This window comes from Enterobacter cancerogenus (assembly GCF_019047785.1).
GTDB lineage: Bacteria > Pseudomonadota > Gammaproteobacteria > Enterobacterales > Enterobacteriaceae > Enterobacter > Enterobacter cancerogenus.
In genome coordinates this window covers 2,117,044-2,174,714 of the sequence record NZ_CP077290.1, presented here as the reverse complement: position 1 = coordinate 2,174,714, position 57,671 = coordinate 2,117,044, and the positions used below count along the sequence as shown (strand labels likewise).

Here is a 57,671-nt window from a genome sequence, read left to right as displayed (position 1 = left end):
CCAGGTGGAAAGGTGCATCGCGTTGGAGAGCGTCAGCCCGCGAATGCCTTCCAGACCGGGGGCAATCAGCGGCTCGCCGCGCAGGATCGCCGCGCAGAAGTTAGCGGTAATGACGTGATGCTCGCTGTATTCCGGGGCCACGGGGATCGTGACTTCCCAGCACTCCGGCTCGCCGAAGCCGTTCTGCCAGCGGGCGTTAAATGCGGTTTCGGATTCGCGCAGTCGCCAGAAGCGCAGTTTGCCTTCTTCCACGACCACTTTGCCGCGGTCACCTGCAATCTCCAGGCGGTTGGTGCCCGGCGTTTCGGCGACGGTGGTGATAAACACCCCGGTGGCCCCGTTGGCGTATTCGGCGTAGGCCGTAACCTCGTCTTCAACCTCGATATCGCGGTGTTTGCCGAACTGGCAAAACGCGCGCAGACGCACCGGCATGCCCACCAGCCACTGCCAGAGATCGAGCTGATGCGGGTCCTGGTTGAGCAGCACGCCGCCGCCTTCACCCTTCCAGGTGGCGCGCCAGCCGCCGGAGTTGTAGTAGCTCTGCGAGCGATACCAGTTGGTGATTATCCAGTTGGAGCGGCGGATTTCGCCCAGCTCGCCGCTGTCGATCAGGTCTTTAACCTTCTGATAGAGCGGGTTAGGGCGCTGGTTATACATGATGCCAAAGGTCACGTCGCACTCGCGGGCGCAGGCGTTCATCTCCTGCACCTGTGCGGTGTAAACCCCCGCCGGTTTCTCGCACAGGGTATGAATGCCGCTGCGCATCGCCAGCATCGACAGGCGCGGATGGTCGTAATGCGGAGTGGCGACGATAACCGCGTCAATAAGCCCGCTCTGGAGCATCTCCTGCGCGTCGCTGAACAGAGGAATATCGCCTGTCAGCTGGCGAATCGCCGGATGCTTTTCCGGCGCATTGTCGCAAACCGCCGTCAGGCAGGCGTCGCTGACGGTGCCCGCCAGTAAATAGCGCGCGTGAACCGTACCAATATTACCGATTCCAATAATGCCAAAACGTACCTTTTCCATGTCACACCTTAATTTCAGTCGAAAAGAGTGATGACCGGAAAATAAGAAAGGGATGACGCAGCGACAATGTGTTTTTGTGAGAATACTCGCAACCTCCTTAAGTAATCTCTAACGACATTGAAATTTGGTTTTAAAATCAATGCGCTGTTTCTGCAAATATTTGCAAAAACCGAATGTGAGCGAGGTCACGCAATGCCGGGAAAATTAAAAATGGAGGAGATCGCCGCCCTGACGGGATATTCCGTCAGTACCGTTTCCAGGGTGTTAAGCGGTAAATCCTATACCAGCGACAAGGCCCGGGAGGCCATTGTCAGCACCGCGCGGGAGCTGGGCGTGCTGGAGTCGATGGCCAGCGGGCGTCTGCTGATTAACGGCATTGCGGTGTTTGCTCCGGAAAGAACCTTTCAGGGGCGCGGCGATATATTTTATCTGGAAGTGACCAAAGGTATTGCAGAGGCCAGCGCACCGCATAATGTCTGGGTGAGCTATTGCGGATTAGAAGAACAGAATGCCGACGTAAAATTATTCCTCGAAAAGGCGAGCCATAAAAATATTAACGCGGTAATTATCATTGGAACTGATGATTCCACCATTTTTAAACTGGCCGGGACGCTGAATAAACCCTGTGTGTTAATTAATTCGGTCGACAGGGATCGCCTGCTCGATTCCGTTTCGCCCGACCATCGCGCCATCGGGTTTACCGCCATGCAGTATCTTTTTGAGCAGGGGCATCGTCGGGTATTAACCCTGACCTGCCTGCGGCGGGAAACGCTCTACGCGCGGCTGGACGGCATCAAAGAGGCGTATCGCCATTTTCACGTCAATTTTGAGCCGCAGCGCGACCTGCTGGTGACGGAGTGGTTTACCGCAGAGGAGGCCGAGCGCGCGCTGGACGAGTGGTTGTCGGGTCATGACCGAGCGCAGTGGCCGGAGGTGATTTTCCCCAACAGTACCAGCATGACGGAGGGCGTACTCAGGGTGCTGGCGCGCCGTGGGCTGCGGATACCGGAAGATATCTCCCTTATTACGACCGATTTTGCGTGGAACCTTGAACACCGGCTGGATAAACCGGTCACCGGGATAACGGTGCCCTGCCGCGATCTTGGCATTGAAGCGGTGCACCTGCTGCAGACGCGCCTGAACCGGCCACAGGCGCCGGTCTATAACCTGCTGCTGCAGGGAAAAGCGGTAGATTACGGGTCGGTGAGTAACGCCACGCGCCACGCAGCTCGCGTGGCGCTGAAGCAGTAATCAGGCCAGCTGTGGCGGCAGGCACACGCCGATGCCCCCGATCCCGCAGTAGCCGTACGGATTTTTATGCAAATATTGCTGGTGGTCGTCCTCTGCATAGTAAAACGGCTTCGCCGTGGCGATTTCGGTGGTCACCTGGCGTTTATCGCCCGCGTCATGCATGGCCTGCTGGAAGCGTTCCAGGCTGGCGCGTGCGGCGGCATCCTGCTCGGGGGTGAGCGGATAAATGGCGGAGCGATACTGCGTACCGTGGTCGTTACCCTGCTGCATACCCTGCGCCGGATCGTGATTTTCCCAGAACACCTGCAGAAGCTGTTCATAGCTGATGATGGCCGGGTCATATACCACGCGCACCGCTTCCGCGTGGCCGGTATCACCGGAGCACACTTCGCGGTAGGTTGGGTTTGGCGTGTAGCCCCCGGTATAGCCTGCGGCGGTACTGTAAACGCCGGGAAGCTGCCAGAACAGACGTTCCACGCCCCAGAAGCAGCCCATCGCGAACAGGGCGATCTCCATTCCATCAGGAACGTTTGTCATTGAATGGTGATTTACGGCGTGTAACGTCGCCACTGGCATGGGGGTATTGCGTCCCGGTAATGCATCGGCTTGCGAAACCAGATGCTTTTTGTCGAATAAACTCACGGTGGGGCCTCCGGGGTAGCGATGTTTCGGTTAAGGTTGTCACGGCGCGTTTAATTGAACACAATAAACGCGCTGAATGAGTCTAGATTTAATCATAAGAAATATTTGGGTGTTAAACCCTTTTTCAACCCACGAATTGGGTTTTGGGCTGTAAAGCCGTGAGAAGCCGTGGAACGGCACTTCATTTTGCTTCCAGGGGTGGATACAGGGATATTCAGGAGAAAACGTGACAAAGATCCGCCAGTTATGTTTCGTCAGCCTGTTGCTGACAAGCGGGGTTGCCAGCGCGGCGAATGTCCGTTTGCAGGTTGAAGGGTTATCCGGGGCGCTGGAAAAAAACGTTCGTGCGCAGCTGTCAACGATCCAGAGTGACGAAGTGACGCCGGACCGGCGATTTCGCGCGCGCGTGGATGATGCGATCCGCGACGGGCTAAAGGCGCTGGGGTATTACGAACCGACCATCGATTTCGACCTGCGTCCGCCTCCGGCTAAAGGGCGGCAGGTACTCATTGCCCGCGTCTCGCCCGGGGAACCGGTAAAAATAGGCGGTACCAACGTGGTGCTGCGCGGCGACGCGCGTACCGACCGGGATTATCTCGACCTGCTGAGCACGCGCCCGCGCGTCGGCACCGTGCTTAACCACGGCGACTACGATCGTTTCAAAAAGTCATTAACCAGCGTGTCGCTGCGCAAAGGTTACTTTGACAGCCAGTTCAATAAAAGCCAGCTGGGCGTGGCGCTCGACAGACACCAGGCCTTCTGGGATATCGATTATGACAGCGGCGAGCGCTACCGCTTTGGGGCGGTGACCTTTGAAGGTTCGCAAATTCGCGAAGAGTACCTGCAAAACCTGGTGCCGTTCAAAACGGGCGATTATTACCAGTCGAGCGATCTGGCCGAGCTGAACCGTCGTCTGTCGGCTACCGGCTGGTTTAACTCGGTGGTCGTTGCGCCGGAATTTGATAAATCGCGCAAAACGAAAGTTCTGCCGCTGCATGGCGTGGTTTCGCCGCGCACGGAAAACACCATCGAAACCGGGGTAGGTTATTCCACGGATGTGGGGCCGCGGGTGAAGGCGACGTGGAAAAAGCCGTGGATGAACTCCTACGGCCACAGCCTGACCACCAGCGCCAGCATCTCCGCGCCCGAGCAGCAGCTCGATTTTAGCTACAAGATGCCGCTGCTGAAGAACCCGCTTGAGCAATACTATTTGCTGCAGGGCGGCTTCAAGCGTACCGATTTGAACGATACCGAGCAGGACTCCACCACGCTTGCGGTCTCACGCTTCTGGGATCTCTCCAGCGGCTGGCAGCGCGCCATCAACCTGCGCTGGAGTCTCGACCACTTTACTCAGGCCAACGTCACCAATACCACCATGCTGCTTTATCCGGGCGTGATGATCAGCCGTACCCGCTCGCGCGGTGGCCTGATGCCAACCTGGGGTGATTCCCAGCGCTACTCCATCGACTATTCCAACACGATGTGGGGGTCCGACGTGGACTTCACGGTCGTGCAGGCGCAAAACGTCTGGATCCGAACGCTGCTGGATAAACACCGCTTCGTGATGCGCGGCAACCTTGGCTGGATCGAAACCGATGATTTTGAGCGCGTTCCGCCGGATCTGCGCTTCTTCGCCGGGGGCGACCGCAGTATTCGTGGCTATAAGTACAAATCAATCTCGCCGGAAAACGACAAAGGCCAGCTCACCGGGGCATCCAAGCTGGCAACCGGCTCGCTGGAGTATCAATACAACGTCAGCGGCAAGTGGTGGGGCGCGATGTTCGTTGACGGCGGTGAAGCAGTTAACGACATCCGCAGAAGCGATTTCAAAACCGGCGCGGGCGTAGGCGTGCGCTGGCAGTCGCCCGTCGGGCCTATCAAGCTCGACTTTGCCGTGCCGGTGGGTGACAAAGACGAACACGGTTTACAGTTTTACATCGGTCTGGGGCCTGAATTATGAGTTTATGGAAGAAGATAAGCCTCGGGGTGCTGATATTTATCGTGCTGTTGCTTGGTACGGTGGCGTTTCTGGTCGGAACGACCACGGGTTTACACCTGCTGTTTAACGCGGCTAACCGCTGGGTGCCGGGGCTGGAGATAGGCCAGGTCACCGGCGGCTGGCGCGATCTGCGTCTGAAAAACATTCGTTATGAGCAGCCGGGCGTAGCGGTTAACGCCGGTGAATTCCATCTGGCGGTGAAGCTGGGCTGCCTGCGGGACAGCAAGCTCTGCGTAAACGATCTGTCGCTAAAAGATGTGAACGTGGCGATAGATTCGAAAAAAATGCCGAAGTCAGAGCCGGTGCAGGAAGAGGACAGCGGTCCGCTTAACCTCTCCACGCCGTACCCGATTGCGCTCTACCGGGTGGCGCTGGACAACGTCAATGTCAAAATTGACGACACCACCGTGTCGGTAATGGATTTCACCTCCGGCCTGCGCTGGCAGGAGAAAAACCTCACCCTGACGCCCACCTCCCTGCAGGGGCTGCTGATTGCCCTGCCGAAGGTGGCCGAGGTGGCGCAGGAGGAGGTGGTTGAACCGAAGATCCAGAACCCGCAGCCGGATGAAAAACCGCTGGGCGAAACGCTGAAGGATCTGTTCTCGAAACCGGTCCTGCCGGAGATGACCGACGTTCATCTGCCGCTGAACCTTAATATCGAAGAGTTTAAAGGCGAGCAGTTGCGCCTGACCGGTGACACCGATTTAACCGTCTTTAACATGCTGCTCAAGGTCAGCAGTATCGACGGCAACATGAAGCTCGATGCGCTGGATATCGACACCAACCAGGGTTCGGTCAACGCCACGGGCAATGCGCTGCTGCGCGATAACTGGCCGGTGGATATCACCCTGAACAGCGCGCTCAACATCGACCCGCTGAAAGGCGAGAAGGTGAAGCTGAAGGTTGGCGGTGCGCTGCGCGAGAAGCTGGAGTTTGGCATTAACCTCTCCGGGCCGGTGGACATGGTGCTGCGCGGGCAAACGCAACTGGCGCAGGCCGGATTACCGATCAACCTGGAGATTGTCAGCCAGCAGCTTTACTGGCCGTTTACCGGCGAAAAACAGTTCCAGGCCGACGATCTGAAGCTGAAGCTGAGCGGCAAAATGACCGACTATACGCTGTCGTTCCGCACGGCGGTGAAAGGCCAGGGCGTGCCGCCCGCGACGATTACGCTGGATGCGAAGGGCAACGAGCAGCAGGTTAATCTCGACAAGCTCACCGTGGCGGCGCTGGAAGGTACCACCGAGCTGACCGCGCTGCTGGACTGGCAGCAGGCCATCAGCTGGCGGGGCGAGCTTAAGCTCAAGGGGATCAACACCGCCAAAGAGGTGCCGGACTGGCCGTCGAAACTTGATGGCCTGATCAAAACCCGGGGCAGCCTGTACGGCGGTACGTGGCAGATGGACGTGCCGGAAATCAAGCTCACCGGTAACGTGAAGCAGAACAAGGTCAACGTTGAAGGCGCGGTGAAGGGCAACAGCTACCTGCAATGGACGATTCCCGGCCTGCACGTGGCGCTGGGGCGTAACACCGCGGATATCAAAGGCGAGCTGGGGGTGAAAGACCTCGAACTGGACGCCACCATCGATGCGCCAAATCTCGATAACGCCCTGCCGGGCCTTGGCGGCACGGCAAAAGGTCTGGTGAAGGTGCGCGGGACGGTGGATGCACCGCAGTTGCTGGCGGATATCACCGCCAATAACCTGCGCTGGCAGGAGCTGTCCGTTGCGCGCGTTCGCGTGGACGGGGATGTGAAATCCACGGACCAGATTGGCGGTAACCTGAACCTGCGCGTGGAGCGCATCTCTCAGCCCGGCGTGAACATCAACCTGGTCACGCTCGACGCCAAAGGCAACGAGAAGCAGCACGATCTCCAGCTACGGGTGCAGGGCGAGCCGGTTTCAGGGCAGCTTCACCTGGCGGGCAGCTTCGATCGCAAAGCGGCGCGCTGGAAAGGGACGCTGGATAACACCCGTTTCAGTACGCCGGTCGGGCCGCTGGCGCTGTCGCGCTCAATCGCGCTGGACTACCGCAACGCCGAGCAGAAGATCAGCATTGGGCCACACTGCTGGACCAACCCGAATGCCGAACTGTGCGTACCGCAAACCATTGATGCCGGTGCAGAAGGGCGCGCGCAGGTGAATCTCAAACGCTTCGACCTGGCGATGCTTAAACCCTTCATGCCTGACACCACGCAGGCCAGCGGCGTATTCACCGGCAAGGCCGACGTGGCGTGGGACACCACCAAAGAGGGCTTGCCGGAGGGCAGCGTGTCGCTCTCCGGGCGCAACGTGAAGGTAACGCAGGAGGTCAATGACGCCTCGCTACCGGTCGCGTTCGACACCCTGAACGTCAACGCGGAGCTGCGTAACAACCGCGCGGAGCTGGGATGGCTTATCCGCCTGACCAACAACGGCCAGTTTGACGGGCAGGTGCAAATCACCGATCCGCAGGGGCGGCGTAATCTCGGCGGCAACGTCAATATCCGCAACTTCAATCTGGCGATGGTCAACCCGATTTTCTCTCGCGGAGAGAAAGCGGCGGGCACCCTGAACGCTAACCTGCGTCTGGCGGGGGACGCCCAGGGGCCGCAGCTGTTCGGCCAGATGCAGCTGAACGGCATTGATATTGACGGGAACTTCATGCCGTTTGATATGCAGCCGAGCCAGCTTTCAATGAACTTTAACGGCAGGAGTTCGACCCTGGCCGGGGTTGTGCGCACGCAGCAAGGGCAAATCAACCTGAGCGGTGATGCGGACTGGAGCCAGCTGGATAACTGGCGTGCGCGCGTCGCGGCGAAGGGCAGCCGGGTACGCATTACGGTGCCACCGATGGTGCGCCTGGACGTGTCGCCGGATGTCGTCTTTGAGGCGACGCCAAGCCTCTTTACGCTTGATGGACGCGTGGACGTGCCGTGGGCGCGTATCGTGGTTCACGAGGTGCCGGAAAGCGCGGTGGGCGTCTCCAGTGACGAAGTTATGCTCAATGAAAATCTGAAACCTGTCGAACAGAAGAGCGCTGGCATCCCGATCAATAGTAATCTTATTGTGCACGTGGGGAATAACGTGCGTTTGGATGCGTTTGGGCTGAAGGCAAGGCTGACGGGCGATCTGAAAGTGGCGCAGGATCAGCAGGGACTTGGCCTCAACGGACAAATCAATATTCCTGAAGGGCGTTTCCACGCCTACGGTCAGGATCTGATTGTGCGTAAAGGCGAACTGCTGTTCTCCGGCCCGCCGGATCAACCGCTGCTGAACATCGAAGCGATTCGTAACCCTGAGGCCACCGAAAACGACGTCATTGCGGGCGTGCGTGTCACCGGCTCTGCCGACGAACCGAAGGCGGAAATCTTCTCCGACCCGGCGATGTCGCAACAGGAAGCGTTGTCTTACCTGCTGCGCGGGCAAGGTCTGGATAGCGGTCAGAGCGACAGTGCGGCGATGACGTCAATGTTAGTCGGTCTGGGGGTTGCACAAAGTGGTCAGGTTGTGGGTAAAATCGGCGAGACGTTCGGCGTAAGCAATCTGGCACTGGATACTCAGGGCGTGGGTGACTCTTCGCAGGTAGTGGTCAGCGGCTACGTACTGCCGGGTCTGCAGGTAAAATACGGTGTGGGGATCTTTGACTCACTGGCAACACTCACGCTACGCTATCGCCTGATGCCTAAGCTATATCTGGAAGCAGTGTCTGGCGTAGACCAGGCACTTGATCTGCTCTATCAGTTTGAGTTTTAGCAATGCGAATATTTGTTTACGGCAGTTTACGCACCAAGCAAGGCAACAGTCACTGGATGACCAACGCCCTGCTGCTGGGAAATTACAATATCGAGAACTACCAGTTGTACAGTCTGGGCCACTATCCAGGCGCGGTTCCGGGAAACGGAACGGTACAGGGTGAGGTTTATCGTATTGATAATGCCACGTTAGCCGAACTTGATGCCTTGCGCACCAGGGGCGGTGAATACGCTCGCCAGTTGATCCAGACGCCGTACGGGAGTGCATGGATGTACGTGTACCAACGTTCGGTCGAAGGGTTAACGCTGATTGAAAGCGGTAACTGGTTAGACAGAGACCAGTACTGAGAAAAACAACGCCACCGCAAGGTGGCGTTGTTTTTTGCGCCTTATGCCGGATGACCCGGCCTGCATGTTCATTGCAGGACCGTGCAAGCGTAGCGCCGCCGGGCGACACTCTTCAGCCACAAAAAAGCCCCGGCTCGCGGGGCTTTCAGCAATCGGCAGTAAGAATTACTTCTTAGCCGCACGCTCGAAGGACGCAACGATTTCTGCTTTAGCCGCTTCAGCGTTGTCCCAACCGTCAACTTTAACCCATTTGCCTTTTTCGAGGTCTTTGTAGTGCTCGAAGAAGTGAGTGATCTGCGCTTTCAGCAGCTCTGGCAGGTCGTTCACATCTTTAATGTGATCGTACTCTTTGCTCAGCTTGGTGTGCGGGACCGCAACCAGTTTGGCATCTTCGCCCGCTTCGTCGGTCATTTTCAGCACGCCAACTGGACGGCAGCGAATGACTGCGCCTGGCTGCAGTGGGTATGGCGTTGGGACCAGCACGTCAACCGGGTCACCGTCCAGAGACAGGGTGTGGTTGATGTAACCGTAGTTGCACGGATAGAACATCGCGGTAGACATGAAACGGTCTACGAACAGGGCACCGGTGTCTTTGTCGATTTCGTATTTGATAGGATCTGCGTTGGCCGGGATTTCGATAACAACGTAGATGTCTTCTGGCAGTTCTTTACCCGCAGGGACGTTGAGTAAGCTCATGTCTGTGTCCTTTAAAATGGATGGTAAACAAGTGGCAGGTATTATAGCCAACTGGCGCTGAATGTCTCCGCCTGTTTTCGCCTTCTCTGCCCCGCAAGCCCACTTTTCAGACCCTTTCCATGACAGGAAAATCCATAAACTCAGCCGCATTTTAAATGCCGAAATGAAAGCGATTACAAACTTGTGATTAACGTTTTATTCACTTTTCTGAAGTGTGATGTAACGCAATCCGTTACATCTCGCATTGGCTATAGTTTTTTCGCAGAACATCTTTTAACCAACAATAAACACCCTACGAGGACGTTCATATGTGGAAGCGCTTACTTCTTGTCACAGCAGTTTCGGCAGCCATGTCGTCTATGGCGATGGCTGCACCCTTAACCGTAGGATTTTCGCAGGTCGGCTCTGAATCCGGCTGGCGCGCCGCGGAGACCAGCGTGGCAAAAAGCGAGGCCGAAAAACGCGGTATCACGCTGAAAATTGCCGACGGCCAGCAAAAACAAGAGAACCAAATCAAAGCGGTACGCTCCTTCATCGCTCAGGGCGTAGATGCCATCTTCATTGCCCCGGTGGTCGCGACAGGCTGGGAGCCGGTACTGAAGGAAGCGAAAGATGCTGAAATTCCGGTCTTCCTGCTCGATCGTTCCATCGATGTAAAAGACAAATCTCTCTATATGACCACCGTGACGGCTGACAACGTGCTGGAAGGCAAATTGATCGGCGACTGGCTGGTGAAGCAGGTTGACGGCAAACCGTGCAACGTCGTTGAGCTGCAGGGCACCGTCGGCGCAAGCGTGGCCATCGACCGTAAGAAAGGCTTTGCCGAGGCCATCGCTAAGGCGCCAAACATTAAGATTATCCGTTCCCAGTCCGGCGACTTTACCCGCAGCAAAGGTAAAGAGGTAATGGAGAGCTTTATCAAGGCGGAAAACAACGGCAAAAACATCTGCATGGTTTACGCCCATAACGATGACATGGTGATCGGTGCGATCCAGGCGATTAAAGAAGCGGGCCTCAAGCCGGGCAAAGATATTCTCACTGGCTCTATCGACGGCGTGCCGGATATCTATAAAGCGATGATGGATGGCGAAGCGAACGCCAGCGTTGAGCTGACCCCTAACATGGCCGGCCCGGCATTCGACGCGCTGGAGAAATTCAAGAAAGACGGCACTAAGCCTGAACAGCTGACCATTACCAAATCGACGCTCTACCTGCCGGACACGGCGAAAGAAGAGTTAGAGAAGAAGAAAAATATGGGTTACTAAGCCAGTAAAATTGCCGGGTGGCGCTGCGCTAACCCGGCCTACGCTACGCTTTTTTGTAGGCCGGATAAGCGTAGCGCCATCCGGCTTGATGCAGGGGGAACCATGACCACCGAACACCATCAGGAAATCCTCCGCACAGAGGGCTTAAGCAAATTCTTTCCCGGCGTAAAAGCGCTGGATAACGTCGATTTCAGCCTGCGTCGCGGCGAAATCATGGCGTTGCTCGGCGAAAACGGCGCGGGAAAATCCACCCTGATTAAGGCGCTGACCGGCGTCTATCACGCCGATCGCGGCACCCTCTGGCTGGAGGGCAACGTCATTTCGCCGAAAAATACCGCCCATGCCCAACAGCTGGGGATTGGCACGGTGTATCAGGAAGTGAACCTGCTGCCGAATATGTCGGTGGCGGACAACCTGTTTATTGGCCGGGAACCCAGGCGCTTCGGCCTGCTGCGCCGTAAAGAGATGGAAGCGCGGGCCACGGCGCTGATGGCGTCTTATGGCTTCTCGCTCGACGTTCGCGAACCGCTGAACCGTTTTTCTGTGGCGATGCAGCAGATCGTGGCCATTTGCCGCGCCATCGATCTGTCGGCAAAAGTGCTGATCCTCGATGAGCCGACCGCCAGTCTCGACACCCAGGAAGTGGAAATGCTGTTCACCCTGATGCGCCAGCTGCGCGATCGGGGGGTGAGCCTGATCTTCGTCACCCACTTCCTCGATCAGGTGTATGACGTCAGCGATCGCATTACCGTTCTGCGTAACGGCAGCTTTGTCGGTTGCCGCGAAACCCGCGAGCTGCCGCAGATTGAGCTGGTCAAAATGATGCTGGGCCGCGAACTGGAGACCAACGCGCTGCAGCGTGCGGGCCGTACGCTTCTCAGCGATAAACCGGTCGCTGCGTTTAGCGGTTTCGGCAAAAAAGGGGTGATTGCGCCGTTCGATCTGCAGGTACGCCCCGGCGAGATCGTCGGTCTGGCGGGGCTGTTAGGATCGGGCCGCACCGAAACTGCCGAGGTGATCTTCGGGATCAAGCCTGCCGACAGTGGCAGCGCGCTGATCAAAGGCAAACCGCAAACCCTGCGATCGCCGCATCAGGCGTCGTGTCTTGGCGTCGGTTTCTGCCCGGAAGACCGCAAAACGGACGGCATTATTGCCGCCGCCTCGGTGCGCGAAAACATCATTCTCGCCCTGCAGGCGCAGCGCGGCTGGCTCAGGCCGATCCCGCGTAGAGAGCAAAACGCCATTGCTGAACGCTTTATCCGCCAGCTCGGCATCCGCACCCCGAGCGCGGAGCAGCCCATTGAGTTTCTCTCGGGCGGTAACCAGCAGAAGGTGCTGCTGTCACGCTGGCTGCTGACCAAACCGCAGTTCCTGATCCTCGACGAGCCGACGCGCGGTATCGACGTGGGCGCGCACGCCGAAATTATCCGGCTGATTGAAACGCTCTGCGCCGACGGGCTGGCGCTGCTGGTGATTTCGTCTGAGCTGGAGGAGCTGGTGGGCTATGCCGATCGGGTCATTATCATGCGCGATCGCAAGCAGGTCGCCGAGATCCCGCTGGATAAGCTCTCCGTTCCGGCAATCATGAACGCCATTGCGGCATAAGGAGTTAATCGTGATGTCCCGTTCACTTTCGCACACCGGCGAGACAAAGCGCCGCTTCACCTGGCCGACCGGCACGCCGCAAATCATCGCGCTGCTGCTGGTTCTGCTGGTGGACAGCCTGGTTGCGCCGCATTTCTTCCAGATAATCGTGCAGGATGGCCGCCTGTTTGGCAGCCCGATTGATATTTTAAACCGCGCCGCCCCGGTGGCGCTGCTGGCGATTGGCATGACGCTGGTGATTGCCACCGGCGGGATCGACCTCTCCGTCGGCGCCGTGATGGCCATTGCCGGCGCGACGGCCGCGTCGATGACCGTTGCCGGCCACGGCCTGCCGATGGTGCTGCTTGCCGCGCTGGGTGCTGGGGTACTGGCCGGGCTGTGGAACGGCATTCTGGTCGCCGTGCTGAAAATACAGCCGTTTGTTGCCACCCTGATTTTAATGGTTGCCGGACGCGGCGTGGCGCAGCTGATTACCTCCGGGCAGATTGTCACCTTTGACTCGCCGAGCCTGGCGTGGATCGGCAGCGGCAATTTTCTCTACTTCCCGATGCCGGTGATTATTGCCCTGGTGACGCTGATCGTGTTCTGGCTCTTTACCCGCAAAACGGCGCTCGGCATGTTCATTGAAGCCGTGGGAATCAACATTCGCGCGGCGAAAAACGCCGGGGTGAATACGCGGCTGATGGTGATGCTGACCTACGTGCTAAGCGGCGTATGTGCCGCTATTGCCGGGGTGATCGTCGCGGCGGATATTCGCGGAGCCGATGCCAACAACGCCGGGCTATGGCTGGAGCTGGATGCGATCCTCGCGGTCGTTATCGGCGGCGGTTCGCTGATGGGCGGGCGTTTTAACCTGCTGCTCTCGGTGACGGGCGCGCTGATTATTCAGGGGATGAATACCGGGATCCTGCTCTCCGGTTTCCAGCCTGAGCTAAACCAGGTGGTGAAAGCGGTGGTCGTGCTTTGCGTGCTGATCGTTCAGTCGCCGCGCTTCGTCAGCATCATTAAGGGGATCCGGGGCCATGATAAAACGTAATTTACCGTTGATGATTACACTGGGCGTGTTTGTGCTGGGCTATCTCTACTGCCTGACGCAATTCCCCGGCTTCGCCTCCACGCGGGTGATCTGCAATATCCTGACCGATAACGCCTTTTTAGGCATTATTGCCGTCGGAATGACCTTTGTGATCCTCTCCGGCGGGATCGATCTTTCCGTTGGCTCGGTGATCGCCTTTACCGGCGTGTTCCTCGCCAAAGCGATTGGCTTCTGGGGGATCTCACCGCTGCTGGCTTTCCCGCTGGTGCTGGTGATGGGCTGCGCGTTCGGCGCGTTTATGGGGCTGCTGATCGACGCACTCAAAATCCCGGCGTTCATTATTACCCTCGCCGGGATGTTCTTCCTGCGCGGCGTAAGCTATCTGGTGTCGGAGGAGTCGATTCCGATTAACCATCCTGTCTACGACACGCTCTCCAGCCTGGCGTGGAAAATTCCCGGCGGCGGGCGGCTGAGCGCGATGGGGCTGCTGATGCTGGGCGTGGTGGTAATTGGGATCTTCCTTGCGCACCGTACCCGCTTTGGTAATCAGGTGTATGCCATTGGCGGTAGCGCCACCTCGGCGAACCTGATGGGGATCTCCACGCGCAGCACGACGATCCGCATTTACATGCTTTCTACCGGGCTGGCGACGCTGGCTGGGATCGTGTTCTCGATTTATACCCAGGCAGGCTACGCGCTGGCGGGCGTGGGGGTAGAACTGGATGCGATCGCATCGGTGGTGATTGGCGGTACGCTGCTCAGCGGCGGCGTGGGCACGGTGCTCGGCACGCTGTTTGGCGTGGCGATCCAGGGGCTGATTCAAACCTATATCAACTTTGACGGCACGCTAAGCTCATGGTGGACGAAGATTGCCATCGGCATTCTGCTGTTTATCTTTATCGCCCTGCAGCGCGGCCTGACGGTACTCTGGGAGAACCGCCAAAGCTCGCCGGTTACACGCGTAAACGTGTCGACAACAAAGTGATAACACACTGAAATTGCTTAAAGACTAAACATTTTCCGGTAGCGGCCGATACCCTTATTTTATGCCCAGAAATATCTCGCTACCGGAAATAATATCATGCTTAAAACGCTATCGATTCGTACCGGCTTGCTTTCTTTACTGGCCGTTATGACCCTTCTGCTGCTGATTGTCAGCGGCATTGGCATTTATGCCCTCACACAGAGCTCTTCTTCACTCCAGCGCATCAACCACCTTCAGGGTGAGCAGATGGTGCAGCTTAATTCGGGTTACACGCTGATCCTGCGTGCGCGCAATGAAGCGGGCCAGGCCGTCCGCATGATGGAAATCGGCATGCTCGACGACGCGGCAAACGCGGTGAAGAACATTCAACAGGAAGTCATACAGGCCCAGAAAACGCTGAAAGCCGTTATTGACGGCGGCGTGGCGGATACGCAGGGGCAACAGCTGCTGGACAAGGTCGCGGCGAGCCTTGCGGCCTATAACCAGCAGGGGATCAACCCGATGCTGAAAGCCCTGAACGACCAGAGCGCGGATGGCTACTACGATCTGCTGGAGAACGCCCTGGTGCCGGTGGCGAAGCGGTTTGATAACGATATGCAGGCGTTTCAGGCGTGGAGCGACGCGCGGGGCAAAGCCGAAGTGAACGCCGTGCAGGCGAGTAAAACCCGGGTGATGATCCTGATCGTGGTGGCGGCGCTGCTGACGGCGGGCATTATCGTGCTGGCCTGGCTGGTTCTGCGCCATATGCTGCTTAAGCCGTTGTCGGCCTCTATTGCTCAGCTGGAGCATGTGGCGGCGGGCGACCTGACGCATACGCTCAACGCCCCGGCAAGCCAGGAGTTTAACCGCTTAAATGCGGCCATCGAGGAGATGCGCCAGTCGTTGATGGGCTCGGTGCTGCGCGTGCGCGATGCCAGTTCGCAGATCGATACCGGCAGCCGCGAGCTTACGGCGGGCAACATCAACCTCGCCCAGCGCACGGAATCGACTGCCACCTCGCTGGAGCAAACGGCGGCCAGCATGGAGGAGATTACCGCGACGGTGAAACTCAACGCAGACAATGCGGAACAGGCGCACCAGCTGGCGAAAACTGTTTCCGACACCGCCGATCACGGCAGCGAAATGGTCTGCTATGTGATTGAGAAGATGCGTGATATCTCCGGCAGCTCGGCGCGTATTGCTGACATCCTGAGCGTGATCGATGGCATCGCGTTCCAGACCAACATTCTGGCGCTAAACGCCTCCGTTGAGGCGGCGCGTGCGGGCGAGCAGGGGCGGGGGTTTGCGGTGGTTGCGGGCGAAGTGCGAAATCTGGCCAGCCGAAGCGCCGATGCCGCTAAAGAGATCCGCGCGCTTATCAGCGATTCGCAAACCCACGTGAATGAAGGGAGCGAGCTGGCGCAGCAGGCGGGGGAAACGATGGATGAGATCGCCACCGAAGTGCTGCGTATGACCAAACTGATGCGTGAAATCGCGACAGCGTCTCATGAACAGAGTCGTGGTATTGAGCAGGTCAATATTGCGGTCAACCAGATGGACGAAACCGCGCAGCAAAATGCGGCGCTGGTCCAGCAATCCTCTGCTGCGACGCACTCGCTGGAAGAACAGTCGCGCGAATTATTGGCTGCGATGGCGTCCTTTAAGCTGACGGCACAAACGGCCTGAAAACAGGCCTCCACCCTGGCGCTTGCGCCAGGGTTTATATTGTCGCTGAATTAATCGCGCCGATATTATCGTGAATACCGCCCATTAATATTTCCAGCGTGGTGGTTAACGCCAGCGCTTTTTCGGTGGGTTCAAGATACAGCCCTTTACGAATAAAGAGCGGCTCACTAAAGAGCTGCGTGAAACGCTTTAACGCCAGGCTCACCGCCGGGCGCGACATCTCCAGACGCACAGACGCCTTCGCCAGGCTTTTACAGCGAACCACCTCAATAAAGACAGGAATAAGATTTAAATCGATGCCGGTACAGGCTCGGGAATAGTTTTTCATCACCGGTATGCTCCAGGGAATATTTCATAAACTGTTATGAAAATAATGCAGGAGCGAGGATGCGGATTAAAGCGCCATTTTTATATTCATTTATACGGTTAACGATATAAATAAAAAGGGGAGCCAGAGCAGCTCCCCCTATTGCGTGCGTTATGCGTCCGGGTATTCGCGGATCATCCGCTCAACGTCTTCAACCATATGGTTGTTGCCGACGAAGAACGAGCGGCGCTGGTGCAGGCTTTCCGGCACGATGTCCAGAATGCGTTGCTTACCGTCGCTCGCCTTGCCGCCCGCCTGCTCGGCCAGGAACGCCATCGGGTTGCATTCGTACAGCAGGCGCAGCTTGCCGTCGGGGTGGCTGGCGGTGCTTGGGTAGAGATAGATCCCGCCCTTCAGCAGGTTGCGGTGGAAGTCCGCGACCAGAGAGCCGATATAACGTGAGGTATACGGGCGCTGGGTGGCTTTATCTTCTTCCTGGCAGAACTTGATGTACTTCTTCACGCCGTTCGGGAACTTGATGTAGTTGCCTTCGTTGATGGAGTAGGTGCTGCCTTTCTCCGGGAAGCGCATGCGCTCCTGACACAGGCAGAACACGCCCAGTGACGGATCGTAGGTGAACGCATGAACGCCACAGCCGGTGGTGTACACCAGCATGGTTGAGGAGCCATACACCACGTAACCCGCGGCCACCTGCTGGCTGCCCGGTTGCAGGAAATCTTCTTCCGTTACCGGCGTGCCAACAGGCGTGACGCGGCGGTAAATGGAGAAAATGGTACCCACAGAGACGTTAACGTCGATGTTAGAGGAGCCATCGAGCGGGTCCATCAGAACAACGTATTTTGCGTGCTCGCACCCTTCGAAAACGACGATTTCATCTTCTTCTTCAGAGGCGATACCCGCAACGATGTCGCGCGCGCGCAGTGCAGCTTTCAGTTTTTCATTTGCGAACAGGTCAAGTTTCTGCTGAACCTCGCCCTGAACGTTCTCGGCACCGCTGGCACCCAGGATATCGACCAGACCGGCCTTGTTGATATCGCGGTGGATGATCTTAGCGCCCAGCTTTATTGCCGACAGCAAAGCAGTCAGTTCACCCGTAGCATGAGAGAACTCGTGCTGCTTTTCGACAATAAATTCACCTAACGTTTTCATAACACTTTCCCTGCATCTTATGTGAGTAGAGCGATCGTATGTTCACTAAAACGACTAAAGCCCAACAATCTTAACAAATATTCAAATAGTAGCGCAGAGGTGAATCGCGCCAGCAAAATACGGATTTACCTGAAATGCGTTTCACACCCGCTGACATGTGAGTAAAATGTGCGCCACATTGAAGAAGGATAGTGACGTATGCGCATTCATATTTTGGGGATTTGTGGCACTTTCATGGGCGGCCTGGCATTGCTGGCACGCGCGCAGGGCCACGAAGTGACAGGTTCGGACGCCAATGTGTATCCGCCGATGAGCACGCTTCTGGAGAAAGAGGGGATCTCCCTTATTCAGGGATATGATGCCAGTCAGTTAGAGCCGCAGCCGGATCTCGTCATCATTGGCAATGCCATGACCCGGGGTAATCCGTGTGTTGAAGCGGTGCTGGAACGCAATATACCGTTCATGTCTGGCCCGCAGTGGCTGCATGATTTTGTGCTGCGCGACCGCTGGGTCGTCGCCGTGGCCGGGACGCACGGTAAAACCACCACCGCCGGGATGGCGACCTGGATCCTCGAAGCCTGCGGCTACAAGCCGGGCTTCGTGATTGGCGGCGTGCCGGGGAACTTCGACGTCTCTGCGCGCCTGGGCGACAGCCCGTTCTTTGTCATCGAAGCCGATGAGTATGACTGCGCGTTCTTTGATAAACGCTCCAAGTTCGTGCACTACTGCCCGCGCACGCTGATCCTCAACAACCTTGAATTCGACCACGCCGATATTTTCGACGACCTGAAAGCCATTCAGAAGCAGTTCCACCACCTGGTACGCATCGTGCCGGGGCAGGGCCGTATCATCCTGCCGGAGAACGACATTAATCTGAAACAGACGATGGCGATGGGCTGCTGGAGCGAGCAGGAGCTGGTGGGCGAGCAGGGTCACTGGCAGGCGAAAAAACGTAACGCTGATGCCTCCGAGTGGGATGTGCTGCTCGACGGCGAAAAAGTGGGTGAAGTGAAGTGGGGCCTGGTCGGTGAGCACAACATGCACAACGGCCTGATGGCGATTGCCGCGGCGCGTCACGTCGGCGTTGTGCCTGCGGATGCGGCGAAGGCGCTGGGCACGTTTATCAACGCCCGCCGTCGTCTGGAGCTGCGCGGTGAAGCGCATGGCGTGACGGTATACGATGACTTCGCGCATCACCCAACCGCCATTCTGGCGACGCTGGCGGCCCTGCGCGGCAAGGTCGGCGGTACCGCGCGCATTCTGGCGGTGCTGGAGCCGCGCTCTAACACCATGAAGATGGGGATCTGCAAAGACGACCTCGCGCCGTCGTTAGGCCGCGCCGATGAGGTCTTCCTGTTGCAGCCGCAGCATATTCCGTGGCAGGTCGCGGAAGTGGCCGACGCCTGCATTCAGCCTGCGCACTGGAGCGCGGACGTAGATGTGCTGGCGGATATGGTGGTGAAAGCGGCACAGCCTGGCGATCACATTCTGGTGATGAGCAACGGCGGGTTTGGTGGGATCCATCAGAAGCTGCTCGATGGTTTGGCTAAGAAAGCGGAAGCGGCCATCGACGCGTAAAAAAAAGCCCGGTGGCGCTTGCGCTTACCGGGCCTACGTTCCTCTTCTTCCTCTCCCCTATGGGGAGAGGGCGGGGTGAGGGGAACAGATTACTCTTCGTTCTCGGCCAGCTCGCGCAGATACTGGAAAATCAGGCGCGCGGACTTCGGCGGCTTATTCCCTTCTTTCTCTTTCTTCGCGTTGCGGATCAACGAACGCAGCTGCTGGCGGTCGGCATCCGGCCACAGGTTCAGCACTTCGGCTACTGCGTCATCGCCCTGTTCAATCAGACGGTCGCGGATTTGCTCCAGCTTATGGAACAACGCAACCTGCTGGTTATGACGGTTCTTGAGCTTATCCAGCGCCTGACGAATAGGATCGACATCGCGCTGACGCAGCATTTTACCAATCAACTGAAGCTGGCGGCGACGGCCCTCTTTTTTGATTTTCTGTGCCAGTTCAATGGCGTCACGCAGATCCTGGTCGAGCGGGATCTTATCCAGCGCGTTTTTACCCAGTTCTACCAGTTCCGCGCCAAGCTGTTTTAACTCTTCGGCGTCACGTTTAATTTCACTTTTACTGACCCAGATGATCTCATCATCTTCGTCTTCGATGTCATCACCGGGAACGTCGTCGAGCCAGTCTTCGGGCTGCTTAGTCATGTCAGGCTCCTTAAAAAAGAGGCTAATGTTACCAGTTAAGACGCGCACTGAAAAACGGTTCTCTGTTAGACTTCAGTTAACTCTCTCTTACAGTATGGCATTTGCGATGAAAGTAACCTCACAAGTTGAAGCGCAGCGTAAGATTCTGGAAGAAGCCGTCTCCACCGCGTTGACGCTCGCTTCAGGTAAATCAGATGGCGCCGAAGTGGCGGTCAGCAAAACCACCGGCATCAGCGTGAGCACCCGCTATGGCGAAGTGGAGAATGTAGAATTCAACAGCGACGGCGCACTGGGGATCACGGTCTATCACCAGAATCGCAAAGGCAGCGCGTCATCCACCGATCTCAGCCCGGATGCCATCGCCCGTACGGTGCAGGCGGCGCTGGATATCGCGCGCTACACCTCGCCGGATCCTTACGCGGGCGTGGCAGATAAAGAGCTGCTGGCGTTCGACGCCCCGGACCTCGATCTTTTCCACCCGGCCGACGTCACCCCTGATGAGGCGATCGAGATGGCCGCGCGCGCCGAGCAGGCCTCCCTGCAGGCCGATAAGCGCATTACCAATACCGAAGGCGGCAGCTTTAACAGCCACTACGGTATTAAAGTTTTTGGCAACAGCCACGGCATGTTGCAGGGCTACTGCTCGACCCGTCACTCGCTCTCCAGCTGCGTGATAGCCGAAGAAAACGGCGATATGGAGCGGGATTACGCCTACACCATTGGCCGCGCACTGGGCGATTTGCAGTCGCCTGAGTGGGTAGGGGCCGAGTGCGCCCAGCGCACATTGTCGCGCCTGTCTCCTCGTAAGCTCTCCACCATGAAAGCCCCGGTCATTTTTGCCAATGAAGTGGCGACCGGCCTGTTTGGTCATCTGGTGGGCGCGATTGCCGGCGGCTCGGTTTACCGTAAATCCACCTTCCTGCTCGACTCGCTGGGCAAGCAGATCCTGCCGGAGTGGCTGACCATTGAAGAGCATCCGCACCTGCTGAAAGGGCTGGCCTCTACGCCGTTCGACAGCGAAGGCGTGCGCACCGAGCGTCGCGACATTATTAAAGACGGTGTTCTGACCCAGTGGTTGCTCACCAACTACTCCGCGCGCAAGCTGGGGCTGAAAAGCACCGGTCACGCGGGCGGCATCCATAACTGGCGCATCGCCGGACAGGGCCTGAACTTTGAACAGATGCTGAAAGAGATGGGCACCGGTCTGGTGGTCACCGAGCTGATGGGCCAGGGCGTCAGCGGCATTACCGGCGACTATTCGCGCGGTGCGGCGGGCTTCTGGGTCGAAAACGGCGAAATTCAGTATCCGGTGAGCGAAATTACCATCGCCGGCAACCTGAAGGAGATGTGGCGCAACATCGTTACGGTCGGTAACGATATTGAAACACGTAGCAATATTCAGTGTGGTTCAGTGCTTCTGCCCGAGATGAAGATTGCGGGCCAATAGATGTCGCCTGAGTAAATAATAAAAAAGGAAGTGAGCAATGCGTAAACACCTGTTAGCAATCGTCGCCGCGTCAACGCTGGTTCTTGGTTCTTCTGCGTTTGCCGCCGATCTTGAAGACAACATGGACATCCTCAGCCAAAACCTGAAGGTTGTGCAGAAAACGGACAATGCGTCTGAGATGAAAGACGCACTGACCAACATGCGTGAAGCGGCGCTGGATGCCCAAAAAGCCACGCCGCCGAAGCTGGAAAATAAAGCCCCTGACAGCCCCGAAATGAAGGACTTCCGCCACGGGTTTGACGTGCTGGTGGGCCAGATTGACGGCGCGCTGAAGCTGGCGAACGAAGGCAAAGTGAAGGAAGCCAAAGCGGCAGCCGATGGGTTTGTGGCGACACGCAACACGTACCACAAGAAATACCGTTAACCGATCGCGCATCCGAAAGACAAGCAGCGGGGGCCAATGGCCCCCGTTTTTATGCGCGGTGATAAGTAAACCCTATCACCATCACATTTTTGCCTCACCGCCCCTGAACGTTTTCGTTTCCTCTGCCCGCATTTGACCGCCTGAATACGTGACATTCATCACGTAAATACAGCGGTTTATCCAGATTCACCGCATTTATGTGGCACAGATCACTGCCGCTGCTCGCCTTTCCACTTCGAAGTGGAAAACAACTCGCTACAAACAATTCCTCCCCGGCGTTAGTTTGGTTCCAGAGCCATTAACGGGGTAAGACCAGTGATTAACGGAGCGGTAATGAACGACGTTGGGGAACAGGCGGTGCAAACAGAGCAGCTCGCCAACACCATGCTGCAGCAGGTCTACGCCCTGCTGGCCCGGCACGACATCATCCCGAATGCAGTACAGGAGCAGATGCTGACCTCCCACGTCCGCGCGATGGCGCACCGGTCCGTGACCGGCGAGCCGCTGCCGGAGGTTGAAGCGGAGCTGTTCGACGAAATTTCACCCGATTCAATGCGGCTTGCCCGTGAAGTGGTAGCGCAGTTTGGCAATCTTCCAGATGAAGAAGCCTGGCTGCTCTCCGTTCACTTTGAAGTCGCGAAAGACAACCTTTAAGGAGAAATACCATGGAACAAATTACCGTTGTGATTGGCGACCGCCTGGGCAAAGGACAGAAAGTGGCTGCGGGTGTGGAAAAAGCGGGTGGCCGCGCGGTTGTTGTGCCAGGCATGGCAGCGGACATGAAGCTGGGTGACGTGATGAAGGCGGAAAACGCGACCTTCGGCATCTCCTTCTGCGGCAGCGGCGGCGCGGGGGCTATCACCGCACAAACCAAATATGGCTACAAAGCGAAATACGGCATGCGTTCCGTGGACGAGGGCGTGACCGCCATCAACGAAGGCTGCAACGTGCTGGGCTTTGGCTTTATGGATAAAGAAGAGCTGGGCGAGCGTCTGGTCCAGGCGTGGCAGAAGAAGCACGGCGCGTAAGCATGAAAGAACAGTTCACGACAACGGTGAGAGTGAAGGGCAAAGGCGACGCTAAGGCGCGCGCCTTTGCCGATGCGCTCAACCAGGTTCAGGCCGCGGTGATGAAAGCCTCACCGCATATCTTACTGCGTATTGAGCCACAGGATGTGCAGGTCGTTCAGGCGCAAGAAGCGGTGCGTAAAGAAGCCTTTCTGTTCTTCTTTCTGCGCCGGGAAAGACGCACCTACAGCGTGGAGCTGGATGTGACCGTCAACGTGACCGCCATCAATCTTGACCAGGTGGATTTCGTCACGCAACGCTGATTATTGATAAAAGGGCAGACTGATGTTCTTAATTATTTTAATAAAATCGCTCATCATTGGCGGCCTGGTTGGCGTCGGTGTTGGCGCCGGGGCTGCACGCATGTTTCATGCGCCTACCACTCAGGGTATGGGCGCGTTTCGTACGTTGGGGGAACTGAACTCCTGTGAAGGGGATCCGGCTTCTCACTTCTCCTTTGGATTAGGTTTCTTCTTTAACGCCTGGGCCTCTTCGGTGGCAGCAGGTGCCTTCACACAGGACGTTGACCACCGCATCATCCCTAACTGGGGTGCCGCGGCGCTGATGATCAAAAACCGTAACGTCGGCGAAACGCTGCACGACCCACGCAAAATGGCGATTGCCTGCGGCGTGATCGGCATGCTCGTCGTGACCTTCCTTAACCTTACCGCCTCTTCCGTTCCCGCCGCGCTTCAGGTCACCGCCGTGAAGGTGCTGGTCCCTGCGGCCAACCTGCTGGTGAATACCGTGATGCCGGTGATCTTCTGGCTGGCGGCCATTGACGCGGGTAAAAAATCCGGCTTCTGGGCTACCGTGTTTGGCGGCGCGGCGCAGCTGATCATGGGTAACGCCGTACCGGGTCTGGTGCTGGGTATCCTGATTGGTAAAGGCGTTGAAGAGAGCGGCTGGAACCATGTCACCAAAGTGATGATGGCGGCTATCGTTCTGCTGTTCGTACTGAGCGGCTTCTTCCGCGGCTTCGACATGAAGATGATCGAATCCTTCCATCTGACCGTGCCGAACTGGCTCGACATGATCCACAACTCGCTCAGCGGTAAATAACAGGAGCCTCGATATGGAACAGAATAAAGGTTTTTGGTATGCCGACTGGTCGTTCCCGATCTTCGTTGGCCTGCTCTCCTCCGGCGTGTTCGCCGGGACACACATGTACTACCTGTACGGCATCGGCGCGTTTAACGAAGTGGCCTTCGTGGCGATGCTGAAAGCGGGAATGGACACCGGCGTGTACGGCGCGGTCGCCGCGTTTGGCGCCAGCTTCCTGTTCGCGCGCATTATTGAAGGGTCGCTGGTCGGTATTCTGGATATCGGCGGGGCGATCCAGACCGGCGTAGGCCTTGGTGTACCGGCGCTGCTGCTGGGCGCGGGAATTATGTTCCCGGTGACCAACTTTATTGCCGCGCTGATAACCGGTCTGGTGATTGGCCTGGCGATTGGCTACGTCATCATTCTGGCGCGTAAGTTCACCATCAACCAGAGCAACTCCACCTACGGCGCTGACGTGATGATGGGTGCGGGAAACGCCTCTGGCCGCTTCCTCGGACCCTTGATCATCCTCAGCGCCATGACCGCCTCCATTCCGATTGGCGTGGGTTCACTGCTGGGCGCACTGCTGTTTTACATCTGGCAGAAGCCGATTACCGGCGGCGCCATCCTCGGTGCGATGCTGTTGGGCTGGCTGTTCCCGGTCGCCCTTTAATACCTGCGGGCGCTGATGCGCCCGCCTTATCAGGAGATCCCCATGTTTGATTTACTCCTGCGCCGTGCGCGCCTTACCGACGATACCCTGACCGATATCGCCATTCAGGACGGGAAAATCGCGGCGCTGGGCGAAATTGACGCTCCCGCACGTAAAACGGTCGAGCTGAACGGCGATGTGTTTGTCAGCGCCGGCTGGATCGATTCTCACGTTCACTGCTACCCGAACTCCCCGATTTACCACGACGAGCCGGACAGCGTCGGCATTGCCACCGGCGTCACCTCCGTAGTAGACGCGGGCAGTACCGGGGCCGACGACGTTGACGATTTCTACGAGATTACCCGCAAGGCCTCAACCGAGGTCTTTGCCCTGCTGAACATCTCCCGCGTTGGGCTGATCGCCCAAAATGAACTCGCCAATATGGCGAATATCGACGCCGGGGCGGTGAAGCAGGCGGTAGCGCGCTACCCTGATTTTATCGTTGGTCTGAAAGCGCGCATGAGCAGCAGCGTGGTGGGTGAAAACGGCATTACGCCACTGGTGCGCGCGAAAGCCATTCAGAAAGAGAACGGCGATCTGCCGCTGATGGTGCACATCGGCAACAACCCGCCGAACCTCGATGAAATTGCCGAACTGCTGAGCAGCGGCGACATCATTACTCACTGCTACAACGGCAAGCCGAACCGCATTCTGACGCCCTCCGGCGAGCTGCGCGCGTCTATCACCGCCGCCCTGAAGCGCGGCGTGCGACTCGACGTCGGCCACGGCACGGCGAGCTTTAGCTTTGAAGTGGCGAAACGCGCCATCGCGATGGGCATTCTGCCGCACACCATCAGCTCGGATATCTACTGCCGCAACCGCATCAACGGCCCGGTAGGCTCACTGGCGAGCGTGATGTCGAAATTCCTCGCCATCGGCATGTCGCTGCCGCAGGTGATCGCCTGCGTGACCGCCAATGCCGCCGACGGCCTGCGCCTGACGCACAAAGGGCGGATTGAGCCGGGTCTCGACGCCGATCTGACGCTCTTCACCCTCAAACGCCAGCCAACGCTGCTGGTGGATGCTGAAAACGACAGCCTGCAGGCTGAACACATTCTGGTGCCGCTTGCCGCCATCCGCGCGGGCAAGGGCTACATGACCGAACAAGGGAGCACGGAACATGCCTTCGATTTATGAGAAGTACAATTTAAAGCAGGTTATCAACACCTCTGGCCGCATGACGGCGCTGGGTGTCTCCACGCCGCGCCCGGAAGTGGTGCAGGCGGCAATGGACGGCATGAACCACTACTTCGAGATGAAAGATCTGGTCAACAAAACCGGGGAGTACATCGCGAAGCTGCTGGACGTGGAAGGCGCGACGGTGGTTTCCTGCGCCTCGGCGGGTATCGCGCAATCCGTGGCGGCGGTCCTGGTCAAAGACAGCGACTGGCTGCTGGAAAACCTGCACGTTACCCCGATTGAGAACAACGAAATCGTCCTGCCGAAAGGGCACAACGTCAACTTTGGCGCGCCGGTCGGCACCATGGTGGCGCTGGGTGGCGGCAAGCTGGTGGAAGCTGGCTACGCGAACGAATGCTCTGCCGATCAGCTGGCGGCGGCGATCACCCCGCGCACTGCAGCGATCCTCTACATCAAATCACACCACTGCGTGCAAAAAAGCATGCTCAGCGTCGAGCAGGCGGCGGTTGTCGCCCGTAAGCACGATCTGCCGCTGATCGTTGATGCCGCAGCGGAAGAAGATCTGCACGCTTACTACCGCTCCGGCGCGGACCTGGTGATCTACAGCGGCGCGAAAGCCATTGAAGGCCCGACCAGCGGCCTGGTGATCGGCAAAACCCAGTACGTCGAGTGGGTGAAACGTCAGACGGCGGGCATTGGCCGCGCCATGAAGGTAGGCAAGGAGGGGATCCTCGGCCTGACCTGCGCCATCGAACACTACCTGACAGCGACCAAAGAGAGCGGGGCGGAGATGGTGGCGAAGATGACGCCGTTTATCGATGCGCTTAACACCCTGAACGGCGTCACGGCGCGCGTGGTCTGGGACAGCGCCGGTCGCGATATCGCCCGCACCGAGATTAAATTTGACGAAGCCACCACCGGCGTTGGCACCGGTGACCTGGTGAATAAGCTCAAGCAGGGTGAATACGCCATCTACTTCCGTGGTTACAAGGCCAACGAAGGGATTATCGAGGCGGACGTGCGCAGCGTGAATGCTGACCAGCTGAATATTGTGTACCGCCGCATTAGCGAAGTATTAGGACAGGAGAAAAACGCATGAAACTGACCCCCAATTTTTACCGTGACCGCGTGTGCCTCAACGTGCTGGCAGGCTCCAAAGCCAACGCCAGCGCCATCTACGAGGCGGCGGAAGGCCACGTGCTGGTGGGCGTGCTCTCCAAAAATTATCCGGACGTAGACAGCGCGGTCGCCGACATGCGCGAGTACGCCGCGCTTATCGATAACGCGCTTTCCGTGGGGCTGGGCGCGGGCGATCCGAACCAGTCTGCAATGGTGAGCGAAATCTCCCGTCAGGTGCAGCCGCAGCACGTTAATCAGGTCTTTACCGGCGTCGCCACCAGCCGTGCGCTGCTGGGGCAGAGCGATTCCGTGGTGAACGGCCTGGTCTCGCCAACCGGCACCGTCGGCATGGTCAAGATCTCCACCGGCCCGCTGAGCAGCGCGGCACCGGATGGTATCGTCCCGGTTGAAACCGCCATTGCCCTGCTGAAAGATTTCGGCGGCAGCTCCATCAAATACTTCCCGATGGGCGGTCTGAAGTGCCGCGATGAGTACACCGCGGTGGCGCAAGCCTGCGCCCGTCACGACTTCTGGCTCGAGCCGACCGGTGGTATCGATCTGGAAAACTTTGAAGAGATCCTGCAGATTGCTCTGGACGCGGGCGTGAGCAAGATCATACCGCATATTTACAGTTCGATTATCGATAAAGCCAGCGGCGATACGCGCCCGGAAGATGTGCGCACGCTGCTGGAGATGACGAAGAAGCTGGTTAAGTAGTCTTTACCCCTCACCCCGGCCCTCTCCCCAAAGGGGAGAGGGTGTAATCGTCCCCTCTCCCCTTTGGGGAGAGGGTTAGGGTGAGGGGCACAAACCGCACAAAACCAAAGGAGCCACCATGCACACCCGCAATCTGCTCGTCGCTTCACTCTCGTTACTCGCTACCACCGCCATCGCCCAGACGCAGTACGCCTGGGTGGGAACCTACAACCCAAACGGTGAAGGGCTGTACCGCTTTACCCTCGACCCGCAAACCGGTGCGCTCGCGAACAAAACGCTGGTGAGCAAGCTGCCGAACGCCGCGCAGCTGACCGTCTCACACGACGGTAAAACGCTGTATCTGGCAAGCGAGGTGGAGCAGGGCGTAGTGCAGGCGCTGCGCATCGGTGACAACGGCGATCTGAGCGAGTTAAATCAGGTGGCCTCCGGCGGCGCGGGGCCGGTCTATCTCTCCCTGACGCCAAACGGTCTGCATCTGCTGGTGGCGAATTACGTGAGCGGGTCAATCGCCGTTTTACCGGTTAAGGCGGACGGCAGCCTGGGTGAGGCCACGGATACCCATCAGGATCGCGGGGAACCGGGAGCGGCCAAACCCGAGGCGGCAGCGGAAGGCAGCTTCGCGATGAGCGATCATAACGGCCCACATGCGCACATGATCGCCGCCGATCCGAGCGGGAAGTACGTGTTTTCTACCGATCTGGGGCTGGATCGGATCTATCAGTATCGCTTTGACGAACGATCCGGAAAACTTAGCCCGAACGATCCGCCGTTCATCAGCGCCTCTTCAAAAGGTGCCGGGCCACGACACTTCGTCTTTACGCCAAAAGGCGATGCCCTGTGGCTGATTAACGAAGAAGCTTCGACACTGACCCATTATACGCTGGACAACGCAGGCCGATTGAAAGAGGGCAAAACGGTCTCCGCCCTGCCCGCGGGGTATAAAGGCACCAGCTTTGCCGCCGGGCTGGCGTTGAGCGCGGACGGCAAGCAGCTGTATGTGGCTAATCGTTTGCATAACAGCATCGGGCACTTTACCGTAACAGCGGACGGCACGCTGACGCACCGGGACGACGTCTGGACGCGGGGCGATTACCCGCGCACCCTGACGCTCGATAAACAAGGGCGCTGGCTTTACGTAATGAACCAGTGCAGCGACAACATTACCCGCTTTCGCGTGGCGCAGGACGGCAAGCTGAGCGCAGAGCCAGACTATACGCCGGTCGGCAGCCCATCCCAGATGGTCATTTCACCCTAAGCAGTAAGAGGACAACGACGTGCGATTTCCGAACCAACGTTTAGCGCAACTTTTCGATCTGTTGCAAAACGAGACGCTGCCGCAGGACGAGCTGGCGCAGCGGCTGTCGGTCTCCACGCGAACCGTCCGTGCTGACATCACCGCCCTGAACGCGCTGCTGGCGAGCCACGGGGCGCAGTTTATTCTGAGCCGTGGCAATGGCTATCAGCTGAAAATTGACGACGCCGCGCGTTATCAGCAGCTGCAGGCCTCTCACCCGCGCGCGCTGCGCATACCGCGAACCGGGCCGGAGCGCGTGCACTATCTGGTGGTGCGTTTTCTGACGTCAGCGTTTTCAATCAAGCTGGAAGATTTGGCCGACGAGTGGTTTATCAGCCGCGCCACGCTGCAAAGCGACATGGTGGAGGTGCGTGAGCTTTTCCAGCGCTATAACCTGACGCTGGAAACCCGTCCGCGCCACGGCATGAAGCTGTTTGGCAGCGAGATGTCGACGCGCGCGTGCCTGACCGACCTGCTGTGGGAGCTGGCGCAGCAGGACAGCCTGAACCCGCTGGTCACCGACGTGGCGCTCAACGCCGGCGTGCCGGAGCAGATGGTCACGGTGCTGCACGACGCGCTGACCCGCCACCATATCCGCCTGACCGATGAAGGCGAGCTGTTCCTGCGCCTGTACTGTGCGGTCTCGGTGCGTCGCATCAGCGAAGGTTATCCGCTGCCGGAGTTCCACGCGGAGGATGTCGAGGAGAACGTGCGCGAGGCGGCAAAAGATATTGCGGTGACCATCCAGCAGCTCGCGGGCAAGCCGCTTTCCCCTTCCGAGGAGAACTGGCTGTGCGTCCACATTGCGGCGCGGCAGATCCAGGAGATCGCGCCGAGCGCGATCAACGCCGATGATGACGAAGCCCTGGTCAACTATATCCTGCGCTATATCAACACCCACTATAACTACAACCTGCTGAGCGACGAGCAGCTGCATGCCGACCTGCTCACGCACATCAAAACCATGATCACCCGCGTGCGCTATCAGATAATGATCCCCAACCCGTTGCTGGATAACATCAAGCAGCACTACCCGATGGCCTGGGATATGACGCTGGCGGCGGTGTCGAGCTGGGGCAAATACACCCCGTATGTGATCAGCGAAAACGAAATAGGCTTCCTGGTGCTGCATATCGGCGTCGGGCTGGAGCGTCACTACAATATTGGCTACCAGCGCCAGCCGCGCGTGCTGCTGGTGTGCGACGCCGGTAACGCGATGGTACGAATGATTGAGGCGGTGCTGCAGCGCAAATACCCGCAGATTGAGGTCACGCGCACGCTGACGTTGCGCGAGTACGAGCTGGCTGACGCTATCAGCGAAGACTTCGTGATCTCCACCGCCCGCGTGAGTGAAAAGTCCAAACCGGTGGTGATGATCGCGCCGTTCCCGACGGACTACCAACTGGAGCAAATCGGCAAGCTGGTGCTGGTGGACCGCACCCGTCCGTGGATGCTGGATAAATACTTCGACGCGGCCCATTTTCGCATTCTTGATACGCCGATTGACCAGCAAACGCTGTTCCGGGAGCTGTGTGACCAGCTTGAAAGCGAAGGATTCGTTGGTGCGGAATTTCTGGATTCGGTTGTTGAGCGTGAAGCCATCGTCAGCACCATGCTCGGTGACGGTATCGCGCTGCCGCACTCCCTGGGACTGCTGGCGCAGAAAACGGTGGTCTATACGGTGCTGGCCCCGCAGGGCATCCCGTGGGGCGATGAAACCGCGCACGTCATCTTCCTGCTCGCCATCAGCAAGCGCGAGTATGAAGAGGCAATGGCGATCTACGACATTTTCGTCACCTTCCTGCGCGAGCGCGCCATGACGCGACTCTGCAGTTGCGGGAGTTTTGACGCGTTTAAGGCGGTAGCGATGGAGAGCTTGAGCCGGTTTTGAATGAGCGGTGAAAGGATATTCACCTGCGCTCAGCGCAAATGGTGCACAACCTGATTGCTGCTGCCGCGCCAGATCAGTGCCGGATCTTTCAGGTCCTGCACAAACTTGCCGTCGACCAGCACGTTGATCAGGTCCACCACTTCCCTCTGTTGAGCATCCAGCTCATCCAGCCTATAGCCGGTCCAGACCCAGATATCTTTTCCGGCGCACTCGCGGCGAATACGTTTCACCAGCTTCAGGATCTCCGGCACGTTCTGCGGATGGAGCGGATCGCCACCAGAGAGTGAAATACCCTGACGGGAAATGCGTGTGTCGTTCAGATCGGCGATGATCCGATCCGCCATTTCATCGGTGAACGGCAGACCGGAATTCAGACGCCAGGTGCTTTTGTTGTAGCAGCCAGGGCATTCGTGAACGCAGCCTGCCACAAAAAGCGTGCAGCGTGTGCCGGGGCCGTTGACGATATCGACGGGATAATACTGATGATAATTCATAGTGTTAACCTGATGCCCTCACCCCGGTCCTCTCCCACAGGGAGAGGGAGAAAACCGGCGGCAGGCATAACAATGTGCTCAATCTATTCCCTCTCCCTTGAGGGAGAGGGGTAGGGTGAGGGGGAGAACCCGGCGAAGAACTTAACCGATCTGCCCATTCCCCAAATGCTTCACGCGGCGCTTCACTTCTTCCTGCTTACCGGCGTTGAACGGACGCGCGTCCGGGCTGCCGAGATAGCCGCACACGCGGCGGGTAACGGAGACGCGGGCCGCATCATGGTTACCGCATTTCGGGCAGGTGAAGCCTTTGCTGGTGCACTCAAACTCACCGGTGAAGCCGCACTCGTAGCACTCGTCGATTGGCGTGTTAGTGCCGTAATACGGAACGTGCTGATAGCTGTAATCCCATACGTCTTCCAGCGCCTTCAGGTTGTGCTGGATGTTCGGGTACTCGCCGTAGCAGATGAAGCCGCCGCTGGCGATAGGCGGGTAGGCCGCTTCAAAGTCGATCTTGTCGTACGGGTTCACCTTTTTCTCAACGTCCAGGTGGAAGCTGTTGGTGTAGTAGCCTTTGTCGGTTACACCTTCCACGATGCCGAACTCGGCGGCGTCCAGACGGCAGAAGCGGTCGCACAGGTTTTCGCTTGGCGTGCTGTACAGGCTAAAGCCGTAGCCGGTTTCGTCTTTCCACTGGTCAACGGCATCGCGCAGACGCTGAACAATCGCAACGCCTTTCTCACGCAGCGCTTCGCTGTCGTAAACGTGTTTGTCACCAAACAGCGCGTTAATGGTTTCGTGAATGCCGATGTAACCGAGAGAAATCGATGCGCGACCGTTTTTGAAGATCTCGGATACGTCATCGTCCGCCTTCAGACGCACGCCGCAGGCCCCTTCCATATAAAGGATGGGCGCCACGCGGGCTTTCACCCCTTCAAGACGCGCGATGCGGGTCATCAGCGCCTTGCGGGCCAGCTGCAGACGTTCGTCCAGCAGCGTCCAGAACGCCGCTTCGTTACCTTTGGCCTCCAGCGCGATGCGCGGCAGGTTAAGGCTGATCACGCCCAGGTTGTTGCGCCCGTCGTGGATCTGCTCGCCGTTTTCGTCTTCATACACGCCGAGGAAGCTGCGGCAGCCCATTGGCGTTTTGAACGAGCCGGTAACCTTAACCACCTGGTCATAGTTGAGGATGTCCGGGTACATGCGCTTGCTCGCGCACTCCAGCGCCAGTTGTTTGATATCGTAGTTGGGATCGCCAAACTTGTGGTTCAGGCCGTCGCGGATGGCGAACACCAGCTTCGGGAACACCGCGGTTTTGCGGTTTTTGCCCAGACCAGAGATGCGGTTACGCAGAATCGACTGCTGGATCAGACGCGACTCCCAGCTGGTGCCGAGGCCAAAACCGAAGGTAACGAACGGCGTCTGGCCGTTGGCGGTATGCAGCGTGTTGACTTCATATTCCAGAGACTGGAACGCGTCGTAGCACTCTTTCTCGGTGCGGGAGTGGGCGTAGCCGTCAGCGTCCGGGATCTGCCACTCTTCCGCCGTTTTACGGTGCTTATTGAAGCTCTCGGTCACGAACGGTGCCAACACTTCATCGATGCGGTTGATGGTAGTGCCACCGTAAATATGGCTCGCCACCTGGGCGATGATCTGCGCCGTGACCGCCGTCGCGGTGGAGATCGATTTTGGCGGCTCGATCTCGGCGTTCCCCATCTTAAAGCCCTGGGTCAGCATGCCTTTCAGGTCGATCAGCATGCAGTTGAACATCGGGAAGAACGGTGAATAGTCGAGATCGTGGTAGTGGATCTCGCCGCGCTCGTGCGCGGAGACCACGTCACGCGGCAGCAGGTGCTGGCGGGCGTAGTGTTTGGCGACAATACCGGCCAGCAGGTCGCGCTGGGTGGGGATCACTTTACTGTCTTTATTGGCATTTTCATTGAGCAGCGAGGAGTTTGTCTGCTCCACCAGGCCACGAATTTCCTGGTTCAGGCGACCGCGTTTTTCACGCTGGACGTCACGATCGTGACGGTACTCGATGTAGGCACGCGCCAGTTGCTTGTACGGCCCGGACATCAGCTGGTTTTCAACCGCGGTCTGGATCTCGTTGATGTCCACCTGGCTGCGTTCATTCATCTGGCTGCTAACGATTTCTGCGACGGTGGCGCAGTAATCTGCGTCATCGACTCCCGCTGCTTTAGCTGCACGAAGAATGGCTTCTTTGATGCGCTCTGATTTAAACGGCACTTTACAGCCATCACGCTTCATCACATGCGGTGTCATGATCACTCCATTTTAAAAACAGGTTATCCACAAAGGCGGGGAAGTATTCACCGGATGGATTATCAACCGGGCCAGTCACTTCCCTCGTTCCCGACACTTGTTATCCACAATTCCGGCCAGCGTCGATGCCGTCTTGTTGTTGGAATAGTAGACGATAAATACAAGATGTTGGGTCGGGCTGCATTTTAATGGCTATATATAGTGATTTGCATCAAACATGTTTGCGATTTTTTTGATTCAGAACAAAGTAAAAAGACGAGAGTACAAACGGCGGGCGCTACAGCCTTTGTAAAAAATAAAGGAAAAATCCGGTTATTTTTACAACAAAAACAGGCGCTCAGCGTGGGTGACCCTGAGCGCCAGCGCGTTAGCCCAGACCGAGAAGCCAGCGTAATCCGGCATGCAGAAAGGCTGCCGCCGCGATCGCCCCAAGGATCGTGGGAAGTAAAAGGGAGCGGGCAGGTTTATCGTTAGTCGCCGTATGCGCTTCGGCATTAAGGGCGGATAACGCCTCTTCGCACGTACGCGCTGCCAGCAGGCGGTTGCGCACGCGTTCATCCGTGAGGGAGGAGGTCAGCGTGGTCAGCAGCTGCATATGCGTGCTGCCCGCTTCGGCTTCCGGGATGGCCAGCAGGAAAACCATTCTGACGTCTTCATCGCCCTCCAGACCGGGCCAGAGAATGGGGTCGTCAAACAGCGCCAGGCAAAACGCCGCCCGCTGGACCACGGGCGACTTACCGTGGGGTACGGCAAGCTCCTCGCCAAGCGCGGTGGGGCCTTCACTCTCGCGTTGCAGCACGCAGCGAATAAACGCCTCTTTATCGCCGATCAGGTTGCGCGCCGCCAGGGAGGCGGACATCCGCTCGATCAGCGCGTCAGGCGTAGATAAAGGGGGATTGATAAAAATCAGGTCCGGGTACGTCAACGCACGCAAATTCATATTAAACCTCAAGCAAAAAGTCGCAGGTACAGGAAGGGGCAATCAGGGTTACCGGCGCAACGGGTTCTTCGAGATAGTTGATCTGTAAAAGCCCGGCCAGGTTCTCGGGAACCGGCACCGGCTGCGTTCCGGCGTTAAATACCCGTACGATGGTCCCGGACAGAGTGCGCGCATGGGGCAGCGCAGAGAGAATGAGTGGCTCCGGCAACGACAGCAATGAACATTCCGCCGGAAGATGCCGCTCGGGATGGCGCAGCTGAAAGCGCTCGAGGCGATTATCCAGCGTGTGCAGGGATTGCCGCTGGTAGGTAAAGGGCTGACCGCAGGCCTGATTTTCCAGCTGACGCAGCGTGAGATGGTCGGCATTGTCCGCCAGCGCAACGCTAAAGGAAAAGTGCAGCGGCTTGAGCAGCTGCGCATCCGGTGTTTCGACCACCGTATTGTTAATGCCCGATGCGCGCCCTGGTCGCCACTCAAGGTTGCTACGCCCCAGTACGCCAGTGGACTTAAACAGCGTCAGCGCAATAGCAGCCTGTTTCGCCCCGACAACCTGAAACTCTTTCATGCCGCGGCTGTTTACCACCAGCGCTTTTCCCGGCTCGGCGATGGCGATGATCCCCTCGCTGGTTTCGATATCCACCGGCCGCTCGCGATAGTGCGCCTGCCAGTTCAGGTCGTCACACCCCGTTGGGCGGTGAACGATGGCGAACGGCTGCGACGCAATGGACGTCCGGGTACGGATGTCGCTGTTAATGAGCAGGCGCAACCGATGGTCGCAGACGCTATTTTCAAGAGAGATATCAACATACAGATTGGGGTCGCCCTGACGCAGCTCGCACACGACGTGGACCGTGAGCGGTATGAAGCTGTTATCCGTGCGGGAAGAGAGGTCTTGCGGCAGATATAACAGGGCCTCAAGCTCCATCCGCTCAATGAGCGAATGCTTTTTGCAGTCGATCAGGGTGAAGTGCCAGCAGCGGGTGGGTTCATCCTCCGGCAGGGGCGAAAAGTCGTAACTGTCTCCGGCATCCGCACAGTCTTCGAAGCTAAACAGCCCGGTGATGCACCTGCCGTTGCGCTTATCGTGAAGCGTAAGCGTACCGGCGTCGATTGCCAGCCGACAGACTTCATTTTCAATCTCGCTGGCCGTTTTCTGGCGCGTCGGCACAAACGCTGCGGGGTTGGCTTGAACGGTAATGGCCCGGTAGCCAACGGCAGGCAGCGCCTGCGCCAGCAGCGCAATGTGCCAGCGGTAATAAGGCGGCAGGGGCGTTTCACATTCCCCCTGCGAACCGAGAGAGATAACGCTTCCTCCGGGCAGGGTTTCTCTGGTCAGCACCTCAAAGGTGAGCGGCTTACCCTGATGCGTCAGCGCGATATTGTCGGCGCGGCTGTACAACGTGGTTTTGACCACGCGACTGGTGCGGCTTGGCAGGGCGTTGAAGATAAGCAGATCGCCGTCGTCGCAGCTTGCCATCGCCAGCCCTTTAACGACCAGATTCCACAGGCTGTGGCAAAGCTGCCAGGTCTGCTCCAGGCGATGAAGAATATCCCGGTTCGTCGCGTCGCTGTTACATCCGCCCATGGAGTCATGGGCATGGCAGCGCAGCAGTTTTTTCCACAGGGTATCGACCAGCCCCAGATTGACCGGAATTCCCTGATGGCGCGCAATCGCAATTGCAGGCTCCAGCTGGCGCAGGATGAACTGTTCAATCTCGTCGTTTTTCTTTTTGATGTCGTAGCGCACGGAGCCGATGGTTTTGTGGATCCGGGTGTAGCGCGGTGATTTCAGCTCGCCTTCCCATTCCTCAAGCCGCTCGCGCTGCGGGCGCAGGCTCTCCACGTACTCCTCAAGCGAGCTGAGGAAATAGCGGTCTCGGGCGGGGGAGCGCTCGCTGGCCGTTTGCAGCGTGCGCGGCAGCGTCGGGTCGATGCTAACCTGATCGCCGCCGCAGGGCAGCAGCAGGTTGTCGATGCCCGCACGTTCGCGCAGCAGATCGACAATCGGGAAGATTTTGTTTTCAAGATGGTGGGGATCGGCGTGCATATTTTTGGCCGCGCCGTAACCCAGCGCCATCGCGCAGGCGATAACCGTTTCGCCAGAGGGGGCGCGCCACAGAAACTGGCTGTTTTTGACCATGCGATCGTGGTCGATCCCGCGCCAGAAGACGATGTTATCGATATTGCAGCCGCGCAGGATCGTTGGTATTTGCGCGTTGTGTCCGAAGGTGTCCGGCAGATAGCCCACCTGCATCGCGTGCCCGAGCGCCCGCGCGGCGGCGATGCCATATTTCAGGTTACGCACGATCGACTCACCGTGAACGTTCCAACTGTCGGTTTGGGTATACCACGGCCCGACAAACAGCCGTTTCTCGCTGACCAGCTTCTTCAGGCGCGGCGTGTATTCCGGATTCACGGCCAGGAAGTCGTCCACCACCGCCATCTGCCCATCAAGATGGTAGCAACGGTAGGCCGGGTCCTGCTCCAGCGTGTCGATAACGTCTGCAAAGTTCCAGGATGCCAGCACCGTGCTGTCCTGACGCGTGAAATACCACTCCTGATCCCAGTGCGTATGGGCAATAACGTGAATTTGACTCATGATATTTCCCTTAATCCGCGTTTTTAGGGCTGACGTAGAGCACGCCTAACGCGCAGATCAGCGCGCCCACGCACACGCTGGCAAGATAGCCTGCCACGTTCGTGGCCAGCGGCCATCCCCAGATGGCGGGCAGGGGAAGCGTCTGCTTCACTTCCAGAGCAATCGCCAGCAGCGCGCCAGAGACGGCGCCGATCATAAACACGGGGATCAGGCGCGGGTTTTTCAGGATGAAGGGGATTGCGCCCTCTGAAATGCCAATCAGGCCCAGCAGCAGCGAGGTACTGCCAACGGTTTTCTCTTCGCGGGAAAACACGTCCGGCAGGCCAAAGCGACCGTTCAGGAACGCCGCAAGGCCGACGCCGATGGAGGGGATCACGATGGATAATTCGCGGGCGGTTAAATCAAAGGTTTCGCTCACGCCGTTCAGGCCGAGCGCCACCGATCCCGCCGCTTTATTGACAGGCCCACCCAGATCGAACGCGGTGCCTGCGGCGATCATCGCTGAATAGAAGCCGCGTCCGGTATCGCCTGCCGAGGTAAAAAACACCACCATCAGCTGGTTGAGTGAACCGAAAACCGGATTGATCAGATATTCCATCACCATCACCAGCGTGATGCCGGTGATCAGCGGCACGAGCAGCATGGTTTTGATGGTGGTGAGTTGCTGGCGGACGTGGATAGTATCGTTAAGCCACCGCACCAGATAACCCACGAAAAAGCCGATGCCAATGGCGCCAAAAAAGCCCGACGGCATAAAGGTCGCAATGTCGAAAAAGCGCTTATACACCTCATCGGACATAATGCCGCCGATAAGCCCAGGGATCAGGGCGGGCTTGCCGGCAATCGAAAACGCCAGATACATGGCGAACACCGGATACATGAACTTAATGGTCATAAAGCCGAGCTTATCCAGCAGGCTAAACGGTGAATGCTCAATGTTGATGAATTGCCCGGTGATTTTGGCCGTCGCCATCATCAGGCCGCCCATTACAACCACGGGTAACATGTAGCTGATGGCCGCCATGATGTGGCCGATAAAAATCTGGTAGGCGGAGCGCGTAATCTCCGGCTCGTGTTCCCCGGCTTCGGCGCGTTTTCCCATCGCTAAAGCCTGGCGCAGGTAGCGATCGGTATCCTTGATAAGCTCCTGGGTGCGCGTTTTAAGGTGCGGGACACGCTCAAAACGTTCCACATCCTGAATGGGCACGTCGGTCGCCAGGATAATCGCGCTGGCGCTGGCAATGTCCTGTTTGGTGAGCCTGTTTTTGACGCCGTCGCTTCCCTGCGTTTCGACCTTGACCTCAATGTTGTGCTGTTTCGCCCAGGCCATAATTTTATTGGCGGCCATAAACGTGTGCGCTATTCCTGTCGGACAGGCCGTTACAGCGATAATTTTTTGTTTCATCATTGTAATAAATTCCTGACTGTGAAAATAACGGCAGTATAAAGAGAAATAAAAACAAGCCTTAATGTTTGCTAATACTAATTGCGTATCACGATACGCCTTGATGCAATGTGTGAAGCGCCTTCCAGAGACTATTTCCGCGAGCTGTTAATATAGCGTCTGGTTTTAACAGGGCGTGATATATGAATTCTTTTCAGGGAAGTGAACGTTTAATATTTGAATACATCCAGTTCCATGCGCATTCTATTTCTAATATTTCCGCAAAAGAGATTGCCCGGGATACATTTACCACCACGACATCGGTTAACCGCGTCTGTAAAAAGATGGGGTATAAGAGCTATACCGAGCTTCGGTATCGTTTTCTGGGCGATCAATCGCTGGCCTCACCCGCCGCCCCCTGCGGGGTGGCAAATGAAGAGGGGATTGTGACGGAGGTCTCCGGGCTGCTGGTGCACGCCAGCCATATCTACCTGTACGCGCGGGGTGCCTCGCTTACCAGCCTCAACTACCTGTCGCGCTTTTTGTCGCTGGCGAGCCTGCCGCATCTGATCCTCAACGACATGCACCAGCTCACGCGCGTGTCGAAAGGGACGCTGGTGCTGATCAGTAAATCAGGCGAGACCCAGTCGCTTATCGAAATGGCGCGTAACGCGCTGCGAAAAGGGCTGAAGATTGTGGCGATCACCCGTCAGGGATCGTCGCTGGCTGCTTTGGCGACGCTGTGCTGGCCGTTAACAATTGATATCAGCGCGGTTTCGCTCTATCAGCGGGAAGGGCAGCTTGAGCTGCTAAGTGCCGTGGACCGCATCGGCTGCAGGCTTTTGCAGCACGATGCGGTATAAGGTCGCGGTTAAAGCTGTTTAACAATGCCCAGGCGAACGGCGTAATCATTTTTATGATTGCCGTCGTCATCGATGTAGGTTTTATCCAGCGAGACCAGTTCGACATACGGCGTCCAGCCGTCGTCGAGTTTATAGTTAAACGCCACGGTATGCTCCCAGTAGGTATCATCCCCGGTCCCCTGATCGACATTATCCTGCCAGCGGAAACGCGGGTTATAGGACATACCGAATTTACCGATGTTATAGGCAAACCAGATATCGAACTGATGGGATTCACGGCGGGTATAGCCGCTGCCGTCCAGCTGTTTATCGCTGTGCGCGTCGTTTACGGTGTTGTAGCGATAGCGTGTGGAGAGATTGAGGCCATTGTCGAAGGCTTTCCATCCCTGAATAAAGGGACGGTAGTGCGTGTTGCTGGCGGTGAAAACGGTCACCATACCGGGCGCAACGGCGAAACCATTGCCGAGATCGAAGCGCCAGCGTGTCTCAATTTCCTGCGCGGCTTCGGTTAAGCCTTTATCGTCGGCGTTATATCGATCGGTATCGCCAAAAAAGGTATCGTTATGATTTTGTGCAGCCTCAACGGAAAAGTAAAAACCGTTATCCGCCTGATGCATAACCTTAATACGGGAGTCGTTAACGTCAGAGCGCGTATTATGACCGAAACGCAGATCGACGGCGGTATTTCCGCACCATCCCTGAGTGCTGATCAATAATGCGCTAATACAACTTGCTTTAATAATTGTCTGTTTCATCATATCCTGCCGGGGTTATTTAATTGGCAGGGCTATTTTTATTTTTGCCGTTGCAATATGTAAAAGTTATTGTCATACATTTAGCGTATCGCTAAACGCGGAAATAGCGGAGATACGACCCGCGCCGTATCTCCTGAGGTTTACGCCTGCAGCCACCAGACGGCTTCAAACGGCCGGAGCACTGCCGCGTCTGGACCGGCATAGTTGCTCATTACCACGTTCCACTCGCCATGCAGGGCATCGGGACGCCACTCCTGAGGCGCAGGGCTGAGGTTTGCGGCCACGATCAGAGTTTGCCCCTGCCACTGGCGGCGGTAGCACCACAGATAAGGGTGGTCAGGCAGAAGATCCTCATAATCCCCCCACGTCAGCACTGGCAGGGTTTTACGCAGACGAATCAGGGCTTGATAGGTATAAAACACCGAATCCGGGTCACCCAGCGCCGCGCGGGCGTTCACGGTTTCGTAGTTATCGCAGACGCTAATCCAGGGTTCGCCTGCGGTAAAGCCCGCGTTGTGCGAGGCATCCCACTGCATTGGCGTGCGGCCATTATCGCGGGATTTACTCGCCAGGATCGCCAGCAGTTCATCCGGATCGCGACCGGTTGCCCGCAGTTCGGCGAACATGTTCAGACTTTCCACGTCGCGATAGTCGGTGATGCGCGTGAAGTGCGGGTTGGTCATGCCAATCTCTTCGCCCTGATAGATATAAGGCGTGCCCTGCATGCCGTGCAACACCATGCCGAGCATCTTCGCGGCGACGACGCGGTATTCCCCCTCGTCACCAAAGCGCGACACAATGCGCGGCTGATCGTGGTTACACCAGAACAGCGCGTTCCAGGCTTTGTTATGCATCCCCTGCTGCCAGTGGCTGAACAGGGTTTTCAGCGCCACGAAGTTTGGTTTTGCCTTCGTCCACTTTTCGCCGCCGGGATAATCGACCTTGAGGTGATGGAAATTAAAGGTCATCGACAGCTCGCGGCCATCGAGCGATGCGTACTGCTGGCAGTTCTCCAGCGAGGTGGATGACATTTCGCCTACGGTCATCAGGTTGCGCGGCGTAAAGACGTCGCGGCTCAGCTCCTGCAGATACTCGTGAATGCGCGGCCCGTCGGTATAGAAGCGGCGGCCATCGCCCACGTCGTCGTTCGGGAAATTCTGGTCTTTTGAAATCAGGTTGATCACGTCGAGACGCAGACCGTCCACGCCGCGATCGGCCCAGAATTCGCACACGCTTTTTAGCTCGGCGCGCACGTCAGGATTCTCCCAGTTGAGGTCCGCCTGCTCCGGGGCGAAAAGGTGCAGATAATACTGCTCGCTTTCGGCATGCCAGCGCCAGGCGTTGCCGCCGAATTTCGAACGCCAGTTGTTAGGCAACTGGTCCGGCGTGCCGTCGCGCCAGATGTAGAACTGACGATACGGGCTGGCTTTATTCAGCGATTCGCGGAACCAGGCGTGCTGCGTTGAGGTGTGGTTCAGCACCATATCCAGAACAATGCGAATGCCGCGCTGGTGCGCCTCGGCGACCAACTCATCAAAATCGTCCAGCGTACCGTAGGCCGGATCGATGGCGGTGTAATTCGCCACATCGTAACCGTTATCCACCTGCGGAGAGATGTAAAACGGCGTCAGCCAGATGGCGTCGATCCCGAGCGTTTTGAGGTAATCAAGACGCTGCGTTACGCCGCGTAAATCGCCGGTGCCGCGCCCGGTCGTGTCCTGGAAGCTCTTCGGGTAGATCTGATAGATGACGCCGTTCTGCCACCAGTGAGGAAGGGTATTCATAATGCGTTCCTGCAAATGCGAAGGGGGCGCAACTGCGCCCCGAAAGATAACGTTAGACGATCTGGAGCGTGCCCTGACGGAATTTACGCTGGTATATCACGGTGGTGAGCGCCATCGGGACGATAATTGCGATGGCCATTGCCAGGGCAAACACCTGCCAGAACGCGGGCTGAATGGAGAGGATGCCCGGCAGGCCGCCGACGCCGATCCCGTTCGCTATCACGCCGTTCAGGCCACACAGCAGGCCCGCCAGGCCGGAGCCGATCATTGCGCAGAGCATCGGGAAGCGGTACTTCAGGTTGATGCCGTACATTGCCGGTTCGGTCACGCCGAGGTAGGCGGAGATCGCCGCCGGAACGGAGATTTCACGTTCGTTATGCTTGCGGCTGACGATGATAATGCCGGTGACCGCAGAAGCCTGTGCGATGTTAGAGAGCGCAATGATTGGCCAGACCGGCGTGCCGCCAAGGCTTTGGATCATCTGCATATCAATCGCCAGCGTGGTCTGATGCACGCCGGTGATCACCAGCGGGGCATACAGGAAGCCAAACAGCGCGGCACCAATCGGCGCGAAGCTGCCGGTCATCAGGTGACGCACCGCGAAGGCCACACCGTCGCCAATCAGGCGGCCAAACGGACCGATAAAGGCATGCGCGAGGAACACCGCAATAATCAACGAGCTGACCGGCACTACCACCAGATAGAGATAATCCGGCACCATGCGCTTGATGCGCGTCTCGATAAAGCCCAGCGTCAGGCCTGCGAGCAGGGCGGGAATCACCTGCGCCTGATAACCGACTTTCGCGATGGTAAACAGGCCGAAGTTCCATACCTCCGGCACCTGCTGACCAAGTAAGTAAGCGTTCATTAACTGTGGAGAGACCAGCGTGACGCCCAGTACGATGCCGAGAATCGGCGTACCGCCCATCTTGCGCACCGCGGACCAGCAGATCCCCACCGGCAGATAGAAGAAGATCGCTTCGCCAATCAGCCACAGGAAATCATAGATGCTTTGCAGGGCCGGGTACATCTGCGCCAGCGTTTTGCCGTCGCTCATCGGCACGTCCCCGATGACGTTGCGGAACCCTAAGATTAAGCCCCCGCTGATCAGCGCCGGCAGCAGCGGGAAGAAAATCTCTGCGAAATGGGAGATAAGCTGTTCGTGCCACTTCATATTCTGGCGCGCGGCTTTCTTCGCCTGCTCTTTATCGGCGGAGGAATGCCCGGTTGTCGCCAGCAGAGCCTGATAGTAATCGCCCACTTCGGTACCAATAACGACCTGGAACTGACCGGCGTTGGTAAAGCAGCCTTTGACCATCGACAGCTCTTCAATGGCTTTAGGGTTGGCTTTGGCCGGATCGTTCAGCACGAAGCGCAGGCGGGTAATACAGTGGCTGACGGTCGCAATGTTCTCGCGTCCGCCGACCAGGACGATCAGCTGGTCGATATCTGCTTGTCTGACTTTACTCATCATGAAACCTCATGATCTATTGATAGGGGTTATGACCTGAGCGCAAGCCTACTCTTTAAGCGTGACGGCGAAAACGGGAACGTTCCCGAAATTGGGGGAGGATCACAATAATCTGATGTTGGATGGTTAAGCTAGGTGTGAGGGAATAACGATCTGGCGCGGCTCCGCGCGACCATTAATCTGCTCTATCAACTGCGCGGCTGCCTGTCGGCCAGACTCCGCGTAGCCGGGGTCGACGGTGATGATCTCCGGGTGCAGGAACTTCATCAGCGGCGTGCTGCCCACGCTTGCGACCTGCAGATTGGTAATACGCTGTTCATGTAAATACTTACTTACGCCAAGCGCCAGAGTATCCGTGGCGCAGACCAGCGCGGTGGTTTGGGGCGTCAGGACGCTTGCGGCCTGCTCATACCCTTGCTTCATGCCCAGGCCCGGCAGGGACGCCACGGCGGGGAGGTTATGTTTTTTACAGAACGTCAGGTATGCCTCGTGGCGGCGCTTGCCGGTGGTCACGTCGGTATGCGGGACGCCCAGATAGCTTATATAGCGATGGCCCTGCTCGAACAGGCGCTGCATCAGGGTGATAATCGCCCCCTCGTCATCGTAACAAACGGAGGCGAACCCGCTGGCATCACGCGCCAGCAGCACCAGCGACCGCTGCCACGGCTTAAGTATCTCGTCCTGAATCCCGGAAAAGCCAAACAGCACCACGCCATCAATGTTGCGGCGCTGGAGCATGCCCAGGTGCTCTTCCACCATCTGCGGCGAGAACTTGCTTTCCATCATGATGGGATCGTAACCCTGCTCATAAAAGGCGGGAAGCATGGTCTGTACGGCGAGGTTTTCTGAGAGAGAATCCAGACGCGAGACGATAATGGCGACGACTTTATCGCTCTGACCACGCATGGCGCGCGCAGAGCGGGAAGGGGAAAAACCGTGCTGATTCATCACCGCCTCGACGCGTTCACGCGTGCGTTCGCTGACACCGCTTTCGTTGTTGAGCACGCGCGAGACGGTGGATTTCCCCACGCCGCTTAAACGCGCAATGTCTTTAATCGTAAGGCGGTTCTGCATGCTGTTTTCCCTGTAACAACGACAAAATGGTCAATTGAGCCTAATGCTATAGCGCGAATTGGCTATGGGCAAAGTCTGGTTTACGTTAGGTTTATTTGCCTGGGGTTATAATACCGCCCGAATCGTCACAAACGGTATGGATAAATCCTTATACTGCGCGGCGACATCCCACTTTTTACTTACCGGAGGCTATATGGATCCCGATCCCGCCCCTCTCCTGAACGGGAGAGCAATTTCTTTCCGGTAAGCCAGCCTCCGCGCTGCTCACCGGTTACGTGAGGCAGCGCGTTTTAAACGCTCCTGCTTGAAATCTTAAGTGCCCCTCAGGCCCGGCTTTGTCGCGCCTGCAGGAAAGACTGCATCCGCCCGGCGGATGCGGGGAGCTTACTATGCTTAAAAATATTACTCGCCAGCTGCTTGCCCAGCTGAGCCGTCATCTGCCACGTCGCCTGACCGAGCGCGACCCGCTGCCGAACGCCAAACATCTGGCCGGTGCGGCGATCCCGGCATCCCTGACCGAACGCTGCCTGAATGTGGCGGCAATGGATGAAAATGAAGTCTGGCGCGCCTTTGGCGGACATCCGGAAGGGCTGAACGCGCTTGAAGTGGAAAAAATCCGCGCCGTGCACGGCGACAACCAGATTCCGGCGCAAAAGCCGTCTCCGTGGTGGGTGCACCTGTGGCACTGCTACCGTAACCCGTTCAACCTGCTGCTGACCGTGCTGGGCATTATCTCCTACGCGACCGAAGATCTGTTTGCCGCCGGGGTGATTGCGCTGATGGTGGGCATCTCCACGCTGCTCAATTTCATTCAGGAAGCCCGCTCCACCAAAGCGGCGGACGCCCTGAAAGCGATGGTCAGCAACACGGCGACCGTCTCCCGCGTGATTAACGATCTGGGGGAAAACGCCTGGGTTGAGCTGCCTATCGACCAGCTGGTGCCGGGCGATCTGGTGAAGCTCGCCGCCGGGGATATGATCCCCGCGGATTTACGCATCATTCAGGCTCGCGATCTGTTTGTGGCGCAGGCCTCGCTGACCGGTGAATCCCTGCCGGTTGAGAAAGTGGCGCGCACTCGTGAGCCGCAGCAGGTGAATCCGCTGGAGTGCGATACCCTGTGCTTTATGGGCACCACGGTGGTGAGCGGCACGGCGCAGGCGATTGTCACCGCGACCGGGGGCAGCACCTGGTTCGGGCAGCTGGCCGGGCGCGTCACCGAGCAGGAGAGCGAGCCGAATGCGTTCCAGAAGGGCATTGGCCGCGTCAGCATGCTGCTGATCCGCTTTATGATGGTGATGACGCCAATTGTGCTGCTGATCAACGGCTACACCAAGGGCGACTGGTGGGAAGCGGCGCTGTTCGCGCTCTCCGTGGCCGTCGGCCTGACGCCGGAAATGCTGCCGATGATTGTGACCTCCACCCTGGCACGCGGGGCAGTCAAACTCTCTAAGCAAAAAGTTATCGTTAAGCACCTCGACGCCATTCAAAACTTCGGCGCGATGGACATTCTCTGCACCGATAAAACCGGCACGCTGACCCAGGACAAAATCGTGCTGGAGAACCACACCGATATCGCCGGTAAAACCAGCGATCGCGTGCTGCACAGCGCCTGGCTCAACAGCCATTACCAGACCGGGCTGAAAAACCTGCTCGACGTCGCCGTGCTGGAAGGCGTAGACGAAGAGTCTGCCCGCACGCTCTCTGGCCGCTGGCAAAAGGTGGATGAGATCCCGTTCGACTTCGAGCGCCGCCGCATGTCGGTTGTGGTGAGCGAGCAAGAGGATGTGCATCAGCTGATTTGCAAAGGGGCGCTGCAGGAGATCCTCAACGTTTCAACCCAGGTGCGCCATAACGGCGAGATTGTGCCGCTGGACGACACCATGCTGCGCCGCATCAAACGCGTCACCGACAACCTGAACCGACAGGGACTGCGCGTGGTGGCGGTAGCCAGCAAGTTCCTGCCCGCGCGGGAAGGGGACTATCAGCGTATCGATGAATCCGATTTGATCCTCGAAGGTTACATCGCATTCCTCGATCCGCCGAAAGAGACCACCGCGCCGGCGCTGAAGGCGCTGAAGGCCAGCGGTATTACCGTGAAAATCCTGACCGGCGACAGCGAGCTGGTGGCGGCGAAAGTGTGCCACGAAGTGGGGCTGGACGCGGGCGATGTGGTGGTGGGCAGCGACATTGAGCCCCTGTCCGACGATGAGCTGGCGGCCCTTGCCCAGCGCACCACGCTGTTTGCCCGCCTGACGCCGATGCACAAAGAGCGCATAGTCACTCTGCTACGCCGTGAAGGCCACGTGGTCGGCTTTATGGGCGACGGCATTAACGATGCCCCTGCACTGCGCGCGGCGGACATTGGTATTTCCGTCGACGGCGCGGTGGATATTGCCCGTGAAGCGGCGGATATCATCCTGCTGGAAAAGAGCCTGATGGTGCTGGAGGAGGGCGTGATCGAAGGGCGTCGGACCTTTGCCAACATGCTTAAGTACATCAAGATGACCGCCAGCTCCAACTTTGGTAACGTCTTCAGCGTGCTGGTAGCGAGCGCGTTCCTGCCGTTCTTGCCAATGCTGCCGCTGCACCTGCTGATCCAGAACCTGATGTACGATGTCTCTCAGGTGGCGATCCCGTTTGATAACGTTGATGATGAGCAGATCCAGAAGCCGCAGCGCTGGAATCCGTCCGATCTTGGCCGCTTTATGCTGTTCTTCGGCCCGATCAGCTCGATCTTCGACATCCTGACCTTCTGCCTGATGTGGTTTGTGTTCCACGCTAACACGCCTGAACACCAGACGCTGTTCCAGTCCGGCTGGTTCGTGGTGGGGTTGCTGTCGCAAACGCTGGTGGTGCATATGATCCGCACGCGCCGCATTCCGTTCATCCAGAGCCGTGCCGCATGGCCGCTGATCGTCATGACCGGCATCGTGATGGCGCTCGGTATCGCGCTGCCGTTCTCGCCGCTGGCGAGCTACCTGCAGCTGCAGGCGCTGCCGCTGAGCTACTTCCCATGGCTGGTGGCGATCCTCGCGGGTTACATGGTGCTGACGCAGATGGTGAAAGGGTTCTATGCGCGCCGGTATGGGTGGCAGTGATTTTTTGCCGGGTGGCGGCTTCGCCTTACCCGGCCTACTTCCGTCACGTAGGCCCGGTAAGCGCAGCGCCACCGGGCAATAGCTTTCCTCCTAAATTCAACAACCTGTGATCTGCGTCGGCCCTTGCGCTTGACGACAATTTGTACGCATGTTAACAAAATGTTTTGCCTTTATTTGGCCCGTCAGATAAGGAACATTCATGTTACGGTACAGTCTCTTAACCGCCGGGCTTATGCTCGGCGCTTCCGCATTTGCCGCACCGGCAGGCGATCTCCCGTTGATGCCCTGGCCTGCAAAGGTCGAACGCCCCACCACGCAGGGGGCGCTGGTACTCACCGATAACCTCTCCGTCAGCGTCAGCGGCGACGATCTTGGTGAGGCGGTCAACCGTCTGCGCCAGCGTATTGCCCTGCAAACCGGCTGGACGCTCCAGCCGCAGGCCGGGAAACCTGAAAAACCCACCATCCGCATTGCGATAGCCAAAAAGGTCAAACCGCAGCCGCTGCCCGACAGCGATGAAAGCTACAGGCTCGTTGTGGATGCCAGCGGCGTGACGATCTCGGCCAACACGCGTTTTGGCGCACTGCGCGGGATGGAAACGCTGCTCCAGCTTGTTCAAAACGGCGCGGAAAACACCTCGCTGCCGTGGGTGACGATAGAGGATTCCCCCCGCTTCCCGTGGCGCGGCCTGCTGCTGGATTCGGCGCGGCATTTCATTCCCCTGCCGGATATCAAACGTCAAATTGACGGTATGGCGGCGGCAAAGCTCAACGTGCTGCACTGGCATTTGACCGACGATCAGGGCTGGCGCTTCACCTCGACGCGCTACCCTAAACTGACCCAGCTTGCCAGCGACGGGCTGTTTTATACCCCTGAGCAGATGCGCGAGATCGTGCGTTACGCCACCGAACGCGGCATCCGCGTGGTGCCGGAAATCGACATGCCGGGCCACGCTTCGGCAATTGCCGTGGCCTATCCTGAGCTGATGAGTGCCCCGGGGCCGTATCAGATGGAACGCCACTGGGGCGTGCTGAAGCCGGTTCTCGATCCGACAAAAGAGGCGACCTATACCTTTGCCGACGCGATGGTCAGCGAACTGGCAGCGATCTTCCCCGACCCGTATCTGCATATCGGCGGTGACGAGGTGGACGACACCCAATGGAAAGAAAACGCCGCCATTCAGACATTTATGCGCGATAACAAACTGGCGGACAGCCACGCGCTGCAGGCACACTTCAACCGTCGGCTGGAGACGATCCTCGAAAAACATCATCGGCAGATGGTTGGCTGGGACGAGATCTTCCATCCCGATCTGCCGAAAAGCATTCTGATCCAGTCCTGGCAGGGACAGGACGCGCTGGGGCAGGTGGCGCAGAAGGGCTATAAAGGGATCCTTTCGACGGGCTTCTACCTCGACCAGCCGCAGTCCACCGCCTACCACTATCGCAACGAAATTATCCCCCAGGGGCTGAACGGGGTGGATGTTATTGCCGATGACGACAGCGCGCAGAGCTGGTCCTTCTCCATGCCGCGCCTGAAAGGCAAGCCGGTAGAGGGGAGCTTTACGCTGGTGAAAGGCAATGCGGGCTGGCGCGGGTTCATTGATTTTGCCGGCAAATCTCGCCGTGCGGTGCAGGATATCCAGTGGCGCGACGACAATCAGGTGACCTTCACCGTGGACACCTGGATGGGGGAAACGCGACCGGTGGTTTCTGTTAATAACGACACCCTCGGCGGCTATTTCCTGGTGGGTAACGCCCGATATCCGATCGTCGGCAAACGGCTGGATGAGATACCGAAAGGCGTCGCCCCGGTCGTTCCGTCGCCCGGCAACCAGGCCAACCTGCTCGGCGGTGAAGCCGCGCTGTGGGCGGAAAACGTGGTCGCCCCGGTGCTGGACATTCGCCTGTGGCCGCGCGCCTTTGCCGTGGCGGAGCGGCTGTGGTCGGCGCAGGATGTCAACGACGTCGATAACATGTACACCCGCCTGCAGGCGATGGACAGCTGGACGACGGTGTCGGTGGGCCTCCAGCAGCACACCCAGCAGCAGGTGCAGTTTACCCGTCTGGCAAACAGCGCCGATACCTTACCGCTGCAGATCCTCGCCCAGGCGATTGAACCGGCGCAGTATTACACCCGCCAGCACCTTAAGTTCCAGGCCGGAAATTATCATCAGTTTGAGCCGCTTAACCGCCTGGCGGATGCCCTGAATGCAGAAAGCCTGACCGTGCGTCAGATGAATAAATGGGTCGACAGGCTGGTCAGCGACGCCGAAGACACGGAAAGCGCCGACGCGCTGCGCCGCGTCTTCAACCGCTGGCAGAACAACACCAGCGATGCGCTGGCCTTAAGCGAGAACAGTTACCAGCTGAAGGCCATCAAGCCGGTGATTCAGGAGGTGGATAAACTGGCGTCGATAGGTCTGCGGCTGACCGATCTGGTGGCGCGTCAGGGGACGCTGGACGATAAAGAGATTGCCTCGATTCAGAACGAACTGGATAACGCGGCGAAGATTCAGGATGAGGTGGTGATTGCGGCGGTTTATCCGCTGGAGACGCTGCTGCGCGCCACGCGGAATCAGTAAAAAGAGAAGCCCGGTAGCGCTTCGCTTATCGGGCCTACGTAACGTGTAGGCCCGGCAAACACAGTGCCGCCGGGCGCAAAAGCAACGGAATGCTTCAGATTAGTTCTTCAGAATCCACGCTTCTTTCCAGTGAGCGCCAACGCCTGGCTCATACTGGTTTGCCGTTGGGCTGTACTGCACGCAGTAGCCGCTGTAAGGGAAAGGCTTACACTGGTAAGTCTTGCCATTTTTTGGCTGCAATACCACGGTACCTGCTTTGTACGACCCGATGTTCTGCGGGAAGGTGAAGTCGTAGCTGCCGGTGTTACCGCTTGCAGAATCTTCTTCCAGCATCAGGTTCAGCACGTCCTGAGCGAACATCGTGCCGTCTTTGTTGGTCGCGTAGTATTTCAGCATGTGGTGGCCTGCGGTCACGTCGGTCAGGTTCATGGTCACGTCCTGGTTGGCGTTATTCATGTCCTGCTTCACATAACCTTTTTCCGCACCCATGTGGTTCATGACGTGCGCTTCCAGGTTCACATCACCGTGGGTATTCACGTGGAAGGTGACGGTTGCGTTGCCGTTTTCAATTTTGCTGTACTGCAGGTTAGATACGGCGATGGTTTCGCTCACGTCAGCCTGCTGCTCTTCATAGGAGATAGCAACGGACTTCAGCTGGCTGCCGTCTTTCACGAACACGCTGTTTGCGCCGTGAACCGGGTTGATTTCACCGCTTTCATCTTTAACGCCAACGCGAACGTCGCCGTGTGCGTTGTTGATCTGCTGCGCCAGGTCGTAAGACCACTGGTTCGCATCACCCTGTTCAGCAGAGGCGATGGTCAGTTCAGTGCGCATAGAGGCCACTTCGCCGTTTGCGTCGAAGAAGCGCGCGATCACTTTGTCGCCTGCGTTCAGGTTATTACCTGCGATCTGGCCGTTCAGCGTCTTAGTCCACTCGGACACGACAACTGGCGTTTCGTCTGGCGTCACGTTGCCGCCGTTACCGAAATCAACGTCGATAGCCTGGTAGAAGCTGTTAGAGGTATCGGCAATTTCCCAAACGCCATAAATAACCTGGTAACCGGTACGCTCAGGCACATTACAATTCATTGTCTGACGCTGAGCAGGTGCCTGGCCATTACCGTTAACGGTACAGAATGGTGTTAATTCGAATTGATCGCGGGTCAGCGGTTTATTCGGGTTCCAGTTTTGTTTGGTAATATAATAACGCCAGTTAGTCGTTTTATGTGGCGCAGTATGATACCAGACGAACTGGTGTGGACCGGCCGTCATAGGGCTTTTCGTCCACGCATTCAGGCTCTGTTTATCGAGCTGGGAATACTGAGAAATACCGGCGCTGGCGAGTTGACCATCAGGCGGCATCGCGCCAGTAGGGAAACCGGAGGATTTTTCCACGCTCTGCGGTTCGTACTGAACGGTACCGCAATCAATATTTTGACCGAGCTTACACATATAAGCACGGCTGGCTGGAGACTCAATATATCCATGAGCAAATGCAGAAGAGGCAACGGTCAATGTTGCGATTGCAAATGCGATTTTTGAAAGTTTCATTACTCGTCCATTAAAAGAAAGTATTACTTGGCGAATAAAGTCTAATAATGGACAAGGTTATCTGTCATTTTATACAGAGAGTAAAAATGGTCGAAATAAAAAAGGCAGCCGTAGCTGCCTTGAATTCATTGAAATATATTATCGACGTACGGCGATCGCTTCAATTTCAATTTTCACGTCTTTTGGCAGACGCGCCACTTCCACGCAGGAGCGCGCCGGGAAGGTAGCGTTATGCTCGGTGAAGAACGCTTCGTAGGTCGCGTTCACGGTCGCGAAGTCGTTCAGGTCTTTAACGAAAACGGTCGTTTTCACGATATCGCCCACTTTCAGGCCCGCTGATTCCACAATCGCCTGCACGTTTTCCAGTGACTGACGCGCCTGTGCGGCTACGTCTTCCGCCACTTCACCGGTTTTTGGGTTCACCGGGATCTGACCGGAGGTGATGATCATGCTGCCCAGATCAACGCCCTGAACGTATGGGCCAATAGCGGCTGGTGCATTTTCCGTCGCAAGTACTTTGCTCATGTTTTCTCCAGAATTACAGCGTTAAGAATGTTCCCGGCCATTATAACAGCCGGGTTTTCATTACCAACCTCAATTAGTTGGCCAGCACCACATAATGAGAAAACTCTTTTTCACAGTATTTGCATTTGAGTGCGATGTCGTTCGCGCGCTTTTTCACTGCAAAACTGGATGAAACTGGCTCAGCATGGCTGATGCAGTTGCTGTTCGGGCAGACCAGCACGCTCTCAATACGATCCGGCAGGCTCGGGCGGGATTTGCCCACCACGTCATAGTCGTCGATGCGGTTCACCGTGGCGTCCGGCGCGTACAGGGAAAGCTGGTTGACCTGCTCGTCGGTCAGGAAGGTGTTCTCGATTTTGATCAGGTCTTTGCGGCCCATCTCGCCCGACGGCAGGTTCAGGCCGATGGTGATGCGCTGGTCGGTTTCGGTCAGTTTGAACAGGGTCAACAGCTTAAAGCCGACCTGCGCAGGGATGTGGTCAATCACGGTGCCACGTTTGATGGCTTCAACCTGGAGTTTGTTATCGTGTGTCATTGTCGTTTCCCCTTACAGAGCCAAATCGCGATTCAGAACCAGTGCCAGTAACGCCTGGCGAGCGAAGATGCCGTTCCCGGCCTGCTGGAAGTACCAGGCATGCGGGGTTTTATCCACGTCGGTGTTGATTTCATCGATGCGTGGCAGCGGGTGCAATACCTTCATGTTGTCGCGCGCCCCCTCGAGGTCGCTGGCGCGCAGGACAAACTGTGCCTTCACGTTGGCATATTCAGACGGATCCAGACGCTCTTTCTGCACCCGGGTCATATACAGAATATCGACGTTGCCCACCACCTCTTCGATGCTGGCGTGCAGGCTCCACGCGATGCCTTTTTCATCGAGCATGTCGAGAATGTACTGCGGCATCGCCAGCGCGTCCGGGGCGATAAAGAAGAAGCGGTTGCCGTTAAATTTCGCCAGCGCCTGGGTCAGGGAGTGAACGGTGCGGCCATATTTCAGGTCGCCGACCATGGCGATGTTCAGGTTTTCCAGCGTGCCCTGGGTTTCCTGAATGGTGAACAGATCCAGCAGGGTCTGCGTGGGATGCTGGTTCGCACCGTCGCCGGCGTTCAGCACCGGAATGCCGCCGGAAAATTCGGTCGCCAGACGGGCGGCCCCTTCCTGCGGATGGCGCATGACAATCGCATCAACGTAAGTACTGATAACCGAAATGGTATCCGCCAGGGTCTCGCCTTTTTTACCCAGCGACGTGTTGCTGCTGTCCGAGAAGCCCACCACGCTCGCGCCCAGGCGGTGCATGGAGGTTTCAAAGGAGAGGCGCGTGCGGGTCGAGGCTTCAAAGAAGCAGCTCGCGATCACCTTGTGCTTCAGCAGCTCCGGTTGCGGATTCGCTTTCAGTTTTGCCGCGGTTTCCAGAACCAGTTCCAGCTCTTCGCGGCTGAGGTCGTTTATGGAAATGATGTGTTTTTGATAAAGCGGATTCATGTTTATCTCCTGACGCCGGGCAAAAAAAAGCCCCTCAAATGAGGGGCTCTGGGAATAGGGTACGCAACGGGAAGAAAAACGGCAGGCCAGCGTCTGATTTCAGACGCGGTAAGACGATATGTCGTACACGCTTGACCATGCTTCCTCCCGGCAAATTGTCGGGCATTATACGCACCCCGTTATGCGGATCAAGCGATTTAATGCACGCTTTACTCAATGCAAACGGTTCTTTGTGAATATTAATGCGTTCTGAGTAAATAATTAATTTGCTTATGCACCAGTGCGGTGCGCTTCACGACACGCGGTGCCACCCAGACGATACTGCTTCCGGCAACCACGCCTAAAATTTCCGGTAACTGGTGATAATCCAGAATACGCGCCACCGCGCGGCCATATCCGGCGACGGTATGGATAAGGATAAATTCGCTATTGTGCTCCACGCTGACCACCATTTCGGAAACGGTGCGCGCGGCGTCGGGGGCAGGGCGCAGCTGTGGATTCAACGAATAAATCTTTAGCCCTTTGGCATTTCGAATTTTTATGACTCCGAGCAACTTCAGCAGGCGCGAAACGGTGGACTGGCTGATGGTCTCAAAGCCATGTTCCTGCAGGTCGCGGCGGATCTCCTCCTGGGAGAGATAGCTCTTTTCGGCGATCAGACGCTGGCACACCGTCAGCTGTAGTTGCTCTTTGGGTGAGTACTCTTCGTAATCCATCATATTTACCCTATCAGTTCCCGAAATAACCGGTGGCGCTGCACCGATCCGTAGGCCGGACAGACGCAGCGCCATCCGGCAAATTACAACAATGCACCCAGGCTTAACGCCACCATAATCACCACCGTCAGGATCGCCAGCAGCGGCGCCACCCATTTGAGATAACGCACGTAAGGCACGCGGGCGATAGCCAGCCCGCCCATCACGACGGCAGAGGTAGGAGTGACCAGGTTAACGATGCCGGATGCCGACTGGTAAGCCGTGACCACCAGGTCGCGGTTGACGTTAGCGAAATCGGCGAGCGGCGCCATGATCGGCATCGTCAGTACGGCCAGGCCGGACGAAGAAGGCACAAGAAACGACAAAACCACCTCCAGCCAGTACATCACGTTGATGAACGCCACCGTGGATAAGCCGGTGACCAGACCTTCCGCACTGTGCAAAATGGTGTGGGTAATCATGCCCTTATCCATGATGACTACGATACCGCGCGCGATGCCGATAATCAGCGCGACGCCCAGCAAATCTCGTGCGCCGTTGATAAACGTGGAGGTCAGTTCCTCTTCACTCATGCGAGCGATCAGGCCCACGATAATCGCGCTGGCAAGGAACACCGCCGAGATTTCCGCCATCCACCAGCCGAGCACCGCCACGCCGTAGATCATCACCGCGAAGGCGAGCGCGAAGATCAGCAGGATAAGTTTACGCACCGGGGTAAATTCCAGCGACTGCTCGCCCTTGTTGCCAAGGAAGTGGGCGAGGTTCTCCTCCTGCTTGTCCGCAACGATGGAGAGTGACGGATCCTTGCGCACTTTGCGGGCGTAACGCATTACCCACGCCACGCAGATGAGCCAGCCAATCACCAGCAGCGCCACGCGTAAGGCGATACCGTTGGTGAAGGGGATCCCCGCCGCGTTGGCGGCGATCACCGTGGCGAACGGGTTAATGGTGGAGCCGAGCGTACCGATCCCCGCGCCGAGCAGGACGGTGGAGGCCGCAACCACCGGATCGAAACGGGCGGCCAGCATCACCGGCACCAGCAGGGTGTAAAACGGCAGCGACTCTTCAGCCATGCCATAAATCGTGCCGCCTGCGGCAAACAGCGCCATCAGGATCGGGATCATCCACTCTTCGCGTCCGCGAAGGCGGGTGGTGACGCGCTCGATCCCGGCGTCGATCGCCCCGGTTTTGGTGACGATCCCGAGAAAACCGCCGATGATCAGGATAAACAGCGCGACGTCGATCGCCCCGGCCTGGCCGGATTCCGGATCGTACAGCCCGGCGATCGGTGCCATCAGCACGGAGACCAGTCCCTGCGGATGCGCTGCGACGTGCGCGTAGGTGCCGGCCACCGGTACCTCTTTACCGAGCGCCTCGTTCATCGCCATGTGGTACTGCCCGGCCGGTACAATCCACGTCAGCACGGCAACCACGGCAATCAGGAAAAAGAGAATGGTGTAAGCGGAGGGAAATTTGAACTTGCCCATGATGTTCTCCTCAACCCGGCGCACCCGAGGTGCGCCGGGCGGTGATTAGTCGCCGAGTGTCGCCACCATGACCGCTTTAATGGTGTGCATGCGGTTCTCTGCTTCGTCGAAGACGATGGAGTTCGGGGACTCAAAGACCTCTTCCGTCACTTCCAGCCCCTTCAGGCCGTAGGCCATCTCGATTTCGCGGCCCACTTTGGTGTGCTCGTTGTGGAACGCCGGCAGGCAGTGCATGAACTTCACGTTCGGGTTGCCGGTGGCCTTCATCACGCTGGCGTTGATTTGGTACGGCGTCATCAGACTGACGCGCTCGGCCCAGGCCTCTTTTGGCTCGCCCATCGACACCCACACGTCGGTGTAGAGGAAATCGGTGCCCTGGACGCCTTCTTCCACGTCGTCGGTCAGCGTGATGCGCGCTCCGGTCTCTTTGGCGATGGCCCGGCACTGCTCAACCAGCCCGGCCTCTGGCCAGAAGGATTTCGGTGCGACCAGGCGAATATCCATCCCCATTTTGGCCGCGCCGACCATCAGCGAGTTGCCCATGTTGTTCCGCGCGTCGCCCAGGTAGGCAAAGCTCAGCTCCGGCAGGGTTTTGCCCGGTGCGTGCTCCAGCATGGTCATCAGGTCGGCGAGGATCTGCGTCGGGTGGAACTCATCGGTCAGGCCGTTCCACACCGGCACGCCCGCGTACTCGCCCAGCTCTTCCACAATCGCCTGGCCGAAGCCGCGATATTCGATGCCGTCATACATCCGTCCCAGCACGCGGGCGGTGTCTTTCATCGACTCTTTATGGCCAATCTGCGATCCGCTTGGGCCGAGGTAAGTCACCTGCGCGCCCTGGTCAAATGCGCCCACTTCAAACGCGCAGCGGGTGCGGGTGGAGGTTTTTTCAAAGATCAGGGCGATGTTTTTACCGACTAACGTCCGCTTTTCGCGTCCGGCTTTTTTGGCGGCCTTAAGCTCGATGGCAAGGTCGATCAGGTACTGGATCTCGGCGGGGGTGAAGTCCAGCAGTTTCAGAAAGTTGCGGTTTTTCAGGTTGATGGTCATGGGTAAATCCTTTTTGAAATTAAAGACTGAGACCTTACCCCTCACCCTAACCCTCTCCCCAAAGGGGCGAGGGGATGGTTTGCTCCCTCTCCCCTTTGGGGAGAGGGCGGGGTGAGGGGATTAGTTACGAATCAGCGTGCCTTTCTCGCCCGCCAGAATCTCTGCCCCGTCGGCCAGGGCGCCGATCCCGGCGATGCCGCCGCAGGCTTCAACGAACTCGCGGCAGGCGGCCACTTTCGGCCCCATCGATCCGGCGTCGAACTGCATATCGTTCAGTAACGCCGGCGTGACCTGAGCCAGCGGACGTTGGGTTGGTTTGCCCCAGTCGAGGTAAACCGCGTCAGCATCGGTGAGGATCAGCAGGGCATCGGCCTCTATCTGGCGCGCCAGCAGCGCGGCGGAAAGGTCTTTGTCGATCACCGCCTCAATGCCGCGGTAGCCGTTGGCGTTTTCCACGACCGGTACACCGCCGCCGCCGTTGCAGATCACCAGATGGTCGCGCTGGATCAGCGCCGTGATGGCATCGCTCTCAACGATGCGTTTCGGCTGCGGGGAAGGCACCACGCGCCGGAATGCGCTGCCGTCGGCCTTGAATATCCAGCCTTTTTCTGCCGCCAGCGCCTTCGCCTGCGCGTCGGTGTAGATCGGGCCGATGTACTTGGTCGGGTTGGTAAACGCCGGGTCGGCGGGGTCCACCTCCACCTGGGTAAGCAGCACGCTCACCTCGCGCTGGG

At 57.8% G+C, this 57,671-nt stretch carries 49 protein-coding genes (2 of these 49 only partly in view); 25 read left to right on the top strand and 24 right to left on the bottom strand.

Annotated features, from left to right (window positions below; genetic code table 11):
- A protein-coding gene (locus tag I6L58_RS10170; RefSeq protein WP_088208728.1) for a Gfo/Idh/MocA family protein crosses the window boundary here: on the bottom strand, window positions 1-1,026 show its 5' portion. 126 nt of this gene lie to the left of the window's left edge; the window shows 1,026 of its 1,152 coding nt (coding positions 1-1,026); its start codon is at window positions 1,024-1,026; its stop codon lies off the left edge, out of view.
- Between the two features lie 192 nt (window positions 1,027-1,218).
- Here I6L58_RS10170 and I6L58_RS10165 point away from each other — a divergent pair, with 192 nt between their 5' ends.
- Window positions 1,219-2,277 (top strand): LacI family DNA-binding transcriptional regulator, encoded by a 1,059-nt coding sequence (locus tag I6L58_RS10165; RefSeq protein WP_006179029.1) that lies wholly within the window; start codon window positions 1,219-1,221, stop codon window positions 2,275-2,277.
- On the opposite strand, the gene msrA is transcribed toward I6L58_RS10165, so the two are convergent.
- Complete coding sequence (msrA, locus tag I6L58_RS10160; protein ID WP_042322554.1) at window positions 2,278-2,919, bottom strand: peptide-methionine (S)-S-oxide reductase MsrA; 642 nt, start codon at window positions 2,917-2,919, stop codon at window positions 2,278-2,280.
- Window positions 2,920-3,145: 226 nt separating this feature from the next.
- Here msrA and tamA point away from each other — a divergent pair, with 226 nt between their 5' ends.
- The 3 genes from tamA to I6L58_RS10145 are packed head-to-tail and all read left to right on the top strand — an operon-like array spanning window position 3,146 to window position 8,999.
- Complete coding sequence (gene tamA / locus I6L58_RS10155) at window positions 3,146-4,879, top strand: autotransporter assembly complex protein TamA (protein ID WP_058609548.1); 1,734 nt, start codon at window positions 3,146-3,148, stop codon at window positions 4,877-4,879.
- Window positions 4,876-8,652, top strand: coding sequence for an autotransporter assembly complex protein TamB (tamB, locus tag I6L58_RS10150; protein ID WP_088208729.1), 3,777 nt, complete (start codon window positions 4,876-4,878; stop codon window positions 8,650-8,652). The genes tamA and tamB overlap by 4 nt, the downstream gene beginning before the upstream one ends.
- 2 nt (window positions 8,653-8,654) lie before the next feature.
- Complete coding sequence (locus I6L58_RS10145) at window positions 8,655-8,999, top strand: gamma-glutamylcyclotransferase family protein (RefSeq protein ID WP_006179035.1); 345 nt, start codon at window positions 8,655-8,657, stop codon at window positions 8,997-8,999.
- Window positions 9,000-9,164: 165 nt separating this feature from the next.
- Here the strand turns inward: I6L58_RS10145 and ppa are convergent, their stop codons facing one another.
- A complete protein-coding gene (ppa, locus tag I6L58_RS10140; protein WP_042322557.1) occupies window positions 9,165-9,695 on the bottom strand; it encodes an inorganic diphosphatase in 531 nt (176 codons plus the stop codon).
- 308 nt (window positions 9,696-10,003) lie between these two features.
- Here ppa and ytfQ point away from each other — a divergent pair, with 308 nt between their 5' ends.
- From ytfQ to I6L58_RS10115, 5 genes are all read left to right on the top strand, one after another.
- On the top strand, window positions 10,004-10,960 hold the full coding sequence (gene ytfQ, locus I6L58_RS10135; RefSeq protein WP_006179039.1) for a galactofuranose ABC transporter substrate-binding protein YtfQ: 957 nt from the start codon (window positions 10,004-10,006) through the stop codon (window positions 10,958-10,960).
- Between the two features lie 102 nt (window positions 10,961-11,062).
- Complete coding sequence (gene ytfR, locus I6L58_RS10130; protein WP_006179041.1) at window positions 11,063-12,565, top strand: galactofuranose ABC transporter, ATP-binding protein YtfR; 1,503 nt, start codon at window positions 11,063-11,065, stop codon at window positions 12,563-12,565.
- A gap of 10 nt (window positions 12,566-12,575) precedes the next feature.
- The gene (ytfT, locus tag I6L58_RS10125) at window positions 12,576-13,601 is read left to right on the top strand and encodes a galactofuranose ABC transporter, ATP-binding protein YtfT (RefSeq protein ID WP_161975916.1); all 1,026 of its coding nucleotides are present in this window, start codon (window positions 12,576-12,578) and stop codon (window positions 13,599-13,601) included.
- A complete protein-coding gene (gene yjfF / locus I6L58_RS10120; RefSeq protein ID WP_042322562.1) occupies window positions 13,588-14,586 on the top strand; it encodes a galactofuranose ABC transporter, permease protein YjfF in 999 nt (332 codons plus the stop codon). Before ytfT ends, yjfF begins: the two co-directional genes overlap by 14 nt.
- 96 nt (window positions 14,587-14,682) lie before the next feature.
- A complete protein-coding gene (locus tag I6L58_RS10115; RefSeq protein WP_088208731.1) occupies window positions 14,683-16,251 on the top strand; it encodes a methyl-accepting chemotaxis protein in 1,569 nt (522 codons plus the stop codon).
- Window positions 16,252-16,285: 34 nt separating this feature from the next.
- Here I6L58_RS10115 and I6L58_RS10110 read toward each other — a convergent pair whose 3' ends face one another.
- Together I6L58_RS10110 and fbp are read right to left on the bottom strand one after the other, a co-directional pair.
- Entirely contained in the window at window positions 16,286-16,579 is a 294-nt protein-coding gene (locus I6L58_RS10110) for a helix-turn-helix domain-containing protein (RefSeq protein WP_088208732.1), read from the bottom strand.
- A gap of 150 nt (window positions 16,580-16,729) precedes the next feature.
- A complete protein-coding gene (gene fbp, locus I6L58_RS10105) occupies window positions 16,730-17,728 on the bottom strand; it encodes a class 1 fructose-bisphosphatase (RefSeq protein WP_006179046.1) in 999 nt (332 codons plus the stop codon).
- A 198-nt stretch (window positions 17,729-17,926) separates the two neighbouring features.
- On the opposite strand from fbp, the gene mpl reads away from it, so the two are divergent.
- A complete protein-coding gene (gene mpl, locus I6L58_RS10100; RefSeq protein ID WP_006179047.1) occupies window positions 17,927-19,306 on the top strand; it encodes a UDP-N-acetylmuramate:L-alanyl-gamma-D-glutamyl-meso-diaminopimelate ligase in 1,380 nt (459 codons plus the stop codon).
- A gap of 89 nt (window positions 19,307-19,395) precedes the next feature.
- Here mpl and yjgA read toward each other — a convergent pair whose 3' ends face one another.
- Window positions 19,396-19,947, bottom strand: a complete 552-nt coding sequence (gene yjgA / locus I6L58_RS10095; protein WP_006179048.1) for a ribosome biogenesis factor YjgA — start codon at window positions 19,945-19,947, stop codon at window positions 19,396-19,398.
- 94 nt (window positions 19,948-20,041) lie between these two features.
- Between yjgA and pmbA the strand changes: the two genes are divergently transcribed.
- The 12 genes from pmbA to I6L58_RS10035 all read left to right on the top strand — a co-directional run bounded on the left by pmbA (window position 20,042) and on the right by I6L58_RS10035 (window position 30,802).
- On the top strand, window positions 20,042-21,394 hold the full coding sequence (gene pmbA / locus I6L58_RS10090; RefSeq protein WP_006179049.1) for a metalloprotease PmbA: 1,353 nt from the start codon (window positions 20,042-20,044) through the stop codon (window positions 21,392-21,394).
- A gap of 37 nt (window positions 21,395-21,431) precedes the next feature.
- Entirely contained in the window at window positions 21,432-21,818 is a 387-nt protein-coding gene (gene cybC, locus I6L58_RS10085; protein ID WP_006179050.1) for a cytochrome b562, read from the top strand.
- A gap of 315 nt (window positions 21,819-22,133) precedes the next feature.
- Window positions 22,134-22,472, top strand: coding sequence for a glycine dehydrogenase (locus I6L58_RS10080; protein WP_088208733.1), 339 nt, complete (start codon window positions 22,134-22,136; stop codon window positions 22,470-22,472).
- Window positions 22,473-22,483: 11 nt separating this feature from the next.
- Window positions 22,484-22,846, top strand: coding sequence for an SFCGS family glycine-rich protein (locus I6L58_RS10075; RefSeq protein WP_006179053.1), 363 nt, complete (start codon window positions 22,484-22,486; stop codon window positions 22,844-22,846).
- A 2-nt stretch (window positions 22,847-22,848) separates the two neighbouring features.
- The gene (locus I6L58_RS10070) at window positions 22,849-23,148 is read left to right on the top strand and encodes a DUF4312 family protein (RefSeq protein WP_006179054.1); all 300 of its coding nucleotides are present in this window, start codon (window positions 22,849-22,851) and stop codon (window positions 23,146-23,148) included.
- A 22-nt stretch (window positions 23,149-23,170) separates the two neighbouring features.
- Window positions 23,171-23,947: a DUF4311 domain-containing protein gene (locus tag I6L58_RS10065; RefSeq protein WP_006179055.1), complete on the top strand. Its 777-nt coding sequence runs from the start codon at window positions 23,171-23,173 to the stop codon at window positions 23,945-23,947.
- Between the two features lie 13 nt (window positions 23,948-23,960).
- The gene (locus I6L58_RS10060; protein WP_006179056.1) at window positions 23,961-24,602 is read left to right on the top strand and encodes a DUF4310 family protein; all 642 of its coding nucleotides are present in this window, start codon (window positions 23,961-23,963) and stop codon (window positions 24,600-24,602) included.
- A 42-nt stretch (window positions 24,603-24,644) separates the two neighbouring features.
- Window positions 24,645-25,778, top strand: coding sequence for an amidohydrolase/deacetylase family metallohydrolase (locus I6L58_RS10055; protein WP_042322571.1), 1,134 nt, complete (start codon window positions 24,645-24,647; stop codon window positions 25,776-25,778).
- Window positions 25,762-26,880, top strand: coding sequence for a DgaE family pyridoxal phosphate-dependent ammonia lyase (locus I6L58_RS10050; RefSeq protein WP_006179059.1), 1,119 nt, complete (start codon window positions 25,762-25,764; stop codon window positions 26,878-26,880). Before I6L58_RS10055 ends, I6L58_RS10050 begins: the two co-directional genes overlap by 17 nt.
- The gene (dagF, locus tag I6L58_RS10045; protein WP_088208734.1) at window positions 26,877-27,617 is read left to right on the top strand and encodes a 2-dehydro-3-deoxy-phosphogluconate aldolase; all 741 of its coding nucleotides are present in this window, start codon (window positions 26,877-26,879) and stop codon (window positions 27,615-27,617) included. Before I6L58_RS10050 ends, dagF begins: the two co-directional genes overlap by 4 nt.
- 118 nt (window positions 27,618-27,735) lie before the next feature.
- Window positions 27,736-28,872 carry a lactonase family protein gene (locus I6L58_RS10040; RefSeq protein ID WP_088208735.1) on the top strand — a complete coding sequence of 379 codons (1,137 nt, stop codon included), beginning with the start codon at window positions 27,736-27,738 and terminating at the stop codon, window positions 28,870-28,872.
- A 19-nt stretch (window positions 28,873-28,891) separates the two neighbouring features.
- A complete protein-coding gene (locus I6L58_RS10035; RefSeq protein WP_088208736.1) occupies window positions 28,892-30,802 on the top strand; it encodes a BglG family transcription antiterminator in 1,911 nt (636 codons plus the stop codon).
- A 29-nt stretch (window positions 30,803-30,831) separates the two neighbouring features.
- On the opposite strand, the gene nrdG is transcribed toward I6L58_RS10035, so the two are convergent.
- The 5 genes from nrdG to I6L58_RS10010 form a co-directional block, all read right to left on the bottom strand.
- On the bottom strand, window positions 30,832-31,296 hold the full coding sequence (gene nrdG / locus I6L58_RS10030; protein WP_088208737.1) for an anaerobic ribonucleoside-triphosphate reductase-activating protein: 465 nt from the start codon (window positions 31,294-31,296) through the stop codon (window positions 30,832-30,834).
- A 141-nt stretch (window positions 31,297-31,437) separates the two neighbouring features.
- Window positions 31,438-33,576 (bottom strand): anaerobic ribonucleoside-triphosphate reductase, encoded by a 2,139-nt coding sequence (gene nrdD / locus I6L58_RS10025; protein WP_088208738.1) that lies wholly within the window; start codon window positions 33,574-33,576, stop codon window positions 31,438-31,440.
- A gap of 367 nt (window positions 33,577-33,943) precedes the next feature.
- Complete coding sequence (locus tag I6L58_RS10020; protein ID WP_006179075.1) at window positions 33,944-34,516, bottom strand: PTS sugar transporter subunit IIA; 573 nt, start codon at window positions 34,514-34,516, stop codon at window positions 33,944-33,946.
- Window position 34,517: 1 nt separating this feature from the next.
- On the bottom strand, window positions 34,518-37,115 hold the full coding sequence (locus tag I6L58_RS10015) for a glycoside hydrolase family 38 N-terminal domain-containing protein (RefSeq protein ID WP_088208739.1): 2,598 nt from the start codon (window positions 37,113-37,115) through the stop codon (window positions 34,518-34,520).
- Window positions 37,116-37,125: 10 nt separating this feature from the next.
- Window positions 37,126-38,523, bottom strand: coding sequence for a PTS fructose transporter subunit IIC (locus tag I6L58_RS10010; protein ID WP_088208740.1), 1,398 nt, complete (start codon window positions 38,521-38,523; stop codon window positions 37,126-37,128).
- 179 nt (window positions 38,524-38,702) lie between these two features.
- Here I6L58_RS10010 and I6L58_RS10005 point away from each other — a divergent pair, with 179 nt between their 5' ends.
- Entirely contained in the window at window positions 38,703-39,362 is a 660-nt protein-coding gene (locus tag I6L58_RS10005) for a MurR/RpiR family transcriptional regulator (protein WP_006179078.1), read from the top strand.
- A gap of 8 nt (window positions 39,363-39,370) precedes the next feature.
- Here the strand turns inward: I6L58_RS10005 and I6L58_RS10000 are convergent, their stop codons facing one another.
- From I6L58_RS10000 to treR, 4 genes are all read right to left on the bottom strand, one after another.
- Window positions 39,371-40,117 carry an oligogalacturonate-specific porin KdgM family protein gene (locus I6L58_RS10000; protein WP_088208741.1) on the bottom strand — a complete coding sequence of 249 codons (747 nt, stop codon included), beginning with the start codon at window positions 40,115-40,117 and terminating at the stop codon, window positions 39,371-39,373.
- A gap of 140 nt (window positions 40,118-40,257) precedes the next feature.
- Entirely contained in the window at window positions 40,258-41,901 is a 1,644-nt protein-coding gene (gene treC / locus I6L58_RS09995; RefSeq protein ID WP_088208742.1) for an alpha,alpha-phosphotrehalase, read from the bottom strand.
- 52 nt (window positions 41,902-41,953) lie between these two features.
- Window positions 41,954-43,372, bottom strand: a complete 1,419-nt coding sequence (treB, locus tag I6L58_RS09990; RefSeq protein ID WP_088208907.1) for a PTS trehalose transporter subunit IIBC — start codon at window positions 43,370-43,372, stop codon at window positions 41,954-41,956.
- A gap of 126 nt (window positions 43,373-43,498) precedes the next feature.
- The gene (treR, locus tag I6L58_RS09985; RefSeq protein WP_088208743.1) at window positions 43,499-44,446 is read right to left on the bottom strand and encodes a trehalose operon repressor TreR; all 948 of its coding nucleotides are present in this window, start codon (window positions 44,444-44,446) and stop codon (window positions 43,499-43,501) included.
- Window positions 44,447-44,835: 389 nt separating this feature from the next.
- On the opposite strand from treR, the gene mgtA reads away from it, so the two are divergent.
- Both mgtA and I6L58_RS09975 read left to right on the top strand, forming a co-directional pair.
- Window positions 44,836-47,544: a magnesium-translocating P-type ATPase gene (gene mgtA, locus I6L58_RS09980; protein ID WP_088208744.1), complete on the top strand. Its 2,709-nt coding sequence runs from the start codon at window positions 44,836-44,838 to the stop codon at window positions 47,542-47,544.
- Window positions 47,545-47,743: 199 nt separating this feature from the next.
- Window positions 47,744-50,128 (top strand): beta-N-acetylhexosaminidase, encoded by a 2,385-nt coding sequence (locus tag I6L58_RS09975; protein ID WP_088208745.1) that lies wholly within the window; start codon window positions 47,744-47,746, stop codon window positions 50,126-50,128.
- 99 nt (window positions 50,129-50,227) lie between these two features.
- Here I6L58_RS09975 and gbpA read toward each other — a convergent pair whose 3' ends face one another.
- From gbpA to arcC, 9 genes are all read right to left on the bottom strand, one after another.
- Window positions 50,228-51,679 (bottom strand): N-acetylglucosamine-binding protein GbpA, encoded by a 1,452-nt coding sequence (gene gbpA, locus I6L58_RS09970; protein WP_088208746.1) that lies wholly within the window; start codon window positions 51,677-51,679, stop codon window positions 50,228-50,230.
- Window positions 51,680-51,817: 138 nt separating this feature from the next.
- A complete protein-coding gene (ridA, locus tag I6L58_RS09965; protein WP_006179088.1) occupies window positions 51,818-52,204 on the bottom strand; it encodes a 2-iminobutanoate/2-iminopropanoate deaminase in 387 nt (128 codons plus the stop codon).
- Between the two features lie 73 nt (window positions 52,205-52,277).
- Complete coding sequence (gene pyrI, locus I6L58_RS09960) at window positions 52,278-52,739, bottom strand: aspartate carbamoyltransferase regulatory subunit (protein ID WP_003863370.1); 462 nt, start codon at window positions 52,737-52,739, stop codon at window positions 52,278-52,280.
- A gap of 12 nt (window positions 52,740-52,751) precedes the next feature.
- Window positions 52,752-53,684, bottom strand: coding sequence for an aspartate carbamoyltransferase (pyrB, locus tag I6L58_RS09955; RefSeq protein WP_006179089.1), 933 nt, complete (start codon window positions 53,682-53,684; stop codon window positions 52,752-52,754).
- Between the two features lie 34 nt (window positions 53,685-53,718).
- The gene (locus I6L58_RS09950) at window positions 53,719-53,823 is read right to left on the bottom strand and encodes a pyrBI operon leader peptide (protein WP_006179090.1); all 105 of its coding nucleotides are present in this window, start codon (window positions 53,821-53,823) and stop codon (window positions 53,719-53,721) included.
- Between the two features lie 100 nt (window positions 53,824-53,923).
- Entirely contained in the window at window positions 53,924-54,403 is a 480-nt protein-coding gene (locus tag I6L58_RS09945) for an arginine repressor (RefSeq protein ID WP_042322591.1), read from the bottom strand.
- A gap of 80 nt (window positions 54,404-54,483) precedes the next feature.
- Window positions 54,484-55,887 carry a YfcC family protein gene (locus I6L58_RS09940; protein ID WP_058609569.1) on the bottom strand — a complete coding sequence of 468 codons (1,404 nt, stop codon included), beginning with the start codon at window positions 55,885-55,887 and terminating at the stop codon, window positions 54,484-54,486.
- A gap of 45 nt (window positions 55,888-55,932) precedes the next feature.
- Entirely contained in the window at window positions 55,933-56,937 is a 1,005-nt protein-coding gene (gene argF, locus I6L58_RS09935; RefSeq protein WP_088208747.1) for an ornithine carbamoyltransferase, read from the bottom strand.
- Between the two features lie 120 nt (window positions 56,938-57,057).
- Window positions 57,058-57,671: the 3' portion of a carbamate kinase gene (arcC, locus tag I6L58_RS09930; protein WP_006174238.1), read on the bottom strand. Its footprint extends 298 nt past the window's final position; 614 of the gene's 912 nt are visible here — the last part of the coding sequence; its start codon lies off the right edge, out of view; the stop codon is at window positions 57,058-57,060.

Excerpts from the sequence above, each read along its gene's own strand:
- dagF (WP_088208734.1), top strand. The coding sequence starts at position 26,877 with ATGAAACTGACCCCCAATTTTTACCGTGACCGCGTGTGCCTCAACGTG.
- I6L58_RS10040 (WP_088208735.1), top strand. The coding sequence starts at position 27,736 with ATGCACACCCGCAATCTGCTCGTCGCTTCACTCTCGTTACTCGCTACC.
- I6L58_RS09975 (WP_088208745.1), top strand. The coding sequence starts at position 47,744 with ATGTTACGGTACAGTCTCTTAACCGCCGGGCTTATGCTCGGCGCTTCC.
- I6L58_RS10115 (WP_088208731.1), top strand. The coding sequence starts at position 14,683 with ATGCTTAAAACGCTATCGATTCGTACCGGCTTGCTTTCTTTACTGGCC.
- I6L58_RS10010 (WP_088208740.1), bottom strand. The coding sequence starts at position 38,523 with ATGATGAAACAAAAAATTATCGCTGTAACGGCCTGTCCGACAGGAATA.
- treB (WP_088208907.1), bottom strand. The coding sequence starts at position 43,372 with ATGAGTAAAGTCAGACAAGCAGATATCGACCAGCTGATCGTCCTGGTC.
- ytfR (WP_006179041.1), top strand. The coding sequence starts at position 11,063 with ATGACCACCGAACACCATCAGGAAATCCTCCGCACAGAGGGCTTAAGC.
- nrdG (WP_088208737.1), bottom strand. The coding sequence starts at position 31,296 with ATGAATTATCATCAGTATTATCCCGTCGATATCGTCAACGGCCCCGGC.
- argF (WP_088208747.1), bottom strand. The coding sequence starts at position 56,937 with ATGACCATCAACCTGAAAAACCGCAACTTTCTGAAACTGCTGGACTTC.
- gbpA (WP_088208746.1), bottom strand. The coding sequence starts at position 51,679 with ATGAAACTTTCAAAAATCGCATTTGCAATCGCAACATTGACCGTTGCC.
- I6L58_RS10050 (WP_006179059.1), top strand. The coding sequence starts at position 25,762 with ATGCCTTCGATTTATGAGAAGTACAATTTAAAGCAGGTTATCAACACC.
- mpl (WP_006179047.1), top strand. The coding sequence starts at position 17,927 with ATGCGCATTCATATTTTGGGGATTTGTGGCACTTTCATGGGCGGCCTG.
- ppa (WP_042322557.1), bottom strand. The coding sequence starts at position 9,695 with ATGAGCTTACTCAACGTCCCTGCGGGTAAAGAACTGCCAGAAGACATC.
- cybC (WP_006179050.1), top strand. The coding sequence starts at position 21,432 with ATGCGTAAACACCTGTTAGCAATCGTCGCCGCGTCAACGCTGGTTCTT.
- ytfQ (WP_006179039.1), top strand. The coding sequence starts at position 10,004 with ATGTGGAAGCGCTTACTTCTTGTCACAGCAGTTTCGGCAGCCATGTCG.
- ridA (WP_006179088.1), bottom strand. The coding sequence starts at position 52,204 with ATGAGCAAAGTACTTGCGACGGAAAATGCACCAGCCGCTATTGGCCCA.
- I6L58_RS10070 (WP_006179054.1), top strand. The coding sequence starts at position 22,849 with ATGAAAGAACAGTTCACGACAACGGTGAGAGTGAAGGGCAAAGGCGAC.
- I6L58_RS10055 (WP_042322571.1), top strand. The coding sequence starts at position 24,645 with ATGTTTGATTTACTCCTGCGCCGTGCGCGCCTTACCGACGATACCCTG.
- pyrI (WP_003863370.1), bottom strand. The coding sequence starts at position 52,739 with ATGACACACGATAACAAACTCCAGGTTGAAGCCATCAAACGTGGCACC.
- mgtA (WP_088208744.1), top strand. The coding sequence starts at position 44,836 with ATGCTTAAAAATATTACTCGCCAGCTGCTTGCCCAGCTGAGCCGTCAT.
- I6L58_RS09950 (WP_006179090.1), bottom strand. The coding sequence starts at position 53,823 with ATGGTCAAGCGTGTACGACATATCGTCTTACCGCGTCTGAAATCAGAC.
- I6L58_RS09945 (WP_042322591.1), bottom strand. The coding sequence starts at position 54,403 with ATGATGGATTACGAAGAGTACTCACCCAAAGAGCAACTACAGCTGACG.
- treR (WP_088208743.1), bottom strand. The coding sequence starts at position 44,446 with ATGCAGAACCGCCTTACGATTAAAGACATTGCGCGTTTAAGCGGCGTG.
- I6L58_RS10165 (WP_006179029.1), top strand. The coding sequence starts at position 1,219 with ATGCCGGGAAAATTAAAAATGGAGGAGATCGCCGCCCTGACGGGATAT.
- I6L58_RS10020 (WP_006179075.1), bottom strand. The coding sequence starts at position 34,516 with ATGAATTTGCGTGCGTTGACGTACCCGGACCTGATTTTTATCAATCCC.
- I6L58_RS09940 (WP_058609569.1), bottom strand. The coding sequence starts at position 55,887 with ATGGGCAAGTTCAAATTTCCCTCCGCTTACACCATTCTCTTTTTCCTG.
- pyrB (WP_006179089.1), bottom strand. The coding sequence starts at position 53,684 with ATGAATCCGCTTTATCAAAAACACATCATTTCCATAAACGACCTCAGC.
- yjfF (WP_042322562.1), top strand. The coding sequence starts at position 13,588 with ATGATAAAACGTAATTTACCGTTGATGATTACACTGGGCGTGTTTGTG.
- yjgA (WP_006179048.1), bottom strand. The coding sequence starts at position 19,947 with ATGACTAAGCAGCCCGAAGACTGGCTCGACGACGTTCCCGGTGATGAC.
- I6L58_RS10060 (WP_006179056.1), top strand. The coding sequence starts at position 23,961 with ATGGAACAGAATAAAGGTTTTTGGTATGCCGACTGGTCGTTCCCGATC.
- I6L58_RS10075 (WP_006179053.1), top strand. The coding sequence starts at position 22,484 with ATGGAACAAATTACCGTTGTGATTGGCGACCGCCTGGGCAAAGGACAG.
- tamB (WP_088208729.1), top strand. The coding sequence starts at position 4,876 with ATGAGTTTATGGAAGAAGATAAGCCTCGGGGTGCTGATATTTATCGTG.
- treC (WP_088208742.1), bottom strand. The coding sequence starts at position 41,901 with ATGAATACCCTTCCTCACTGGTGGCAGAACGGCGTCATCTATCAGATC.
- fbp (WP_006179046.1), bottom strand. The coding sequence starts at position 17,728 with ATGAAAACGTTAGGTGAATTTATTGTCGAAAAGCAGCACGAGTTCTCT.
- I6L58_RS10005 (WP_006179078.1), top strand. The coding sequence starts at position 38,703 with ATGAATTCTTTTCAGGGAAGTGAACGTTTAATATTTGAATACATCCAG.
- pmbA (WP_006179049.1), top strand. The coding sequence starts at position 20,042 with ATGGCATTTGCGATGAAAGTAACCTCACAAGTTGAAGCGCAGCGTAAG.
- I6L58_RS10000 (WP_088208741.1), bottom strand. The coding sequence starts at position 40,117 with ATGAAACAGACAATTATTAAAGCAAGTTGTATTAGCGCATTATTGATC.
- I6L58_RS10065 (WP_006179055.1), top strand. The coding sequence starts at position 23,171 with ATGTTCTTAATTATTTTAATAAAATCGCTCATCATTGGCGGCCTGGTT.
- I6L58_RS10015 (WP_088208739.1), bottom strand. The coding sequence starts at position 37,115 with ATGAGTCAAATTCACGTTATTGCCCATACGCACTGGGATCAGGAGTGG.
- I6L58_RS10145 (WP_006179035.1), top strand. The coding sequence starts at position 8,655 with ATGCGAATATTTGTTTACGGCAGTTTACGCACCAAGCAAGGCAACAGT.
- nrdD (WP_088208738.1), bottom strand. The coding sequence starts at position 33,576 with ATGACACCGCATGTGATGAAGCGTGATGGCTGTAAAGTGCCGTTTAAA.
- I6L58_RS10110 (WP_088208732.1), bottom strand. The coding sequence starts at position 16,579 with ATGAAAAACTATTCCCGAGCCTGTACCGGCATCGATTTAAATCTTATT.